Annotated in this window: 50 protein-coding genes, 1 other RNA gene, 1 pseudogene and 4 riboswitches (1 of these 56 cut by a window edge); of the genes and pseudogenes, 22 read left to right on the top strand and 30 right to left on the bottom strand. The window is 64.3% G+C overall.

Translation table 11 applies throughout. The annotated features are described in order from the left end of the window. From ACIQ3Q_RS07615 to moaA, 3 genes are all read left to right on the top strand, one after another. Positions 1 to 1,243 carry the 3' portion of a PhoH family protein gene (locus tag ACIQ3Q_RS07615; RefSeq protein ID WP_396268429.1) on the top strand. The gene continues 431 nt to the left of window position 1, outside the view, so 1,243 of the gene's 1,674 nt are visible here — the last part of the coding sequence; its start codon lies off the left edge, out of view; it ends in the stop codon at positions 1,241 to 1,243. Between the two features lie 329 nt (positions 1,244 to 1,572). Then, the gene (locus ACIQ3Q_RS07610) at positions 1,573 to 2,073 is read left to right on the top strand and encodes a C40 family peptidase (RefSeq protein ID WP_396268428.1); all 501 of its coding nucleotides are present in this window, start codon (positions 1,573 to 1,575) and stop codon (positions 2,071 to 2,073) included. A 51-nt stretch (positions 2,074 to 2,124) separates the two neighbouring features. Then, positions 2,125 to 3,249, top strand: a complete 1,125-nt coding sequence (gene moaA / locus ACIQ3Q_RS07605) for a GTP 3',8-cyclase MoaA (RefSeq protein ID WP_396268455.1) — start codon at positions 2,125 to 2,127, stop codon at positions 3,247 to 3,249. A 28-nt stretch (positions 3,250 to 3,277) separates the two neighbouring features. On the opposite strand, the gene ACIQ3Q_RS07600 is transcribed toward moaA, so the two are convergent. From ACIQ3Q_RS07600 to ACIQ3Q_RS07585, 4 genes are read right to left on the bottom strand one after another with little or no spacing between them, the layout of a single operon-like run. Next, complete coding sequence (locus ACIQ3Q_RS07600) at positions 3,278 to 6,352, bottom strand: efflux RND transporter permease subunit (protein ID WP_396268427.1); 3,075 nt, start codon at positions 6,350 to 6,352, stop codon at positions 3,278 to 3,280. 7 nt (positions 6,353 to 6,359) lie between these two features. After that, complete coding sequence (locus ACIQ3Q_RS07595) at positions 6,360 to 7,583, bottom strand: efflux RND transporter periplasmic adaptor subunit (protein WP_396268426.1); 1,224 nt, start codon at positions 7,581 to 7,583, stop codon at positions 6,360 to 6,362. 50 nt (positions 7,584 to 7,633) lie between these two features. Then, positions 7,634 to 8,071, bottom strand: a complete 438-nt coding sequence (rnhA, locus tag ACIQ3Q_RS07590) for a ribonuclease HI (protein WP_210807184.1) — start codon at positions 8,069 to 8,071, stop codon at positions 7,634 to 7,636. Between the two features lie 40 nt (positions 8,072 to 8,111). Beyond that, positions 8,112 to 8,939: a class I SAM-dependent methyltransferase gene (locus tag ACIQ3Q_RS07585; RefSeq protein ID WP_396268424.1), complete on the bottom strand. Its 828-nt coding sequence runs from the start codon at positions 8,937 to 8,939 to the stop codon at positions 8,112 to 8,114. On the opposite strand from ACIQ3Q_RS07585, the gene gloB reads away from it, so the two are divergent. Both gloB and ACIQ3Q_RS07575 read left to right on the top strand, forming a co-directional pair. Next, on the top strand, positions 8,938 to 9,708 hold the full coding sequence (gene gloB, locus ACIQ3Q_RS07580; RefSeq protein WP_396268423.1) for a hydroxyacylglutathione hydrolase: 771 nt from the start codon (positions 8,938 to 8,940) through the stop codon (positions 9,706 to 9,708). The genes ACIQ3Q_RS07585 and gloB overlap by 2 nt on opposite strands. Continuing rightward, positions 9,705 to 11,423 carry a transglycosylase SLT domain-containing protein gene (locus tag ACIQ3Q_RS07575; RefSeq protein WP_396268422.1) on the top strand — a complete coding sequence of 573 codons (1,719 nt, stop codon included), beginning with the start codon at positions 9,705 to 9,707 and terminating at the stop codon, positions 11,421 to 11,423. Before gloB ends, ACIQ3Q_RS07575 begins: the two co-directional genes overlap by 4 nt. On the opposite strand, the gene recR is transcribed toward ACIQ3Q_RS07575, so the two are convergent. The 3 genes from recR to dnaX form a co-directional block, all read right to left on the bottom strand. Continuing rightward, on the bottom strand, positions 11,424 to 12,011 hold the full coding sequence (gene recR, locus ACIQ3Q_RS07570) for a recombination mediator RecR (RefSeq protein ID WP_396268421.1): 588 nt from the start codon (positions 12,009 to 12,011) through the stop codon (positions 11,424 to 11,426). A 7-nt stretch (positions 12,012 to 12,018) separates the two neighbouring features. Further along, positions 12,019 to 12,345, bottom strand: a complete 327-nt coding sequence (locus ACIQ3Q_RS07565) for a YbaB/EbfC family nucleoid-associated protein (protein WP_396268420.1) — start codon at positions 12,343 to 12,345, stop codon at positions 12,019 to 12,021. Positions 12,346 to 12,416: 71 nt separating this feature from the next. Next, complete coding sequence (gene dnaX, locus ACIQ3Q_RS07560; protein ID WP_396268419.1) at positions 12,417 to 14,465, bottom strand: DNA polymerase III subunit gamma/tau; 2,049 nt, start codon at positions 14,463 to 14,465, stop codon at positions 12,417 to 12,419. Positions 14,466 to 14,530: 65 nt separating this feature from the next. Here dnaX and ACIQ3Q_RS07555 point away from each other — a divergent pair, with 65 nt between their 5' ends. Then, positions 14,531 to 15,658, top strand: a complete 1,128-nt coding sequence (locus ACIQ3Q_RS07555) for an AIR synthase-related protein (RefSeq protein ID WP_396268418.1) — start codon at positions 14,531 to 14,533, stop codon at positions 15,656 to 15,658. A 54-nt stretch (positions 15,659 to 15,712) separates the two neighbouring features. Beyond that, positions 15,713 to 15,809: signal recognition particle sRNA small type (ffs, locus tag ACIQ3Q_RS07550), an RNA gene on the top strand. A gap of 141 nt (positions 15,810 to 15,950) precedes the next feature. On the opposite strand, the gene ACIQ3Q_RS07545 is transcribed toward ffs, so the two are convergent. Beyond that, positions 15,951 to 17,783, bottom strand: coding sequence for an ATP-dependent nuclease (locus ACIQ3Q_RS07545; RefSeq protein WP_396268416.1), 1,833 nt, complete (start codon positions 17,781 to 17,783; stop codon positions 15,951 to 15,953). A 300-nt stretch (positions 17,784 to 18,083) separates the two neighbouring features. Continuing rightward, positions 18,084 to 18,866: an enoyl-CoA hydratase gene (locus ACIQ3Q_RS07540; RefSeq protein ID WP_396268415.1), complete on the bottom strand. Its 783-nt coding sequence runs from the start codon at positions 18,864 to 18,866 to the stop codon at positions 18,084 to 18,086. A gap of 129 nt (positions 18,867 to 18,995) precedes the next feature. On the opposite strand from ACIQ3Q_RS07540, the gene ACIQ3Q_RS07535 reads away from it, so the two are divergent. From ACIQ3Q_RS07535 to ACIQ3Q_RS07495, 9 genes are all read left to right on the top strand, one after another. After that, entirely contained in the window at positions 18,996 to 20,237 is a 1,242-nt protein-coding gene (locus ACIQ3Q_RS07535) for a YjgN family protein (RefSeq protein ID WP_396268414.1), read from the top strand. Beyond that, positions 20,237 to 21,271: a M48 family metallopeptidase gene (locus ACIQ3Q_RS07530; protein ID WP_396268413.1), complete on the top strand. Its 1,035-nt coding sequence runs from the start codon at positions 20,237 to 20,239 to the stop codon at positions 21,269 to 21,271. The genes ACIQ3Q_RS07535 and ACIQ3Q_RS07530 overlap by 1 nt, the downstream gene beginning before the upstream one ends. Positions 21,272 to 21,305: 34 nt before the next feature. After that, a riboswitch (glycine riboswitch) is annotated at positions 21,306 to 21,403 on the top strand. A 19-nt stretch (positions 21,404 to 21,422) separates the two neighbouring features. After that, positions 21,423 to 21,544, top strand: a riboswitch (glycine riboswitch). Positions 21,545 to 21,588: 44 nt separating this feature from the next. Beyond that, positions 21,589 to 22,740 (top strand): glycine cleavage system aminomethyltransferase GcvT, encoded by a 1,152-nt coding sequence (gene gcvT, locus ACIQ3Q_RS07525; RefSeq protein WP_396268412.1) that lies wholly within the window; start codon positions 21,589 to 21,591, stop codon positions 22,738 to 22,740. 37 nt (positions 22,741 to 22,777) lie between these two features. After that, positions 22,778 to 23,152 carry a glycine cleavage system protein GcvH gene (gcvH, locus tag ACIQ3Q_RS07520; RefSeq protein WP_396268411.1) on the top strand — a complete coding sequence of 125 codons (375 nt, stop codon included), beginning with the start codon at positions 22,778 to 22,780 and terminating at the stop codon, positions 23,150 to 23,152. A 13-nt stretch (positions 23,153 to 23,165) separates the two neighbouring features. Next, positions 23,166 to 26,144: an aminomethyl-transferring glycine dehydrogenase gene (gene gcvP, locus ACIQ3Q_RS07515; RefSeq protein ID WP_396268410.1), complete on the top strand. Its 2,979-nt coding sequence runs from the start codon at positions 23,166 to 23,168 to the stop codon at positions 26,142 to 26,144. An 8-nt stretch (positions 26,145 to 26,152) separates the two neighbouring features. Beyond that, positions 26,153 to 26,247, top strand: a riboswitch (glycine riboswitch). Positions 26,248 to 26,407: 160 nt separating this feature from the next. Beyond that, positions 26,408 to 27,706: a D-amino acid dehydrogenase gene (locus ACIQ3Q_RS07510; RefSeq protein WP_396268409.1), complete on the top strand. Its 1,299-nt coding sequence runs from the start codon at positions 26,408 to 26,410 to the stop codon at positions 27,704 to 27,706. A gap of 33 nt (positions 27,707 to 27,739) precedes the next feature. Next, the gene (locus ACIQ3Q_RS07505) at positions 27,740 to 29,131 is read left to right on the top strand and encodes an L-serine ammonia-lyase (RefSeq protein WP_396268408.1); all 1,392 of its coding nucleotides are present in this window, start codon (positions 27,740 to 27,742) and stop codon (positions 29,129 to 29,131) included. A gap of 58 nt (positions 29,132 to 29,189) precedes the next feature. Further along, complete coding sequence (locus ACIQ3Q_RS07500; protein ID WP_396268407.1) at positions 29,190 to 29,489, top strand: type II toxin-antitoxin system RelE/ParE family toxin; 300 nt, start codon at positions 29,190 to 29,192, stop codon at positions 29,487 to 29,489. Positions 29,490 to 29,491: 2 nt separating this feature from the next. Further along, on the top strand, positions 29,492 to 29,803 hold the full coding sequence (locus ACIQ3Q_RS07495; protein ID WP_396268406.1) for an addiction module antidote protein: 312 nt from the start codon (positions 29,492 to 29,494) through the stop codon (positions 29,801 to 29,803). A gap of 160 nt (positions 29,804 to 29,963) precedes the next feature. Here the strand turns inward: ACIQ3Q_RS07495 and ACIQ3Q_RS07490 are convergent. From ACIQ3Q_RS07490 to ACIQ3Q_RS07405, 18 genes and pseudogenes are all read right to left on the bottom strand, one after another. Next, positions 29,964 to 30,137: pseudogene (locus ACIQ3Q_RS07490) on the bottom strand (cobyric acid synthase CobQ); the annotation flags it as partial. 72 nt (positions 30,138 to 30,209) lie between these two features. Next, on the bottom strand, positions 30,210 to 30,773 hold the full coding sequence (locus ACIQ3Q_RS07485) for a histidine phosphatase family protein (RefSeq protein ID WP_396268405.1): 564 nt from the start codon (positions 30,771 to 30,773) through the stop codon (positions 30,210 to 30,212). A gap of 7 nt (positions 30,774 to 30,780) precedes the next feature. After that, positions 30,781 to 31,584, bottom strand: coding sequence for an adenosylcobinamide-GDP ribazoletransferase (locus tag ACIQ3Q_RS07480; RefSeq protein ID WP_396268454.1), 804 nt, complete (start codon positions 31,582 to 31,584; stop codon positions 30,781 to 30,783). A 120-nt stretch (positions 31,585 to 31,704) separates the two neighbouring features. Then, a complete protein-coding gene (cobT, locus tag ACIQ3Q_RS07475) occupies positions 31,705 to 32,772 on the bottom strand; it encodes a nicotinate-nucleotide--dimethylbenzimidazole phosphoribosyltransferase (RefSeq protein ID WP_396268404.1) in 1,068 nt (355 codons plus the stop codon). A gap of 3 nt (positions 32,773 to 32,775) precedes the next feature. Continuing rightward, complete coding sequence (locus ACIQ3Q_RS07470; protein WP_396268403.1) at positions 32,776 to 34,239, bottom strand: cobyric acid synthase; 1,464 nt, start codon at positions 34,237 to 34,239, stop codon at positions 32,776 to 32,778. Then, a complete protein-coding gene (locus ACIQ3Q_RS07465; protein ID WP_396268402.1) occupies positions 34,236 to 35,228 on the bottom strand; it encodes an aminotransferase class I/II-fold pyridoxal phosphate-dependent enzyme in 993 nt (330 codons plus the stop codon). Before ACIQ3Q_RS07465 ends, ACIQ3Q_RS07470 begins: the two co-directional genes overlap by 4 nt. Then, positions 35,225 to 36,181 (bottom strand): adenosylcobinamide-phosphate synthase CbiB, encoded by a 957-nt coding sequence (cbiB, locus tag ACIQ3Q_RS07460; protein ID WP_396268453.1) that lies wholly within the window; start codon positions 36,179 to 36,181, stop codon positions 35,225 to 35,227. Before cbiB ends, ACIQ3Q_RS07465 begins: the two co-directional genes overlap by 4 nt. A 16-nt stretch (positions 36,182 to 36,197) precedes the next feature. After that, on the bottom strand, positions 36,198 to 36,602 hold the full coding sequence (locus tag ACIQ3Q_RS07455; RefSeq protein ID WP_396268401.1) for a DUF1636 domain-containing protein: 405 nt from the start codon (positions 36,600 to 36,602) through the stop codon (positions 36,198 to 36,200). A gap of 30 nt (positions 36,603 to 36,632) precedes the next feature. Next, positions 36,633 to 37,202, bottom strand: coding sequence for a cob(I)yrinic acid a,c-diamide adenosyltransferase (cobO, locus tag ACIQ3Q_RS07450; RefSeq protein ID WP_396268400.1), 570 nt, complete (start codon positions 37,200 to 37,202; stop codon positions 36,633 to 36,635). Further along, positions 37,192 to 37,986, bottom strand: coding sequence for an ABC transporter ATP-binding protein (locus tag ACIQ3Q_RS07445; protein ID WP_396268399.1), 795 nt, complete (start codon positions 37,984 to 37,986; stop codon positions 37,192 to 37,194). The genes cobO and ACIQ3Q_RS07445 overlap by 11 nt, the downstream gene beginning before the upstream one ends. Continuing rightward, on the bottom strand, positions 37,983 to 39,059 hold the full coding sequence (locus ACIQ3Q_RS07440; RefSeq protein WP_396268398.1) for a FecCD family ABC transporter permease: 1,077 nt from the start codon (positions 39,057 to 39,059) through the stop codon (positions 37,983 to 37,985). Before ACIQ3Q_RS07440 ends, ACIQ3Q_RS07445 begins: the two co-directional genes overlap by 4 nt. Next, a complete protein-coding gene (locus ACIQ3Q_RS07435) occupies positions 39,056 to 39,955 on the bottom strand; it encodes an ABC transporter substrate-binding protein (RefSeq protein ID WP_396268397.1) in 900 nt (299 codons plus the stop codon). Before ACIQ3Q_RS07435 ends, ACIQ3Q_RS07440 begins: the two co-directional genes overlap by 4 nt. Then, positions 39,952 to 40,527 carry a bifunctional adenosylcobinamide kinase/adenosylcobinamide-phosphate guanylyltransferase gene (gene cobU / locus ACIQ3Q_RS07430; RefSeq protein WP_396268396.1) on the bottom strand — a complete coding sequence of 192 codons (576 nt, stop codon included), beginning with the start codon at positions 40,525 to 40,527 and terminating at the stop codon, positions 39,952 to 39,954. The genes ACIQ3Q_RS07435 and cobU overlap by 4 nt, the downstream gene beginning before the upstream one ends. Next, complete coding sequence (locus tag ACIQ3Q_RS07425) at positions 40,520 to 41,341, bottom strand: ABC transporter substrate-binding protein (RefSeq protein ID WP_396268395.1); 822 nt, start codon at positions 41,339 to 41,341, stop codon at positions 40,520 to 40,522. Before ACIQ3Q_RS07425 ends, cobU begins: the two co-directional genes overlap by 8 nt. Continuing rightward, positions 41,338 to 42,660 carry a cobyrinate a,c-diamide synthase gene (locus tag ACIQ3Q_RS07420; RefSeq protein WP_396268394.1) on the bottom strand — a complete coding sequence of 441 codons (1,323 nt, stop codon included), beginning with the start codon at positions 42,658 to 42,660 and terminating at the stop codon, positions 41,338 to 41,340. The genes ACIQ3Q_RS07425 and ACIQ3Q_RS07420 overlap by 4 nt, the downstream gene beginning before the upstream one ends. Positions 42,661 to 42,736: 76 nt before the next feature. Then, positions 42,737 to 44,662, bottom strand: a complete 1,926-nt coding sequence (locus ACIQ3Q_RS07415; protein ID WP_396268393.1) for a TonB-dependent receptor plug domain-containing protein — start codon at positions 44,660 to 44,662, stop codon at positions 42,737 to 42,739. Positions 44,663 to 44,734: 72 nt separating this feature from the next. Further along, a riboswitch (cobalamin riboswitch) is annotated at positions 44,735 to 44,975 on the bottom strand. A gap of 144 nt (positions 44,976 to 45,119) precedes the next feature. After that, positions 45,120 to 46,094, bottom strand: coding sequence for a 2-dehydropantoate 2-reductase (locus ACIQ3Q_RS07410; protein WP_396268392.1), 975 nt, complete (start codon positions 46,092 to 46,094; stop codon positions 45,120 to 45,122). Positions 46,095 to 46,096: 2 nt separating this feature from the next. Beyond that, complete coding sequence (locus ACIQ3Q_RS07405) at positions 46,097 to 46,864, bottom strand: sulfite exporter TauE/SafE family protein (RefSeq protein WP_396268391.1); 768 nt, start codon at positions 46,862 to 46,864, stop codon at positions 46,097 to 46,099. A 59-nt stretch (positions 46,865 to 46,923) separates the two neighbouring features. Here ACIQ3Q_RS07405 and arsC point away from each other — a divergent pair, with 59 nt between their 5' ends. Continuing rightward, positions 46,924 to 47,274, top strand: a complete 351-nt coding sequence (gene arsC, locus ACIQ3Q_RS07400; protein ID WP_396268390.1) for an arsenate reductase (glutaredoxin) — start codon at positions 46,924 to 46,926, stop codon at positions 47,272 to 47,274. 3 nt (positions 47,275 to 47,277) lie between these two features. Here the strand turns inward: arsC and ACIQ3Q_RS07395 are convergent, their stop codons facing one another. Next, positions 47,278 to 48,021: a CsgG/HfaB family protein gene (locus ACIQ3Q_RS07395; protein WP_396268452.1), complete on the bottom strand. Its 744-nt coding sequence runs from the start codon at positions 48,019 to 48,021 to the stop codon at positions 47,278 to 47,280. A gap of 125 nt (positions 48,022 to 48,146) precedes the next feature. Here ACIQ3Q_RS07395 and ACIQ3Q_RS07390 point away from each other — a divergent pair, with 125 nt between their 5' ends. Then, the gene (locus tag ACIQ3Q_RS07390; protein WP_396268389.1) at positions 48,147 to 48,875 is read left to right on the top strand and encodes a PolC-type DNA polymerase III; all 729 of its coding nucleotides are present in this window, start codon (positions 48,147 to 48,149) and stop codon (positions 48,873 to 48,875) included. Between the two features lie 46 nt (positions 48,876 to 48,921). On the opposite strand, the gene ACIQ3Q_RS07385 is transcribed toward ACIQ3Q_RS07390, so the two are convergent. Further along, positions 48,922 to 52,542, bottom strand: a complete 3,621-nt coding sequence (locus tag ACIQ3Q_RS07385; RefSeq protein WP_396268388.1) for an indolepyruvate ferredoxin oxidoreductase family protein — start codon at positions 52,540 to 52,542, stop codon at positions 48,922 to 48,924. A gap of 86 nt (positions 52,543 to 52,628) precedes the next feature. Here ACIQ3Q_RS07385 and ACIQ3Q_RS07380 point away from each other — a divergent pair, with 86 nt between their 5' ends. Further along, positions 52,629 to 53,153 carry an Lrp/AsnC family transcriptional regulator gene (locus tag ACIQ3Q_RS07380; RefSeq protein ID WP_396268387.1) on the top strand — a complete coding sequence of 175 codons (525 nt, stop codon included), beginning with the start codon at positions 52,629 to 52,631 and terminating at the stop codon, positions 53,151 to 53,153. Positions 53,154 to 53,215: 62 nt separating this feature from the next. Continuing rightward, positions 53,216 to 54,316, top strand: coding sequence for a S1C family serine protease (locus ACIQ3Q_RS07375; RefSeq protein ID WP_396268386.1), 1,101 nt, complete (start codon positions 53,216 to 53,218; stop codon positions 54,314 to 54,316). Positions 54,317 to 54,342: 26 nt separating this feature from the next. Here ACIQ3Q_RS07375 and ACIQ3Q_RS07370 read toward each other — a convergent pair whose 3' ends face one another. Further along, positions 54,343 to 54,708, bottom strand: coding sequence for an META domain-containing protein (locus ACIQ3Q_RS07370; RefSeq protein ID WP_396268385.1), 366 nt, complete (start codon positions 54,706 to 54,708; stop codon positions 54,343 to 54,345). 281 nt (positions 54,709 to 54,989) lie between these two features. Here ACIQ3Q_RS07370 and ACIQ3Q_RS07365 point away from each other — a divergent pair, with 281 nt between their 5' ends. After that, entirely contained in the window at positions 54,990 to 55,565 is a 576-nt protein-coding gene (locus ACIQ3Q_RS07365) for a DUF2242 domain-containing protein (RefSeq protein ID WP_396268384.1), read from the top strand. A gap of 92 nt (positions 55,566 to 55,657) precedes the next feature. After that, positions 55,658 to 56,017, top strand: a complete 360-nt coding sequence (locus ACIQ3Q_RS07360) for a hypothetical protein (protein WP_396268383.1) — start codon at positions 55,658 to 55,660, stop codon at positions 56,015 to 56,017. Positions 56,018 to 56,125: the final 108 nt, after the last annotated feature.

The raw sequence follows: 56,125 nt of genomic DNA, 5'->3' as shown, positions 1-56,125 counted from the left end.
GCGCAATGTGCGGCAAGTCAGCCGGGAGTTGGATGCCCTGGCCGCTGACAGCGGCACGGACCCCTCAGCAGGCATCCCTTTGGCCAAGACCGGCCACAAAGATGCTGGTGGCAAGCTGTTCTTCCAGACCACGTTTGTCGAGTTCAAGCTGCCCGCGGGCCTGCCCCAAGGCAAGGCCGACAACCAGATCCTCGGTGTGGTGCAAGCCCTGCGAGAGCTGCACCCAGGCCGTGAAGTGGTGCTGGTGTCCAAAGACATCAATATGCGCATCAAGGCCCGCGCCTTGGGCTTGGCCGCAGAAGACTACTTCAACGACAAAACGCTGGAGGACGGTGACCTGCTCTACACCGGCGTCATGGCCCTGCCCGCCGACTTTTGGGACAAACATGGCAAGGACGTAGAGAGCTGGAGCCAAGCGGGCTTCACCTACTACCGCATCAGCGGGCCGCTGGTGCCCTCGCTGATGATCAATCAGTTTGTCTACCTGGAGTCTGCCGACGAGGCGCCGCTCTACGCGCGGGTGACTGAGATCACGGGCAAGACGGCTGTGCTCAAGACGCTGCGCGAGTACATCCATGCCAAGAACGCGGTGTGGGGCGTGACGGCGCGCAACCGCGAGCAAAACTTTGCGCTGAACTTGCTGATGGACCCGGAGTGCGACTTCATCACCCTCACCGGCACCGCAGGCACGGGCAAGACGCTGATGACATTGGCGGCCGGATTGGCCCAGGTGATGGAGGATCGTCGCTACAGCGAAATCATCGTCACCCGTGTGACCGTGCCGGTGGGCGAAGACATTGGTTTTCTGCCGGGCAACGAAGAAGAAAAAATGGGCCCGTGGATGGGCGCTTTGGACGACAACCTGGAAGTGCTGGCCAACAGTGACAGCGGCTCCGGCGAATGGGGCCGTGCCGCCACCAATGACCTGGTGCGCAGCAAGATCAAGATCAAGAGCTTGAACTTCATGCGGGGTCGCACCTTCTTGAACAAGTTTGTGCTCATCGACGAAGCGCAGAACCTGACGCCCAAGCAAATGAAGACCCTGATCACCCGCGCAGGGCCTGGTACCAAAATCGTCTGCCTGGGCAACCTGGCGCAGATCGACACGCCTTATTTGACCGAAGGCAGTTCAGGCTTGACCTATGCCGTCGACCGCTTCAAGGGCTGGCCGCATTCAGGCCACGTCACCTTGGCCCGCGGCGAGCGCTCTAGGTTGGCCGACTACGCCTCTGAGGTGCTCTGAAGCCGCATCCAGCCCTGCCTTGGCACGCTCGCGACACCCAGGCAGGGAGGGTGTGAACAATTCCGCTGACTGTGGCGCATCGCCACCGGCACATCAATATCAATGCCAAGTCCTTGAATTTAATGGATTTTCAGGTTGACAGCGCTTGTCTCCCCCCCTATCCTGCACCGGTGATTCGACGACTCAGTCCCCCTTCGTCGCCCTTTTCGGGGGCTTTAAGACTCCTGGTTGTGCTGTGCAGCTTGCATGCAGCAGGGGTTCACGCCGCCCCTGAAGGGCTGCCGTCGGCCCCCGCTGCGGCGGCGTCTTCCACGGTGGTAGACCCGGTCATGCGACTGCTCGAAGAGCGGGGCTTGATTGAAGCCGGCCGCTCACCTGAGATCGTGCGCCAAGTGCGCGACACCGCGTCAGACATGGTGATGACCGCGATGAACTTCATCGGCGTGCGCTACCAGCGCGGCGGCAATTCTGCCGAAACGGGTTTCGATTGCTCAGGCTTCACCCGCCATGTGTTTGAGAACAGCATTGGCTTGGTGCTGCCCCGTCGGGCGGATGAGCAGGCCAACTCGGCCGGTTTGCTGCGCATCGAGATGGAGAACCTCAAGCCCGGTGATTTGGTGTTCTTCAACACCATGCGTCGCGCCTTCTCGCACGTGGGCATTTATGTGGGCGACGGCAAGTTCATCCACTCGCCTCGCACGGGCTCCTCGGTGCGTGTCGAAGACATGCGCCAAGCCTATTGGGTCCAGCGCTTCAACGGTGCACGCCGTGCGCCGCAGATGCAAGCCGAGTTACCCCGAGGTGTGGTCCCCGCCACCACAACGCCTTAATCGACTGGGGCCGCTGGTCTTGGCGCAGGCGCCGTGCAGCACAATTCGGGCATGGGCGAAAAAGTCATTCTGATCTCCGATGAGCGCCAGGCCACGAGCCTGCCCATCACACCTGCCACCACACTACCAACCGATGGCCTGCTGGCCGATGCCTTGGGCAGGCCCCTGCGTGACCTGCGCATTTCGGTGACCGACCGCTGCAACTTCCGCTGCAGCTACTGCATGCCCAAAGAGGTCTTTGACAAGCACTACACCTTTTTGCCGCATGCCTCCTTGCTGAGCTTCGAGGAGATCACCCGCACGGCCGCCCAGTTTGTGCGCTTGGGTGTCACCAAGCTGCGCCTGACCGGCGGCGAGCCCCTGCTGCGCAAGAATCTCGAAGTGCTGATCGCCATGTTGGCCGATCTGCGAACGCCCGATGGCGAGCCCTTGGACATCACGCTCACCACCAATGGCTCCTTGCTCAAGCGCAAAGCGCAGATGCTGAAAGACGCTGGGCTCAGGCGCCTGACGGTGAGCCTCGACGCGCTGGACGACGCCATCTTTCAGCACATGAACGATGTGGGCTTCCCCGTGGCCGATGTGTTGGCGGGCATTGATGAAGCGGTGGCCGTGGGCTTGGGGCCGATCAAGGTCAATATGGTGGTCAAGCGTGGCACCAACGACCATGAGATCGTGCCCATGGCCGGCTACTTCAGAGAGCGGTACGGCGCCAAAGTGGTGCTGCGCTTCATCGAGTTCATGGACGTGGGCGAAACCAATGGCTGGCGCATGGACGATGTGCTGCCCTCGGCCCAGGTGATGCAACGCATTCATGCGCACTGGCCACTGGCGCCGGTGCAAGCCACCGCCACCGGAGAGACCGCCGAGCGCTGGCGCTATCTGGACAACCAAGGCGAGATTGGCCTGATCTCCAGCGTCACCCAGGCCTTCTGTCGCGACTGCAACCGTGCCCGCCTGTCCACCGAAGGGCAGCTCTACCTGTGCTTGTTTGCCTCGCAAGGCTATGACCTGCGCAGCTTGCTGCGGGGCGGCGCCTCAGACGAAGACCTGCAGCGCGCCCTAGCAGGCATCTGGGCCCAGCGCCAAGACCGCTATTCAGAGCTGCGCGGCGCTGGCGCCCTGCCCGCCTCACCCGGCGGCCGCCGGGTGGAGATGCACTACATCGGCGGCTGAAGGCCGCCGCTGCCCCCTCACTGCACACTTAATGTGCGCTGATGGGCGTATCGACCTCCGGCTCGGTGTTCTCGCCCGGCACGCGTTTGCGGGCCATCAAGGTGTAGAGCGTGGGCACCACAAAGATGGTCAGCAAAGTGCCCACCGACATGCCGCCCACAATCACCCAGCCGATCTGTTGACGGCTCTCTGCACCGGCCCCGGTGGCCAGGGCCAAAGGCAATGCGCCCAAGACCATGGCGCCGGTGGTCATCAAGATAGGGCGCAACCGCAAAGAAGAAGCCTCCACCACCGCGTCATGCACAGAGCGCCCTTGCTGGCGCAGTTGATTGCTGAACTCCACAATCAAGATGCCATGCTTGGTGATCAAGCCCACCAACGTGATCAAGCCAATCTGTGAATAAACATTCAGCGTCCCTCCCGTCCACTGCAGCGTCGCCAAAGCGCCCACCATGGACAAGGGCACGGACAGCAAAATGACCAGCGGGTCGACAAAGCTCTCAAACTGCGCGGCCAGCACCAAGAAAATGAACGCCAAGGCCAGCACAAACACCAGGCCCAAGGCGCCGCTGGAGGCCTTGAACTCGCGAGAGACACCGTTGAGCTCGGTGGCATAGCCCGGCTTCAAGAGCTTGCTGGCCGTGGTGTCCATGAAGCTCAAGGCCTCACCCAAGGAATAGCCAGGTGCCAGAGAGGCGGTCAGCGTGACAGAGCGGCGTTGGTTGAAGTGGTTCAACTCGCGCGGGCTCACGGCTTCACGCACCGTCACCAAAGAGGCCAGCGGCACCATCGCGTCACCCCGGCCCTTCACGAACAAGCGTTCAATGTCTTGGGGCGTGCTGCGGCCGCTTGGCACCGTCTGCACGATCACATCGTACTGGTCCGCGTCGCGCTTGTAGCGGGTCACATTGCGGCCGCCCAGCATGGTCTCCACGGTGCGCGCAATGGTTTCCACGCTCACGCCCAAATCGGCGGCGCGTTCACGGTCCACTTCGACAAACACCTCGGGTTTGTTCAAACGCAAGTCGCTGTCGGGTTGCTGCAGGCCTGGGTTCTTGGCCATCTCAGCCAGGAACTGCTGGGTCACACTGGCCAAGTTGGCATAGCTGTCGCTGGTGACGATCAGGAACTCCACCGGCCGGGCTCTGAAGCCCTGGCCCAAGCTGGGCGGCGTGATGGGAAAGGCCGTGACGCCCGGCAAGCTGGACACTTGCGGCTGCAGCAAGCGCGCCAACTCTTGGGTGCTCCGCGTGCGCTCCGTCCAGTCTACCGTCCGCAAAAAGGCTGCGCCTTGGGTGACCGACGGGTTGCCAGCAAACACAAACACCCGATCAAACTCAGGGTAGCCCTGCGCGATGCGCTCCACCACGTCCAGATAACGGGCGGTGTAAGGCAGGGTCGCGCCATCCGGTGCGGTGATGGGCAAGAAGATCACGCCCCGGTCTTCCACGGGGGCCAACTCACTCTTGGCTTGATCAAACAACCAATAGCCGCCGCCCGCACTGGCCAACATGACCACCACCACCAGCCAACGCTGGCGCAAGCTGGCCTTGAGCAACATGGCATAGCCGCTTGCCACGCCCTGCAGGAGCCCTTCCATCTTGCGGTCAAACCATCCGGGTTTGGGGTTGTGGCGCAACAGCAAGCTACAGAGCACCGGCGTGAGGGTCAGGGCCACGAAGCCCGAGACAATCACAGCCCCCGCAAGGGTCAAGGCAAACTCGGTGAACAGGCGCCCAATACGGCCCGGCGCAAACGCCAAAGGGGCGAACACCGCGGCCAGCGTCAGCGTCATGGCCACCACCGCAAAGCCGATCTCGCGCGCACCCCGCAAGGCCGCTTGGAATGGTGCCATCCCCTCTTCAATATGCCGGAAGATGTTCTCCAGCACCACGATGGCATCGTCCACAACCAAGCCGATGGCCAAGACCAAGGCCAGCAACGTGAGGGTGTTGACGGTAAAGCCGGCCAGTGCCATCAGCGCAAAGCTGCCGATCAGGCTGATGGGGATGGTGACCAGCGGAATGATGGAGGCCCGCAGCGTGCGCAGAAAGGCGAACACAATCAGCGCCACCAGCACCACGGCCTCCACCACCGTCTTGTAGACGGCCTTGATGGAGCGGTCGATGAAGATGGAGTTGTCGTTGGCCTGCTGCACCGTCACCGACTTGGGCAGGTCTTGCTGAATGCGGGGTAAGAGGTCACGCACCCCCTGCGATACATCCAGCGGGTTGGCCGTGGCTTGGCGAATCACACCCAAGCCCACCGAGGACACCCCATTCAGGCGCACCCGAGAGCGTTCGCTGACCGCCGCCTCCTCGATGCGCGCCACATCCTCCAAGTGCACTGAGAAGTTGTTCTGCGACTTCAAAACCACGCGCTTGAATTGCTGCACGGTGTTGAGGTCGGTACGCGCCGTCACACTGAACTCACGCAACTGGCTCTCGATACGGCCGGCAGGCACCTCTAAGTTCTGACGACGCAAAGCGTCTTCGACCTCTTGCACCGTCAAGCCATGGGCGGCCAGGCGGTCAGCGTCCAACCAGACCCGCATCGCAAACTGTCGATCACCATTGATCTGCACATCGGCCACGCCCGGCACGGTTTGCAGCCGCGGCCGCACCACCCGGTTGACCAGATCAGTCACCTCCAGCGCCGACAAGGTCTCGCTGGTGAAGGCCAACCATAAAGTGGGCTGGGCATCGGCCTCGACCTTGGCGATCACTGGCTCCAACACCGTGGAGGGCAGTTTGCCCCGCGCGCGCGCCACACGGTCGCGCACCTCGGCGGCCCCGTCATCCGGGTCTTTGCTGAGCTTGAATCGGACCGTGATCTGGCTTTGCTCAGAGCGCGAAATCGAGGTCAAGATGTCGACACCGTCAATGCCGGCAATGGAGTCCTCCAAGGGCTTGGTAACCTGGGACTCGATGACCTCGCTGGAGGCGCCCACCAAGCGCGTGGAGACGGTGACCACTGGCTCGTCAATGCGTGGGTACTCGCGCAAGGGCAGGCGCTCATAGGACACCAGCCCCACCAGCACCAAAAGCAGGGACATCACGGTCGCAAAGACCGGGCGGCGAATGGAGACGTCAGACAGCTTCATGGCGCGCTCAGCGTGATGCGCCAGAGGCAGGTGCAGCAGCCGCCGAGGCGCCCGAGGCCGCCCCTGCAGCCGGTTTCCCTGCCTGCGGGCCACGACCCAGTTTGGCCAAGTCCACCACGCGCACAGGCTGCTTGTCACCCCGCTGCAAGCGTGTTTGGCCGGCCGTGATCACCTGATCGCCTGCGCTCAAGCCCTCCAAGATTTCTACCTTGCCAGGGATGCGGGCACCGACCTTGGCTTCTAGGCGCTGCGCCTGGGCTTGCTCGCCCTCTTGCACCAACTTAAAGATCACTTGCTTGCCGCCCACCGGCACCAAGGCTTCCTCGGGTACGAGCAGCACTTGGCTGCGTTTGTCCAGCACCAGCTTGACGCGGGCAAACATGCCGCCCTTGATCAAGCCCTTGGGGTTGTCCAGCTTGGCCCGCACCTGCACCGAGCGTGCGGCGGTGTCCACCTGCGAGTCAATGGCCTGCAACTGAGCGGTCCAGCTTTGGCCGGCCAAACCATCAAAGCTCAGCTCCACCGGCAGGCCAATCTTCAGGCGATGGCTGATGGCCTCAGGCACGCGGAAATCCGCCCACACTTGGCTGGTGTCGTCCACATTGAGCAGGTCCACGCCATCCTTGATGTGGTCGCCGACGCCCAGGTTGCTCAGGCCGGCCACGCCGCTGAAGGGCGCCAGCACCCGCATGCGGTCGACTTGGGCGCGCGCCACCGCCACTTGGGCTTGCGCCACTTGCAGCGCAGCAGCATTTTGATCGACCGCGCTTTGGCTGACAAAGTTTTGGGCCAGCAGCTCACGGCTGCGTTGCAAGTTGGTGCGGGCGATTTGCGCCTGGGCTTCGGCCTGCTGCCATTGCGCTTGTTGCAGCGCATCGTCGAGCTGCACCATGACCTGACCAGCCTTCACCCCCTGGCCTGGCACAAAACCCAGTGCCTTGACGCGCCCAGCCACCTCAGAGCGCAGCATCACACTGCGCACAGCACGCAAGGTGCCCACCGCCGTCACGGCATCTTCCAGGGGGGCCAATTCGACCTTGGCCACTTCCACCGCAGCCGGCCCACCGGGGCCGCGGCCCGGGTTGCCCGCAGCGGGCTTGGCGGGCCCGCTGGCTGCTGCCGAAGCCGCCGCTGGTGAACCGGACGCGCCCATGCGCTGGGACATCCACCAGCCTCCGGCGGCCACGCCGACCAAACCCACCACCGCAATTACCTTGTGCCATGTGCTCACGACAGACCTGCTACTTTCGTCTGATGTTGACAGTGATGTTGAGTGCGTTCTCAGCGCTGCACTTCAGCAACGCCGCGATTCGCCAGCGCGTCCGCGCGCTCATTGCCTGGGTCGCCGGCATGGCCCTTGACCCAATGCCACGCCACGGTGTGCTGCGCCGCCAATTCGTCCAGCCGCTGCCAAAGTTCCGCGTTCTTGACGGGCTTGTTGTCCGCCGTGCGCCAGCCGCGCTTCTTCCAGTTGTGGATCCAGGTGGTGATGCCGTTGCGCACGTATTCGCTATCGGTATAGATCGCCACCGTGCAGCGCCGCTTCAGCGACGCCAAGGACTCGATGACCGCGGTCAGCTCCATGCGGTTGTTGGTGGTCTGACGCTCGCCCCCCCACAGCTCTTTCTCGTGCCCGCCTGAGCTGAGCCAAGCGCCCCAGCCGCCCGGGCCTGGGTTGCCCTTGCAGGCGCCATCGGTGTAGATCGTCACATCACTCATCGTTGCTCTTTGCTTTGTGCAGCCCCTAGAGGCTGCTGCTTCATTCTTTCAAGGCCCGCCGCCCTGCCACGGCCGGTGCCGCCGCACGCTGCCCCTTGAGCGCGCGCCGCTTCAAACCCACCAAGCGCATGCCCGGCACCCGCTTGACCGCCACCATGATGTAGCTCGCACCCAGCACGGGCCACCAATGCTCGCCCAGGCGGTCCATCCACGCCAAGCGCTCCAACCAAGTGGGCGACTGTACGGGCAGGCGCCAGCAGCCAAACTGGCCATGCTCGATTTCAAAGCCGAGCAGGCGCAGCCAATCGCGAGCCCGCCAGTATCCAATGAACTCGCCCTCGGGCGGCAAAAACAGCGGTGATCGCTTCAAGCCCATGCCTTGGCGCATGCGGCCCGCCCGCTGCCGCAAGGCCCAGGCGCTGGTGGGGTTCAGGCCCACAATCACCACCCGGCCTTCAGGCCGCAATACGCGGGCCACTTCAGCCAGGGCCAAGTGCGGGTCCACAGCGCGCTCCAAGGTGTGCGGCAGCAGCACCAAATCCAGCGATTGCTCAGGGAAAGGCAGGGCCTCCGGGTCACAATGCAAGGTGGAGAGCATGGGCAGCGCTTGCGTGCTGATCAGGCTGTCCGAAGGCTCAGGCACCGGCAGCAACTCGGGCACCACCAACTCGTCTGTCGCCACCCAACGGTGCGGCATTCGGTTGGCCCTTAAGCCGTCCATTTCAGGCAGACCGACCTGCAAGGCATGAAAGCCAAAAAAGTCGGCCACCGCATGGTCCAGACGGTCTTGCTCCCACCGCAGCAAGTACTGCCCGGCCGGCGTGGTGAGCCATTGGCCCAACTCTATAATCGAGTCTTCTCGCGTCATGAATCTGGTCGCACTGCCCGCCTTCTCGGACAACCTCATCTGGATGCTGCACGATGGCTCTCAAGCCTTGGTGGTTGATCCGGGGGATTCGGCGCCTGTGCTCGCCGCACTCACCGAGTGGCAACTGGTGCTGAGTGGCATTCTAGTGACCCATCATCACGGCGATCACACTGGGGGTATTGAAGCCCTGCGTCCGGTGCTCCAGGGTCCTGTGTGGGGGCCAGCCCGCGAGTCGATCCCACAGCCTTTCACACCCTTGTCTGCCGGGCAATCGCTGGAGTGGCAAGGCCTGCGCTTCGAGGTGCTGGACGTTCCCGGGCATACCGCCGGTCACATCGCTTTTTGGGCCCAGCCGGCGGGGCAAGCACCTGTGCTGTTCTGCGGCGACACCATGTTCTCAGGCGGCTGCGGGCGCCTGTTTGAAGGCACACCGGCACAAATGCATCACTCGCTGATGCAATTGGCAGCTTTACCTGCCGAGTCGCGAGTCTGCTGCGCCCATGAGTACACTTTGTCCAACCTGCGATTTGCCTTGGCTGTCGAGCCTGACAACCAAGACCTGCTGCGCTACGTTGACCATTGCACTGCCGTGCGCGAGCGCGGCGAATTTACCCTTCCGTCTTCCATCGGCCTTGAGCGGCTGATCAACCCCTTTTTGCGCTGCGCCCTCCCCGGCCCGCGGCAAGCCGCCCTGCAGCAAGGTGCAGGCAGTGCCGCTGAGGTCGATGTCTTTGCCGCGCTACGCCTCTGGAAAAACAACTTTCGATGAGCTCTCACGCCAACCGCCCAAGCAGCGCCCAACGCCTCACCCTGTCCGTCATCACTGTGGCCACCAGCGCCCTGCTGGGTGCTTGTTCATCGCTGCCGAGCAACCCCTTCGCCGCACCCAAGATGTCGTCGGCAGTGGCCGACAACCCGCGCGTCGTGGTCAAGGCCCCAGGCGCCAATATGCTGCTGGATGCGCAACTGCCGCCAACTGAGCCGCCAGTGGTGTCCATCCCTCTGGGCACGACCAGCCCGTCCGCACCCGTGGCGGCACCGGTGGCAGCCCCGGCCGAGGTGATGGACGCCAAGCCCATCGACCCGCTCAACCCCGATAAGCCCATCAACCTGCAAGACTCAGAGGCCCACGCTGACCTATGGGGCCGCGTGCGCGCTGGCTTCGCGATGCCTGATTTCGAAGGCGACCTGGTGCGGCGCCACGAGCAGTTCTACGCCAGCAAGCCCGACTATGTGCGTCGCATGACGGACCGTGGCGGCCGCTATCTCTTCCATGTCATGGAAGAAATCAACAAGCGCAATATGCCCTCGGAGTTGGCCCTCTTGCCCTTTATCGAGAGCGCCTTCAACCCGCAAGCCATGTCCACCGCCAAGGCCTCGGGCATGTGGCAGTTCATCCCCTCCACGGGTAAAGACTACGCCCTGAAGCAAAACATCTTCCGGGATGACCGCCGCGACGTGCTGGCCTCGACCCGCGCTGCGCTGGACTACCTGGACCGGCTCAACAAGCTCTTTAACGGCGATTGGCAACTGGCTCTGGCCGCCTACAACTGGGGTCAAGGCAATGTCATGCGCGCCATCGCCCGCAACCAAAAGGCAGGCCTGCCCACTGACTATGCCAGCCTGAGCATGCCCGATGAGACCCGGCACTACATTCCCAAGTTGCAGGCCGTCAAAAACATCGTGGCGCGGCCAGAGGCCTTTAATCTGCGTCTGCCGGAGCTGCAAAACCACCCGTACTTCTTGAGCGTGCCCATTGAGCGCGACATCGATGTCGACCTGGCCGCCAAGCTGGCAGGGGTGTCGATGGAGGAGTTCAAGCAGCTCAACCCGCAGATGAACAAGCCTGTCATCTTGGCTGCTGGCGTGGAGCAAGTGCTGCTGCCCTATGACAACGCCAGCCGCTTCGTCAGCAATCTGCGCGCGCATCGCGGCCAGTTGGCCTCCTGGACCGCCTGGGTCGCCCCTCGCACCATGCGCACGGCGGAAGCCGCCAAACAAGTGGGCATGAGCGAGAGCGAGCTGCGGGAGATCAACCGCATTCCGCCCAACATGCTGGTGCGTTCAGGCTCTACCCTGCTGGTGCCCCGCAGCAGCTACAAAACAGCGGACGTTTCTGAGCACTTGGCCGACAACGCCACCATTGCCTTGGCGCCCGATTTGCCACCGATGCGCAAGGTCACCTTGCGCGCTGGCAAGAAGGGTGAGTCTGTGGCCTCGGTGGCGCGGCGCTACAAGACCACGCCCGCGCAGGTGGCGCAGTGGAACAAGGTCTCGCCCGGAGGGCAGTTCAAGGCGGGCAGCGCCATCGTCGTGTATGTGCCTCAAGGGCCGGCTCGCGGGCGCGCAGTGGCGGCCAAGTCGTCGGGTCGTGCGGTCGCAGCCAAGCCCTCTGGCCGAGCCACGGCCAAGGCAGCGCCCACGCGCCAAGCCGCCAAGCCCGTGCGCGTGGCGGCCCGGCCCAATAGCACCGCCAAGCGCTGATCAGCGCCTGTCCACCATCGCATGGGCGATGGTGGAGAGGTCCACATACTCCAGCTCGCTGCCAGCAGGCACGCCACGGGCCAAGCGCGTCACGCGTACTCCCAGCGACTTCAGGCCTTCGCTCAGCACATGAGCCGTCGCCTCACCTTCTGCGGTAAAGCTGGTGGCCAAGATCACTTCTTGCACGCCGCCGTCGGCCGCACGCTCCAGCAAGGCGCGTGCGCCAATGGCCGATGCGCCCACTCCATCCAGCGGGCTGATGCGGCCCATCAACACGTAGTACAGGCCGTGATAGCTGCCGCTGCGCTCTAGCGCCGCCTGGTCGGCCGGGGTTTCCACCACGCACAACACAGACCCATCGCGGGCTGGGTCGGCGCAGACCTCGCACAGCTCATGCTCGGTGAAGGTGTGGCAGCTTCGGCAGTGGTTCACCGCTTCCGTGGCATGCGCCAAGGCCCGTGCCAGTTCCTGCGCACCTGCGCGGTCATGCTGCAGCAAATGAAAGGCCATGCGCTGCGCTGACTTCACGCCCACACCGGGCAAGCGCCGCAGAGCCTGGATCAGCGCCTCAAGAGAGCCTGTGCTCACCGCTCGCTCAGAACGGCATCTTCATGCCGGGGGGCAGCGGCAGGCCTGCCGTCAGCTTGCCCATGCGTTCTTGGCTCACGGCTTCAGCGCGGCGCACCGCGTCGTTAAAGGCCGCAGCCACCAAGTCTTCCAGCATGTCCTTATCGTCGGCCAGCAAAGACGGGTCGATGGTGACGCGCTTGACATCGTTCTTGCAGGTCATCACGACCTTGACCAAGCCGGCACCGGATTGGCCCTCGACCTCCACCGTCGCCAGTTCTTCTTGTGCCTTGCGCAGGTTGTCTTGCATGGCTTGCGCCTGCTTCATCAAACCGGCCAATTGACCCTTCATCATGATGTCTGCCTTTCAGTGCAATAAATGGGAGCTGCGGCTCGCCGCCTCAAGGCTGGCGGCCGCGTGGGTGTTCAGTGAAGTGGCCGAATCGAGCCACTGACGATGCGGGCGGTGCTGAACTGTGCCAAAACGCCCGAGACCAAGGGATCGGTGCGGATAGCGACATCGGCCGCCTGCTGCCGCAAGGCTTGGCGCTCGGCTTCACGCCGGGCCGGGGAATCTTCGGCCACGCCAGCCACCAGCTCCAGCCGTGCCAGGGGCGCGCCTTCAGCCGCGCTGAGCGTGGTGCGCAAGGCCACTTGCAGCTTGTCTTGCAGCGGCGCGGTGCGCAGCGACTCGCGCTCGACCTTCAGGCGCCACACTTCTTCAGCGCCAACGGTTTCGACGGCCACCAACTCAGCCTGCAGCGCCAGTTCTCGGGCCAGTGCGGCGATGAGGCCCGCCGAGGTCATCTGAGCCACCACAGCAGCCCAGCGCTCGCCCAAGGCCGTGTGCTGGACCACCGGAATCACAATGCTGGAAGCGGCCGGCTCGGGCTCAGTCGCCGCAGCAGCCTCGGGCTCGTCCCACACGGGGGGCTCATCCCTGTCCGCCAAGGCAGCAGGCCGGGCGGAGGTTGCGGCTTCAGCCTCGTCCATCCAGGGCGGCACATCGTCCATCCATGGTGGTGGCTCTTCATCGCCGCCCCCCTTGCGGGGCTCGGGCGCTGCGATAGGTGCGGCAGCCCTTGGCGCAGCCGGTGCAGCTTGGACAGGCGCAGGCGCCGCGACCACCGGCGCCGCAGGCCGTGGCACGTCAACCAGAGCAGGGCTCGGCGCGGGTGCCGCAGGAGGGGCCTTAGCGGCCACAGGGGCCGCCACAGGGGTGGCGACAGGGCTCGCCATGGCGGGGCTGGCGGGTGCCGCAGCAGCCACCGCAGCGGCCGACGCCACCGATGCGCCCCCTGTGCCACTTAAGGTCGCCGAACTGTGACCCGCTCCACCGCCCGCCCCCATCGGCCCAGGCCCGGAGGCCCCGCCGTCTTGCGGCGGAAACGCCATGAAGCGCAGCAGCACCATCACCAAGCCCGCGTATTCATCGGGCGCCAAGCTCAGCTCGGCCCGGCCTTGCAGGCAGATGCTGTAGAGCAACTGGGTTTCGTCCGGCGCCAACACGGTGCTCAAGCGGCGTGCGGCCTCGGTGTCGGGGTCGGTAGCGTCCAGGGCGCCGGGCACCATTTGCTCCACAGCCATCTGCTGCAACAGCCGGGCCATTTCTTCCAGCGTGCCGCTGGCCGACAAGCCCTGGCCCCGCAGCGCATTGCACTGCTCCAGCACGCCTCGGCCGTTGCGCTCGGCCAGGGCCTGGATCAAGCGCTCAGCATGGCGCCTGTCCACGCTGCCCAGCATGGCGCGCACGCCTGCTTCTTCCAGCTTGCCGCCGCCGTAGGCGATGGCTTGGTCGCTGAGCGACAGCGCATCGCGCATCGAGCCCCGCGCCGCGCGGCCCAGCAAGCGCAGTGCGCCGGCATCGGCAGGCACGCCTTCCGCGCTCAGCACGCGGCCCAGGTACTCCACCACCGTCTGCGGTGCCATCGGCCGCAGGTTGAACTGCAGGCAACGGCTCAGCACCGTGGGCAGCATCTTCTCGGGGTCGGTGGTGGCCAGCACGAACTTCAGGTACTCGGGCGGCTCTTCCAGCGTCTTGAGCAAGGCGTTGAAGGCGTCTTTGGTGAGCTGGTGCGCCTCGTCGATCATGAAGACCTTGAAGCGGCCCACCGAGGGCTTGTAGGCGGCGCGCTCGATCAGCTCGCGGATCTCGTCGATGCTGCGGTTAGAGGCCGCATCCATCTCGGTGTAATCAATGTAGCGGTCGGCGTCGATCTCGCGGCACGCGGTGCACACGCCGCAAGGCGTAGCGGTGATGCCACCCTGCCCGTCTGGCCCTGTGCAGTTCAGGCTCTTGGCCAGAATGCGCGACACCGTCGTCTTGCCAATGCCTCGCGTCCCGGTGAAGAGATAGGCATGGTGCAGGCGCTGCTGCTCCAAGGCGTGGGTCAGCGCCCTCACGACATGGTCTTGCCCCACCATGTCGGCAAAGCTGTGGGGCCGGTATTTGCGCGCCAGAACGACGTAACTCATGGCGCCGCATTCTACGGGTGCGATCAGCGCCAACCGGCCCACAGGCTGACGGATAATCCCGCGCCATGAATGCATCCGTCCCCCCAAGCCAAGGCGCCACGCTCAGCTACGAGCAAGCCGGTGTCAATTACGACCTGATCGACCCGCTCAAGGTGGCCGCCCAGCGCGCCGCCGCCGCCACCGCCGTCAATGTGGCCGCCCACGGTTTCACCGAGGTGCAGGCCTCGCGCGGCGAGTCGGCCTATGTGGTCGATGTCGGCCCCTTCTATCTGGCCAGCATCGTCGAATGCCTGGGCACCAAGACCCTGGTGGCGGACGAGATAAAGGCCCTGACCGGCCAAAGCTTTTATGCCGGGATTGCCCAAGACACCATCGCCATGGCGGTGAACGACCTGATCACCGTGGGCGCCACGCCCCTGGTGGTGCAAGCCTATTGGGCCGCTGGCGGCAGCGACTGGTTTGGCGACGCCCAACGTGCCCAAGCCTTGGTCGAGGGCTGGAAAAAAGCCTGCGACGTCTGCGGCGTGGCCTGGGGCGGCGGCGAAACCCCGGCCTTGGCCGGCATTGTGGAAAGTGGCCGCATTGACCTGGCCGCGTCTTGCACCGGCATCATCAGTCCCAAGAGCCGCTTGTCGGTGGGCGACGACCTGGCCCCGGGCGACGCCATCGTGCTGCTGGCCTCCAGCGGCATCCATGCCAACGGCCTGAGCCTGGCCCGCAAACTCACCGAGCGCCTGCCCCAAGGCTATTTGACCGAGGTGGAGCCCGGCCTGAGCTACGGCGCCGCGCTCTTGGCCCCCACCGTGCTCTACAGCCCGGTGACGGAAGCCCTGGCAAAGGCGGGCGTGACGGTGCACTACAGCGCCAACATCACCGGCCACGGCTGGCGCAAGCTGCTGCGCCACCCCAGCAAGATGACCTACCGCATCCACACCGTGCCGCCCGTCACGCCGGTGCTGAAGTTCATCCAGCAACACGCGCAGCAAGACGACCGCGAAGCCTATTCCACCCTCAACATGGGCGCAGGCTTTGCGCTGTTTGTGAAGGCCGAAGACGCTGAGCGCACCGCCCAGATCGCCCGCGACGCCGGCGTGCCCGCCTGGGTGGCTGGCCGCGTGGAAGCAGGCCCTAAGCAGGTCATCATCGAGCCGATCAACGTCACCTTCGGCGAAGACGACTTGGCCCTGCGCTGAATTTTTGGGGTGCCCAAGCCGGGGAACCCCGGGCCGTCACCTACAATCCGCCCTGACGGGCCTCCTCGCATGGAAGCGCGGCCAACCGGGTCAGGTGGGGAACCAAGCAGCCCTAACCGTTGTAACCAGTGCCGAGATCAGGCTCGTCACCCTCGTCAAAAGCCAGTCCGAAGTGACTGGCTTTTTTCTTTTTGCATCGCTTGGCTTACGCATCACAACGAGTCACGCCATGCCCGCAAGTTTTGCTCTGCCCGAACCCCGTGGATATCACTAGGAGGCGTAAGCCACTAGGTCACTCAACGGCCAAAGTGTTCAGATTTGCCGGTACCGTCTCCTCATGCCGTTGCGCTGGCGTGAAGAGCTCCATTAAGAGGTTCAAATTCTCCCGAACCTCTTTCTCTGCCGGAGCAGATAACTCGGCATGTTCAATCAAGCGATGCAATTCCCCTTTCTTGAGCAGCATGCTGCCACCGATTTTGTCTTTCAATCTACGGAAAAATTCCTCGGCGAAGATACTCAACTTTCGCCGAGCAGTTTGAGTTTCCCAGACCAAGCGAGCAGCTTCACCAGACAAAGCAAGCCAGACTTCATAGTCAGTCTGACTGCCATCGAAAACGAATTCCACCAAAACTCCCCGCAAAGCATCCTCAACTGCCTGATGCGCTTCAGAACTAAAAAGATCGTCTGATGGGTAACATTGGAGGGCGTAGCGGCGCAATAAGTCTGGAGTAATAAAGTAGTTTTCAGCCTCGTATCTTCGCCAAAATCGAATTCGCAATGTGCCGTAGTCCCGGTCTTGCCGATCCCTTCCGTCGTTATCCAAGATAGCCAATCCCTTGAGGTCAGGCAGCAGATTGCGCAGACCATTGAAATGATTGAGTGGAGTCTGGCCGAAGCCACCCTCTACACGCTCCAACTCGGAATCAGTATCTTGTTGAGGATGATTGTCTTGTATATAAAAACTGTTTATTCGCTCATCCCACACTTTCGATACTGGATGGTTCAATCGCTCTGAAAGCCCACGAAGCATATCTACATCTGTGCCGCCCTCGACATACAATACGTAACCCCGTTCACGGGCCTTTACATAATGCTCTGCACCAAAATAAGTAAGGTTATTTCGTATGTCTTGTTTGTTGGCCAAGTTATCCGCCTCACCATCCAATAGCAAGGTCAAGTTAGTTTCTAAAGCCTCGCCCAGAATTACTTCTGAGTGGGTCACCATCACGACCTGTGAATCATTCTCACTGGCAATATCTCGCAGCAGCACATAGACTTGTTTCTGCCGCAAAATCTCTAGGTGCGCATCGGGTTCATCCACCAGCAAAACACAACGCTTGTGTGAATACAGGTACGCAAATACAAGCAGCATTTGGAGCATACCTCGACCACTCGAGGAAATGTCTAGGGCCTCCTTGACACCTCCTTGGCGGTAGCTCAAGGTGATACCACCCCGACTTGTCTCTGCAGGAACCCCCAACTCGATCTGAAAGAGGCGCCGCATTAGTTGGACAACCCGTTCCCAATCCTCTGTCGAAGACTTTGCCACTGCGAGACAGAGGTTACGCAACACATCTGCAGTACGCCCTTCACCCAATAGCACCTCCACCCGGCCTGGCTGGAGAATAGGCTCATCCGTATCAAGGCCCGACATAGGATACAGCAACTCAACCTTCAGGCTAGCCGCGTACTTTATTAGGTCCAAATCACCGATGATTGAGTCGTCAGGCGAGCAATACACTAACTCATCGCCTTTGCTTCGAAACCGCATGGCAACCGGCCGAACACGACCTTCGACCTCTACACCTACTGTAAGGATCATTGGAATGTCCTTTGTGCCTTTGCGCACTTGGGTGTTGTGCCAAAAGAAACGTGTTCGGGTAACCGGCACCGCCACAATGTTGAGTCGGTTCATCGAGGTTGCAGTGCGCTCCTTGGCAGACGAGTCTTTGCGCACGTCATACCAAGTTCGCACAGACTGGGACCAAAGCGCCAAAGCCTGGATGGCGCTTGTCTTGCCGCAATTGTTTGGTCCAATCAATACAGCCGGGTGATCTAACTCAATTCGCTGCTTGTCGCCAAAGCGCTTGAAATTCTCGATTTCGATGTAATGAAGTAGGCGCATGCAGATGACTTTCTTCGCAATTTACTTTTAACCTAAAGCACTGTAATGTGCTCACGCTGGGGTATGTAGATCAATACAGAAGCTTTTAGCAGAAAAACCCATCCTGCTGCACCAGCAACTCTGCACAAGGCAATTGTCCAGCAGGAAAGAGAGAAGAATCAGCACCAAACAGGACAAATGCAGAGTGGGTGCATTGAGGTCTGTGCACAAGTCATCGAGCCTCAAAAACCGATGCCGTCGCGCATCCTTGAACCGTCACAAAGAGAATTGTGAACCTGAGAGACACCGAATTGCTAAGAATCACCACTCCGGCTTCCTCTTCTCAATAAACGCCTGCACCCCCTCCAGCGCGGTGGGCTCCATCATGTTGCAGGCCATGGTTTGGCCGGCGTCGACGTAGGCGGCGTCCATGCCGCTTTCTAGCTGGCGGTAGAACAGGGCTTTGCCCAGGGCCACGGCTTCGCGGGGTTTGGCGACGATGCTGTCCACCAGTTTGGCAACTTCGGCGTCCAACTCGTCGGCAGGGACCACGCGGTTGACCAAGCCTCGGCGCTGAGCCTCGGCCGCCGAGATGAAGTCGCCGGTGACCAGCATCTCAAAGGCTTGTTTGCGGCCCATATTGCGCGAAAGCGCCACGGCCGGGGTGGAGCAAAACAGCCCCAGGTTGACGCCGCTGACGGCAAAGCGACAGTGGTCAGCCGCCACGGCCAGGTCGCATTGGGCCACCAGTTGGCAGCCTGCGGCTGTGGCAATGCCCTGCACCTTGGCCACCACGGGCACAGGCAGGCGCTGGATGCTCATCATCACCTTGGCGCATTGGCCAAACAGGCTGCGGTAGTAGTCGGTGCTGGGCTCGGCGCGCATCTCGCGCAGGTCGTGCCCCGCACAAAAGGCCTTGCCCGCAGCGGCCAGCACCACCACGCGCACGCTGGCGTCGGCCTTTAGGGCGTCCAAGTGGGTTTGCAACTCGGCCAGCATGGCCTCCGACAGCGAGTTGAAGGCCTCTGGGCGCTGCAGGGTCAGGGTCACCACGCCGCGCGCGTCGTCGCTGCGTTGAACCAAAGTTGTCTCAGTGCTGGTCATCAGGGCTCCAATGCGCGTCTTAGGGAGGCCTGGATTTCACCACGCTGTCCCGGGCGAGAGGCCTCCTAGAATCCCTCGTTCGATCAAACCAATAGGGGCGCAGGGAGCGCCAGACACGAGGAGAGAACCTTGGAAAGAACAGAACCCCGCTTTGGGTGGGATGACAATGCCTTTGCGCCAACGCAATTGACGGGCGATCAGGACCATGGCCCCCGCGCGGTGGACTTGCGCTTCACTGGCACCGGCAGCGAGTACTTCCGCATCTGGATCGTTAACTTGCTGTTGATTGTGGTCACCGCCTCGCTGTACTGGCCTTTTGCCCGCGCCAGGCGCTTGGCCTACTTTCAGGCCAACACCGTGGTGGACGGGCAGCCGCTGGGCTTTCATGGGGACCCGTGGAAGATGTTCCGCGGCTACATGATCATGCTGGCACTGGCGATTGTGTATTCCATCGCCTCGAACGCCTCGCCCACGGCGGCGCTGGTGTCGGTGGCGGTGCTGGCCCTGGTGTGGCCTGCGTTGTGGCGGGCGTCTATGCAGTTTCGGCTGGCCAACACCAGTTGGCGCGGTGTGCGCTTTGCGTTCAAGGGCAGCTTGGGCGGCGCTTATGGCGCCATGTTGCCGGCGTTTTTGCCCTCGGTGGTCTTGGTGGGCTTGGCCTCATTCATGGGTGGGCCGGGTGAAGACGGCACGCTGACTGAAGCCCAATCCGAGCGCCTGGGCGTCTGGATGGGCCTGAGCATGTTGGCCTTCATGCTGGCCCTGCCCTGGGCGCTGGCGCGCATCAAGCGCTACCAGCACCAGAACTACCACTACGCGGGTCAAACCACCCAACTCACCGCCAGCACGGGGCAGTTCTATGTCTTGGCCTTCAAGCTGCTGGGCGTGACGCTGGCGCTGGGCGTCGCGGCCGTGTCCCTCATTGCGATGGTCGCACTGTTGGGCGGCGGGCTGGCGTGGATCACCGGCATTCATGGAGGCGGCGGCAAGGTCTCGGCAGCTTTGGTCGCCATCACCGGCTTGGCGGTGGCGGGCATTTATGTGGCGAGCTTCTTCATCGTGGGGCCTTATGGTGTCTCGCGCCTGCAAAACTTGGTCTGGGGCCACACTCGCAGCGCCGACATCCGCTTTGACAGCCACTTGCGCCTCTTGCCCCTGGCGGGGCGCACCGCCTTGAACCTGTTCTTGACGGCCATCACCTTGGGGCTATACCGCCCATTTGCCGTGGTGGCCATGACCAAGCTGAAGCTAGAAGCCGTGAGCATTGAGGTGACAGGCTCCGTCGATGACTGGGTGGCGGAGAGTCATCAAATGAATGACGCTGCGGGCGACGCGGCCGGGGACTTCTTCGGCATTGATATGGGCTTGTGATGCCACTGTTGAACACCACTTACTACGACGGCCGCAGCCCCAAGGCCTGGCCGGTCACGGCCGAGCTGCAAGGGCAGGCGCTGGTGATTGAGGGCGAAGGCCAGCAGCACCGCGTGCCCTTGGCTCAGGTGCGCTGGCCCGAGCGCCAGCGCTATGGCGCGCGCTTGTGCTACCTGCCGGGTGGCGGTTTGCTGTGCCATGAGGATGGGCCCGCGTGGGACGCCTGGGCCCAGGCCAGCGGGCGCAAAGAGCCGCTGGTGGTGACCTGGATGCAAAGCTGGCGCGCCGCTGTGCTGGCCGGGCTGGCCTGCTTGGCCTTCATTGCGGTGACTTGGGTCTGGGGCATCCCTTGGGCGTCCAAGGCGGTGGTGGCGGTGGTGCCGGCCAGCGTGGAGCGGCATTTGGGCGATAGCGCCCTTTCCAGCATTGAAAGCGCCATGCTCAAGCCCAGCAGCTTGCCTGCGGCCGAGCAAGAGGCCATCCGCCAGCGCTTTGCCAAGGCCGTTGCGGCGGCTTATCCGCCAGGGGAAGCACCGGCCTATGAGCTGCACTTCCGCTCCGCCGACAAAGCGGGCTTAGGCCCGAATGCCTTTGCCCTGCCCGGCGGCCACATGGTGTTGACGGACGAGCTGGCCGAGCTGCTGAAAGACCAACCCGACGCCATCACCGGCGTGCTGGCCCACGAGTTGGGTCATGTGCGGCACCGTCACGGCCTGCGCATGGTGGTGCAAACCAGCTTGCTGGCCTCGCTGATCAGCGTGGTGGTGGGCGATGTCTCGAGCCTCTTGGCCACAGTGCCCGCAGTGCTGACCGAGCAAGCCTATTCACGCGAGGCTGAGCGCGAGTCGGACCAAGAGTCTGTGGACATCCTGCGCAAAGCGGGGATTTCGCCCTCGGTGATGGTGGTGTTTTTTGAGCGGATTGAGGCCTGGCGCCAAAAGAAGACGGGGGACAGCGGCGTGGATTTGCCCATTGCCTTGTCCAGCCACCCCAGCGATGAAGAGCGCGTGAATTTCTTCAAAAACGCCAAGTAGGAGAGCCCGCCTTCTAGGCTCTAGCGATACAATCGCCAGCTTGTCAGGAGAGAGCCCTTTTGTCACCACGAGGGCCGCCGAAGGCGCAGAGGGCCACCTCGAACGCTCAGGCAAAAGGACTGACAAGCGGCTGGCCGCCAACTTAGGCTAGCCGTTCCTCACTGGAGAGAGGCGCCTGTCGGTTTCACCGAAAGGGCGTCCACCGAAGGGGCAAGCGGGGCCGTCATCCACGGCGCTGTCAATCTCTCAGGTAAAGCGGACAGGGGGGGCCAACGTGTACCAGACCGGTTTCGTAACGCCCCTTGAGAGACTCTGCCATGTCCGCTGCCTCCACTGCTGACGCGCTGCTGCACACCCCGCTGCACGCCCTCCACCTTGAACTCGGCGCCCGCATGGTGCCCTTTGCGGGCTATGCCATGCCCGTGCAGTACCCCAGCGGTTTGATGGCCGAACACAAGCAGTGCCGCGAATCGGCCGCGCTGTTCGATGTCTCTCACATGGGCCAGTTGCGCCTTATCGGTGCCGATGCTGCCGCTGCCCTGGAAACCCTGGTGCCCGTCGATGTGATCGACTTGGGCGCAGGCAAGCAGCGTTATGCCTTTTTCCCCAATGAACAAGGCGGCCTGCTGGACGACCTGATGATCACCCGCCCCGGCGCGGACGCCGTGGGTGACTTTGGCGACCTCTTCGTGGTGGTCAACGCCGGCTGCAAAGACCAAGACATTGCCCACCTGCAAGCCCACATCGGCAGCCGCTGCGAGGTGCGACCCCTGCCCGAGCGCGCCCTGCTGGCCCTCCAAGGCCCCAAGGCCGTAGACGCCCTGGCCCGCCTGAACCCAGGCGTGAAAGCCCTGACCTTCATGACGGGCGGCCGCTTCACTGTGGCCGGTGCTGATTGCTTCATCACTCGCTCCGGCTACACCGGCGAAGACGGCTTTGAGATCTCCGTCCACGAGACCCAAGCCATCGCCCTGGCACGCGAGCTGCTGGCGCAGCCCGAAGTCCAGGCCGCTGGCCTGGGTGCCCGCGACACCTTGCGCCTCGAAGCCGGCCTGTGCCTCTACGGCCACGACATCACCACCACCACCACGCCGGTCGAAGCCGCGCTGACCTGGGCCATCCAAAAGGTGCGCCGCGCCGGTGGCGCACGCGCGGGGGGCTACCCCGGCGCTGCCGTGATTGATGCGCAACTGGCCGCAGGCCCCAGCCGCAAGCGCGTGGGCCTGGTGGGCGCAGAGCGCGCCCCGGTGCGCGAAGGCGCAAAGATCGTAGACGCCAATGGCCAAGAGCTGGGCGTCGTCACCAGCGGCACGCTGGGCCCCACGGTCAACACCCCGGTCGCCATGGCCTATCTGCCCATCAGCCACACGGCCGTGGGCACCCAAGTCTTTGCCGACGTGCGCGGCAAAAAGCTGCCGATGACGGTGGCCGCCACTCCCTTTACACCCAACCGCTACTACCGCGGTTGATCAACCGTTCCACCCACACACCCACCGGAGCCTCACCATGTCCGTCAAGTTCACCGCCGACCACGAATGGATCAACATCGCCAACGCTGACGCTGCTGTCGTCGGTATCACCGTGCATGCGCAAGACGCGCTGGGTGACGTGGTGTTTGTGGACCTGCCCGAAGTCGGCAAGACCTTCAACAAAGGCGAGATCGCCGGCGTGGTGGAGTCCGTCAAGGCCGCCGCTGACATCTACATGCCCGTGACCGGCGAAGTCGTCGAGGTCAATGAAGACCTGCGCAACGACCCCGCCCTGGCCAACACCGACCCGCTGGGTGCCGGTTGGTTCTTCAAGGTCAAGGTCGGCGCGCCTGCCGAGCTGGACGGCCTGATGGACGCCACCGCCTACGACGCCTTGCTCAAGACCCTGTAATCCGCCTGCCGCCATGACCACTGCCCTGTCGCCCTTGGCTCGCCTTGAGACCGCCACCGAGTTCGTCGCCCGCCACATCGGGCCCTATGCCGACGACGAAGCCCAAATGCTCAGCGTCATTGGCGCTGCGTCGCGCGAAGCGCTGATCAGCACCATCGTCCCCGCCAGCATCCGCCGCCCTGCCCCCATGGACATGCCACCCGCCGTGGGCGAGGCCGCAGCGCTGGCCGAACTGAAGGCCGTGGCGGCCAAGAACAAGGTGCTCAAGAGCTTCATTGGCCAGGGCTACTACGGCACGCACACGCCGGGCGTCATCTTGCGCAACATCTTGGAGAACCCCGCTTGGTACACGGCTTACACGCCCTACCAAGCTGAGATCTCGCAGGGCCGCATGGAGGCGCTGGTCAACTTCCAGACCATGATCTGCGACTTGACCGGCATGGCCATGGCCAACGCCAGCATGCTGGACGAAGCTACGGCGGCGGCCGAGGCCATGACCTTGGCCAAGCGCAGCGTCAAGTCCAAGAGCAACACGCTGATCGTGGCGGGCGATTGCCACCCGCAAACCATCGAGGTCATCCGCACCCGCGCCGAGCCGCTGGGCCTGGAGGTCAAGGTGGGCTTTGCGCCCCAACTGATGGCCGAGAGCGACTACTTCGCCGTCATCTGCCAGTACCCCTCCACCACGGGCTTGGTGCACGACCTCAAAGAGCATGTGGACGCAGCCCACGCCAAGGGTGCGGCCTTCATCGTCGCGGCCGACCTGCTGGCCCTGACCCTGCTGGTGCCCCCGGGTGAGTTTGGCGCCGACATCGTGCTGGGCAACACCCAGCGCTTTGGCGTGCCCATGGGCGCGGGTGGCCCACACGCCGCCTATATGGCCTGCCGCGACGAGTACAAGCGCTCCCTGCCCGGCCGCCTGGTGGGTGTGAGCGTGGACGCCCACGGCAACCCCGCCTACCGCTTGGCCCTGCAAACCCGCGAGCAGCACATCCGCCGCGAGAAGGCCACCTCCAACATCTGTACCGCCCAGGTGCTGTTGGCGGTGATGGCCAGCATGTACGCGGTCTACCACGGTCCCGAAGGCCTGACCCGCATCGCCCAACGTGTGGCGGCCTACACCGCCATCTTGGCCGCAGGCTTCAAGCGCTTGGGCCTGAAGGTCGTCACGCCCGTGGCCTTTGACACCCTGACGATTGAAACCGCCGAGCGCACCGACGCCGTGCAAGCCCGCGCCGTTGCCGCTGGCGCTAACCTGCGTCGTCTGTCGGCCACCCACCTCAGCGTATCGCTGGATGAAACCACCACGCGGGCCGACCTGGAAGCGCTGTGGTCTTGGTTCGCCGCTGACGGCGCCGCCCTGCCCACCGTGGCCGAGTTTGAGCAGCACACCGAGAGCCTGATCCCGGCCCACCTGCGCCGCAGCAGCGCCTTCATGACGCACCCGGTCTTCAACAGCCACCACTCTGAAACCGAGATGCTGCGCTATATCCGCAGCCTCTCCGACAAAGACTTGGCGCTGGACCGCAGCATGATCCCGCTGGGCTCTTGCACCATGAAGCTCAACGCCACCAGCGAGATGATCCCCATCACCTGGCCGGAGTTTGCGCATCTGCACCCCTTCGCGCCGGCCGACCAATTGCAAGGCTATGCGCTGCTGAACGAGCAGCTCACCGCCTGGCTGTGCCAAGCCACCGGCTATGCCGGCATCAGCCTGCAGCCCAATGCCGGCTCTCAAGGCGAATATGCTGGCCTGCTGGCGATTCGCGGCTGGCACCTCTCGCGCGGCGATGCCCAGCGCACCGTCTGCCTGATCCCGGAAAGCGCCCACGGCACCAACCCCGCCTCGGCCCAAATGGTGGGCATGCAAGTGGTGGTGGTGAAGTGCGACACCAACGGCAGCGTGGACCTGGCCGACCTGGAAGCCAAGTGCACCCAGCACGCCGACAAGCTGGCCGCCATCATGATCACCTACCCCTCGACCTACGGCGTGTTTGAGCCCCGGGTCAAAGAGCTGTGCGCCATGGTGCACCGCTTTGGTGGCCGGGTGTATGTGGACGGCGCCAACATGAACGCCTTGGTCGGTTTGGCTGCCCCCGGCGAGTTTGGTGGCGACGTGAGCCACCTCAACCTGCACAAGACCTTCTGCATCCCCCACGGCGGTGGCGGCCCCGGCGTAGGCCCCGTCTGCGTGGTGCAAGATTTGGTGCCCTTCCTGCCCGGCCATGCTGCGGCGCGGCAGGCCTCAGCCTATGATGGCGCGGTCGAGCCGACGCCGGGCCGCCCCAAGGCGGCGAGCGCCCCCTCGGGGGGCAGCGCAGCGCCCGAAGGGCCAAGCGTGGGGGCCGTCAGTTCTGCCCCTTTGGGCAATGCGGCCGTGCTGCCCATCAGCTGGATGTACATCCGCATGATGGGTGCCGAAGGCCTGAAGGCGGCCACCGAAGTGGCCATCTTGAGCGCCAACTATGTGGCGGCTCGCTTGAGCGGCCACTACGACATTCACTACAGCGGTGGTCACCAGGCCATCAAGGGCGGTGGCGTGGCGCACGAGTGCATTCTCGACCTGCGCCCCCTGAAGGACAGCAGTGGCATTGGTGCTGAAGACGTGGCCAAGCGCCTGATCGACTACGGCTTCCATGCGCCCACGCTGAGCTTCCCGGTGGCCGGCACGCTGATGGTGGAGCCCACCGAAAGCGAGCCCAAGGCTGAGTTGGACCGCTTCTGCGACGCCATGATCGCCATCCGCGAAGAGATCGCCAAGGTCGAGCGTGGCGAGTGGCCGCGTGAAGACAACCCGCTGAAAAACGCTCCCCACACCGCAGCCAGCCTGATGGCCGCTGACTGGGCCCACGCCTACACCCGCGAGCAAGCCGCCTACCCGGTGGCCAGCCTGCGCCAGGCCAAGTACTGGAGCCCGGTGGGCCGCGTGGACAACGTTTACGGTGACCGCAACCTGTTCTGCTCTTGTGTGCATATGGACGCTGCTGAATAATCCACTGTCGTCGCGTATCGGGAGAGCTCCACCTTGCAACAAGGTGGGCGCCGAAGGAGCAACCGCCCCGGAAACTCTCAGGCCCCAGGACCGATCTGCGACCCGCACTCTGAAGAGCGGCCGGAACTCGTCATCCGGCCCACCGCAGGAGCAAGCCTTAAGCGCCACGCTGGGGTGAATCTCTCAGGTACCAAACAGAGGGGGCCTCGTCACCACACGGTGTGGTGGCGGGTCTTCTTGTTTGACGCTCTTGAGGTGCTCTCATGTCCCCCTCTTCCTTTCGCTCAGCCAGCAGCGCTTCCTCCGGAACTAAGCGGCACATCTTGGTCATCGGCGGCGGCATCACCGGCGTCACCAGTGCCTATGCCTTGGCCCGCCAAGGCCATCAGGTCACCCTGATCGAGCAACACCGCTACGCCGGCATGGAAACAAGCCATGCCAACGGCGGCCAGCTCTCGGCCTCCAACGCCGAAACCTGGACCCACCCCTCCACCTTGCTCAAGGGCCTAAAGTGGATGCTGAAGGCCGATGCGCCGCTGCTAGTGAACCCAAAACCGAGTTGGCACAAGCTATCGTGGTTTGCCGAGTTTGCAGCCGCTATCCCCAAGTACCGCGAGAACACCATTGCCACCGCTCGCCTGGCCATTGCCGCGCGCGAGCACCTCTTCAGCTGGGCCGAGGCCGAAGGCATTGACTTCGACCTCAAGAAGCAAGGCATCCTGCACATCTACCGCGACAAAGCAGGCTTCGAGCATGCGGCCCAAGTCAGCAAGTTGCTGGCCGAAGGCGGCCTGCCACGCCGGGCTGTTACGCCTGAAGAAATGCGCGCCATCGAGCCCACGCTGGCGGGTGACTACTACGGTGGCTTCTTCACCGAGAGCGACAGCACCGGCGACATCCACAAATACACCCACGGCCTGAGCCTGGCCTGCGCCAAGCACGGTGTGAGCCTGCGCACCGGCCAAGCCGTGAGCCGGGTGCAGAGCGACGGCCAAAGCGCCCGCGTGACCCTGGCCGATGGCGAAGTGATCCAGGGCGACGCCGTGGTGGTTTGCGCCGGTGTGCACAGCCGCGCCATCGGGGCGCAGTTGGGCGACAGGCTCAATGTCTACCCCGTCAAGGGCTATTCCATCACCGTGATGTTGAGCGACGAACAAAGCCAAGCCGCCGCGCCCCAGGTGAGCCTGCTGGACGACGAAACCAAGCTGGTCACCAGCCGCTTAGGCGCTGACCGCTTCCGCGTGGCCGGCACTGCCGAGTTCAACGGCTTTAACCGCGACATCCGCGCCGACCGCATCAAACCCCTGGTGGACTGGGTCAACCAATGCTTCCCTGGCGTCAGCACCCGCCGGGTGGAGCCCTGGGCGGGCTTGCGCCCCATGATGCCGGACATGCTGCCGCGCGTAGGCCCCGGCCGCCTGCCCAATGTGTTCTACAACACCGGCCACGGCCACTTGGGCTGGACGCTGTCGGCCATCACCGCCCATCAGTTGGCAGGACACGTCGCGCAGTGGGAAGATGCCAACGCAACGCGGCCAGTAGCCCGGCCAGCGCTGGCCTGAACCCCGCATCAGCACAACACTCAGGAGACACACATGGCGGTTTCGGTTTTTGACCTGTTCAAGATTGGCATCGGGCCTTCCAGCTCCCACACGGTGGGCCCGATGCGCGCCGCCCGTCTGTTTGGCCTGAGGCTGCAAAGTGCGGGGCGGCTGGCGGAGGTGGCCCGCGTGCGCTGCTGGCTCTATGGCTCCTTGGGGGCCACCGGCAAGGGCCACGGCAGCGACAAAGCCGTACTGCTGGGCCTGTTGGGTGAAGAGCCTGACCAAGTGGCCGTGGAGCGCATTGATCCACTTCTGGCCGAGATTCGATCCAGCGGCCAACTGGCCCTGATGGGCAGCCAGCGAATCGCCTTCAAAGAGGCCGAAGACTTGCTCTTCATGCGCCGCGAGACCCTGCCCTTCCATGCCAATGGCATGCGCCTGGTGGCCTATGACGCAGCAGGCCAAGAGCTGGAAAACCGCACCTACTACTCGGTGGGCGGCGGCTTTGTGGTGAGCGACGAAGTGGCCGCCGACGGCAGCAAACAAAAGGTGATCGCGCCTGATGCCACCGTGCTGCCCCTGCCCTTCAAGAGCGGGGACGAGCTGCTACAGGTATGCCAGCGCGAAGGCCTGTCCATCGCCCAAGTGATGCGCGCCAACGAACGCCATTGGCGCACCGATGAAGAGATCAACGCCGGCCTGATGCGCATCTGGACGGTAATGCAAGCCTGTGTCACCCGGGGCTGCAGCACCGACGGCATCTTGCCCGGCGGCTTCAAGGTGAAACGCCGCGCAGCCCAGCTCTACCGAGACCTGACGGCCAACCCCGAGGCAGCCCTGCGCGACCCGCTGCAGGTGATGGACTGGGTCAACCTCTATGCCCTGGCCGTCAACGAAGAAAACGCTGCCGGTGGCCGCGTAGTGACTGCGCCCACCAACGGGGCGGCCGGCATCGTGCCTGCGGTGCTGCATTACTACACCCGCTTTGTCCACCACAGCAATGACCAAGGCGTGGCCGACTTCCTGCTCACCGCCGCCGCCATCGGCATCCTTTACAAAGAAAACGCCAGCATCTCCGGCGCCGAAGTGGGCTGCCAAGGCGAAGTGGGCGTGGCCTGCTCCATGGCCGCCGGTGCCCTGGCCGCCGTGCTGGGCGGCACGCCGGAGCAGGTCGAAAACGCCGCCGAGATCGGCATGGAACACCACCTGGGCCTGACCTGCGACCCCGTCGGCGGCCTGGTGCAAATCCCCTGCATCGAGCGCAACGCCATCGCCTCCGTCAAAGCCATCAACGCCGCCCGCATGGCCCTGCGCGGCGACGGCACCCACCACGTCAGCCTCGACAAAGTCATCAAGACCATGCGCGACACCGGCGCGGATATGAAGACGAAGTACAAAGAAACCGCGCGTGGGGGGTTGGCGGTGAATATTGTGGAGTGTTGAGGGGTGCGATGCCTTGCTCTCGATTGACAATCTGTAATCATTCGATCACAGTTCGCTCATGACCTACACGGTGAAACAACTCGATGAGTTCGCCACCTGGCTCAAGAGCCTCAAAGATGGGCTGACCCGGCAACGCCTCATCAAAAGGCTCCGGAAAGCCCAGCTTGGCAACTTAGGCGATGTGGAGTCTGTGGGTGAAGGCGTGTTCGAAATGCGCGAGCATTTCGGGCCGGGCTGGCGTATGTACTACGTCCAACATGGCGAGGTGCTGATCGTGATGCTGGGTGGTGGAGTCAAGGCAACGCAGCAGACTGACATTCGGCGTGCCATTGCATTGGCGAAATCGTTGGAGGATTGACGATGACCAAGAGGATCAAGGTGTCCGAACTTCCCGAGTTCGATGCCGCAGAGTTTCTGAACAGCGAAGAGGAGATTGCCGCCTACCTGACCACCGTTCTTGAAGAGAACGACCCCGCTTTGCTGGCTGCGGCTATCGGCGATATTGCTCGTGCGCGAGGCATGACTCAGGTTGCCAAGGATTCCGGCATTGCGCGTGAAGCCCTTTACAAGGCACTTCGACCTGGCAGCGAACCGCGCTTCGAAACCATCCGCCGCGTCTGCGCCGCCTTGGGCGTGCGCCTCGTGGCACAGCCAATGAATCTGGCACGTTGACGAACGTTAGAGACAGCTCCGGCTTGAAACCTTGATGCCAGTGACCTGCCCCTCTCCAGCCCTGCCATCCCGCCCAGCGCAGCAATGCGGCCTGGGCGGCCGGCTCGTCGAACAGGCCGTGGACATAGCTGCCCAGCACTTGGCCGTCGGCTGAGCAAGCGCCGTCGGGGCGAAAGCTGCCGTCCGCGTCGCGCAACAGGGCTGAAGGTTGCTGCAAAGCCGGGCCAGTGCTCACGCCGAGGTGAATTTCATAACCTTGGAGTTGAGCCTGATCGCCCGCCCAAGCGCCGCAGAGTTGGCCCTGCACTTGGCGGAGCTGCTTTTCAACGGCCAGGGTGGTGTGCATGTCCAGCAGGCCCAGGCCCGCAGCCTGGCCGGCGCTTTGTGGGCGCGCATCCAAGCGAACCTACTGTCCTCCGAAATCTAGAACCTCCACACCTCCCGGCGCTGGCGCTTCGCGTGGCCACTGGGCCGCCTCACGAATAGTGCACCTGCCGTGCTCACTGAGGTAGCGGACAGCCCGAATCACGCCTGCATGGGTAACCCACACTGCGTCAGGCAGACCCAGCGCCTGTTGCTCCACCAGCGCATCGGTGACCCGGTCCAACACCTCCTGCGTGCTTTCTCCTCCCCCGAACCGATGGTGTGCAAAGTCAGTCATCCAAGCTTCGAAATCCGCACGGGGAATAGCGTCCCAGCGCTGCAGTTCCCAACGGCCGAAGTTCATTTCGTTCAGGCGTGAATCAATAGCCGGCGGCTGCAGATCAGGGCGCAGGCGGCACAGCTCTCGCGCCAGCTGCTGCGCCCGGCCCAGCCCCGACACCCGCACCGGCACCCCTCGCGGCAGCAACGCTGCAGCGGATCCCGCCGCTTGCTGGTTCAGGGCAGGGTCGGCTGGCACATCAGTCGACCCGTAACACAACCCCGATTCCAGCGTGACTTGTGCGTGACGTAACAGCCAGAGCTTCATCTACGCCTCAAAGGGTCAGCGCCAGACCGAGGTAGAAGAGCAGTTCGCTGAGCTGCTGCGTAGCGCCCAAGCCGTCGCCGGTGAAGCCTTGCAGGCGCCGCTGCAAAAGGCGCCACATCCAGGCTAGGGCGGTCAGTGCGCCCAGCACGGCGGACAACCAAGACAGACTCGGTGCCATCCAACCGACCGACACCATGGCAGCCGCCCACCACAGAACGCCCGTCAATAGCCCGGCGGTGCCAATGCTCTCGGCCAGCGGCTTGCTCTTGGACTGCGCAGTGTCGCCCACATGAGGCAAGGCGCGGATGATGAACAGCGGCATCAGCCGCGATGTGACATGGGCTCCGAACAGGGCCCAGGCGGCCTGCTGCGCCCCACCGGCCTGAGTGAGTAGGCCCAGCAGCAGCACCTTGGTCAGCAGCGAAAGCACCAGCGCGATGGCGCCGTAGCTGCCGATAAGCGAGTCCTTCATGATGTCCAACGCGCGCTCGCGGCTGACCGCACCACCCAGCCCATCGGCCGTGTCGGCCAGCCCATCTTCGTGGAAGGCCCCTGTCAGCCAGACGCTGAACGCCGTGCACAAGACCGCCGCCACCCAGGGCGACGCGGGCTGCGAAGGCAAGGCCTGCGTCAGCCCACAGAAGACCAGAGCCGTAAGCCCGCCCACCACCCAGCCCACACCGGGAAAGTGCGCAGCGCTGGCGCGCAGCATGGCCGGAGAAAAGCCCACCCAATCTGCCAGCCTTCCGGTGATCGGGATGCGCGTAAAAAATTGCAGCGCGATGCAGAAGTGGCAAATGAACAGGAACAGCCCATTGCGCCGCCGCGTGTCGTCGCTCCTCTCCTTCAGGAGTGGGGAAGCAGCCTGAGAATCGGAAGAGCTGGTTCCACGGCTGCCCTGGTCAGGGTCACGTTGCGCGTTTGACATGGCTCAAGGTTGGGCTGGGGCTGTGGCGCTAGCTTCATCCTGCCGCGACACACCCGCCGATTCAAAGCTCGCCATCTCGCGCAGGATGGCGCAGGCACTCATGAGCAAAGGCCAGGCCAGTGCCGCGCCGGAGCCTTCCCCCAGGCGCAGACTCAGGTCGAGGAGCGGTTCGGCCTTGAGATGAGACAGCATCAGCGCGTGGCCGCGTTCGCCCGAGCGGTGGGCGAACACACAGCGCTGCAGCACAGTCGGCTTCAACTGGCTGGCGACCAGTACGGCCGAGCTGGCGATGAAACCATCCACCACGATCACGCGCCGCTCAGCGGCGGCCTGCAGCACTGCACCGACCATGGTGGCGATCTCGAAACCGCCGAAGGCCGCCAACACGTCCAGTGGTGTCTTGGCTCCCGGGTGACGGGCCAGCACGTCTCTCAAAATGCCTATTTTGCGTTGCACTGCTGCGGCGTCAAGGCCGGTGCCCGCGCCGGTGCAGTCCACGATGTCCAGCCCGGCCAAGCGGCTCATCAGCAGCGACGCAGCCGAGGTGTTGCCAATGCCCATTTCGCCCAGCAGCAGCGCATTGCCGGGCAGCATCTGGATCAGCGCAGCGCCGCTGGCCAGCGCTTGGTCGCGCTGGTCAGCGCTCATCGCCGGGCCATTCAGCGCATCGGCAGTGCCTGGTGCGACTTTGTGGATGAGCAACCCCGCCCGGGGCGCAAAGTCATGCCGAACACCGCAGTCCACCACGGTCAGGCCAATGCCGTGCTGGCGCGCCAGCACACTGACGGCTGCGCCGCCGGCCAAAAAGTTCTCGACCATCTGCCAGGTTACGTCGCTCGGATAGGCCGAGACACCACGCGCGGCCAGACCGTGGTCACCGGCAAACACCAGCAGCTGCGGGGCTTCCAGCTCGGGTGCCTCGCTGCCCAAGGCCAGACCGATGCGCTGCGCCAAACGCTCGATTTGCCCCAGGGATCCGACCGGCTTGGTCTTGTTGTCTAGCAAGTACTGCAGACGCGCGGCCAGCCACGGCTGGGCGATGTCGTCGATGACAGGTAGGGTGAAAGGCATGATTCAGTCCTTGCGAATGAGTGCATCGAGCACACCGGGCTCGACATGGCGTTCCAGAAAATCGGCGAGGCCGTCGAACACAGTCTCCAGCGTGGGCACGGTGGCACCGAACAGTGCGCGCAGCACTCTAGGGTCTTCGAATAGGCCATGCATGTAGCAGCCCAGCACGTTGCCCGATGCGTTCTGCCAGGCCAGGCCGGGTATGACTTCGCGCGCGATATCGCAGTTAGCAGCCATGGCGGGATGCTGCACCGTCTGGCCGTGGTGGATTTCGTAGCCGAATGCGGTGATGCCCGAGAGCGCCGACCAGGGACCCGACAGCGCACCAAAGCTTGCGGTGGTGCGGCGCACGGTCTTGTCAGCGTTGAAGGCGGTCTCCAACGGCAGCAAGCCCAGGCCGGAGCCGTTGCCATCGATGCCGTGCATGTCCACGAGGGTCTTGCCCAGCATCTGCAGGCCACCACAGATGCCCAGCACCGCCCCGCCGCGAGCGGCATGCTCGGCCACCGCGGCATCGAGTCCTTGTGCGCGCAGCCAAGCCAGATCGGCCGCTGTGGACTTGGAGCCCGGCAGCACCAGCCAGTCTGCCCCTGCACAGTCGGCCGGCGTGCGTGCCCAAACCAGACGCACACCGGGCACGTTTTTGAGCGGCTGGAACTCGTCGAGGTTGCTGATGCGAGGCCAGGCGATCACGGCAATGGTCAGCTTGACGGCACCAGCGGCCCTGCTTTTGTCGTCAAAGACGCCATCCTCCTCAGGCAAGCCGTGCTGCCACCACATGGGCAGCGTGCCCACGACCGGCACACCGGTGAGGTTCAGAAGCATTTCAGGCGCAGGGGCCAGCAGTGCCGCATCACCCCGAAACTTGTTGAGTACAAACCCCTTGATCAGTGCCCGCTCATCGGCAGGCAGCAATGCCCATGTGCCGTAGAGGTGGGCAAACGCGCCCCCGCGGTCGATGTCCGTCACCAACAGGCAACGCGCCTGCGCATGGCGGGCCACCCGCATGTTCACAATGTCGCTGGCGTGCAAATTGATCTCAGCGGGTGAACCAGCCCCCTCGATCACTACCACGTCATTGGCTTCGCGCAAGGCATCCAACGCAGCCGTGATGTGAGGCCACACCGTTTCGCTGCGGCCTCGCCAGGGCATGTCACTGAGCCCTGGGCTCACCTGCCCCATCAACACCACCTGGCTGCGGGTGTCGGCCTCTGGCTTGAGCAGCAAGGGGTTCATGCCAACAGCCGGTTCCGCCTTGGCGGCCAAGGACTGGAAGTACTGCGCACTGCCGATCTCCCCTTCTGCGACAGGACCGGCCACGACTCTTGCGTTATTGCTCATGTTCTGCGCCTTGAAGGGCGCGACCCTTAAGCCTTGACGCGCATAGTGCCGACATAGCGCCGTGGCCAGCCAACTCTTGCCCGCCCCGCTGGTGGTGCCCAGCACCATCACGCACACGGCACTCATCTCGCCACCTCCAACGCCAGTCCATTCAATGCAGTATCAAGCGCGGTCAAGGCTTCGGGCCGCTGCGCACTCAGCCTCCACCAACCGGGCAACCCAAACGAAGCGGCATCGCGCAACTTGATGCCCCGTGCCCGTAGGGCTGTGGCGTCCAACGCGTGCGGTGGCTTTGCGCAGCCATGCGCGGCCTCCGAGGGTGCCCAGGCCCAACCGCGGCCCACCAGCATGTCGCTAAGGGCTTGAGTCCACTGGGTCAAGGTCGCCCTGCTGGCTGCCACCCAACCTTGCACTTCGGGCTGCGTCCAAGCCCTCAACATGGCCTCGCCGTGTGCACCGATGGGCCAGGATGCAGCCAGTGATTCAAGCGTCTGCACATCGGGCTGAGCCCCCAGCGGGGCCAATGCATAGGCCGCGCGCACGCCCGTCAAGCCCAGTGCCTTATTCGGTGACCACAGTTGCCAGACGCGGTCTGTCTGCTCCGCGCTGAGAGCGCTGTCGCCCTTCAACCGTAACGGCGTGTACGCCCGATCCAGCACCACGGTGCGCGGTGTTTGGTTCAGCAAGGTCCGCACCGCATCGGGTGACTCACCCTGCCCCAGCGGGCTGCCGGGGTCGCAAAGCCAGGCCAGTTGCGCGAGGCCCGGCTCTTTCACCCGTACCAGCCCCCAGGCTGCCGCAGCATGAGCGTAGTCGCCATAGGCGTAAGTCGGTGTCCAGAAACGCCTATCCCCTGCACGCCAGCGCCAAGCAGTGAGGCGCTGGATGCACTCACTGGCACTCGCAGCCAGCAGCACGCGTGCAGGTTCCACGCCATGCAGGCCTGCCAGCGCACTGCGCAGCGCCGCATAGCTTGGGTCGGGGTAATGTGAGGGGTCGGCCTCTTGCACTGCACGCAGCACCAACGGGCAAGGACCGCAGCCATTGGCGTTGCTGGAGAAGTCCCAGCGTGCAACGCCCAGGTGGTCGCCCCCCCCATGAATGCGCGGCGTCATACAAGGCTCCCCCATAGCAGCACGGCCGCTGCCGCCGCCAGCATGTACACCACGGCCTCGCAACGCCGCAGCGCCTTTGCAGTGTCAGCGGCTTGGGTGGCCCTGCCCTCTGGGTTGAGGTGATACACACCAGGCTTGCTCAGGTGGATACCCAAGGCGAGGGCCATCGCGCCCATGGGCCAGCCGCCGTTGGGCGAAGGGGTCAGGCCGGCGTTGGCCCTCAAAGCCCGCCAGCCTTGTAGACGGAACGGCAGGGCGATTAGCAGCGCGGTTCCCCGCGCCGGCAACCAGGACAGTGCATCATCTGCGCGTGCAGCCCACTTGCCCGACCAGATCCAGTCGCGACCACCACGTTCGCCCCTGTAGCCCCACATGGCGTCGGCAGTGTTGGCAAAACGGTAGAGCACCGCGCCCGGCAAGCCTGCGACAGCAAACCAGAACAGGGGAGCAACCACCGAGTCGTTCAGGTTCTCGGCCAGGGTGGACACTGCCCCCTCGCGCACCTGCGTTTCACTCAGCAGCGTCACATCACGGCTGACCAAGCGGGCCAAGCGGGCACGCCCGGCCTCCAGTGAGTCGGCCAGCGAGGCCTCCACTGCCCACACTTCGTCGCGCAGCATGCGCCAAGACAACATGGGCTTGAGGAACATGCCCAGCACAGTGGCCTGTAACAAAGGGGGGAGGCGCTGCGCGAAGTTCACCGCCGCCAAGGCAACAGCCACCGCCAGAGCGGCGCCGACACACCAGCCCAGCGCACCGCCCCAGAACTCCCTCTGGGGCATAACCACCGCATCAACGGTGCGTGAGACTCGACGCCCCACCGCGCCAAGGTAGAGGCCCATCGCCACCACCGGATGCACACGCTCCGGCGGCTCTCCAAAGACCAGGTCCAGAGCCAGTGCGACCAGCGCCGCAGCGGCCAGCACGGCAGCGTCCATCGCGGGCAGACCCATGGCGCTCATGTCTGGCTCATGGCGTGCCCACGGCGGGACCATTGACAGAAGCCAGGATCGGCGGAAGGCGGCACAGCATGCCATTGCGCAGCAGTGGTGGCCGCGCCTCGCGAGCCAAGCTGCCATCGGTCACTTGCTGATGCAGCACAGCGCAATCCAGCAACTGCCTGGCAGTATCAGCCTGCGGATGCAGGTCACCGAATTGGTAGCTGTGTTTGCCTTCGGCCTGAAAAGCCGCCGTGCAGGCGTGAGAGCAACCCGCCATGCAAGCCACACCGCGGACCCGCACGGCAGCCCAGTCGGAGCGGCCACTAAAAGCCTGCTCGGCCTGGACAGCCTCCAGCAGGAGCTCGCCGCTGGCGCGTTGTTCGGGCGGGTGATGAAGCGGCCGGCAGGTTGTGCAAATGATGAGTTCGGTCATGGATGTGGCCAAATTATGGGTAGGTGGTGATCAGTCCTCGATGCCGCGCTGAGCGGGAATGCCGGCTTTGAATGCATGCTTCACGAGCGTCATCTCGGTCACCGTGTCAGCCAGCTCCATGATCTCGGGCGGGCAGCGCCGGCCGGTCAGGCAGACGTGCACGTGGCGGGGACGCTCGCGCAGCGTCTGCAGCACGCCGTCCAGCGACAGCCAACCATAGATCAACGGGTAGGTGATTTCGTCAAGCACAACCAGGAAGTGCTCGCCGGCCAAGATGGTCTCGCGCGCTCTCTCCCAACCATCGCGCGCCAGCTGTGCCGAATGCTCCAAGTCCTGGCTCTTCCAGCTGAAGCCGTCGCCCAATCCCTCGATGGGAATACCAATCTGCTCGAACATGCGGTGTTCACCGAAGCGCGCGGACGGCACTTTCATGAATTGGTAAATCTTGACGGTCTTGCCGCGGCCGTTTGCGCGCAGCGCGAGTCCGAAGGCCGCTGTGCTCTTGCCTTTGCCATCGCCAGTGTTGACGATTACGATGCCTCGGCGCTCACCCTCAGCTTTGTCGTAGGGCTTGTCGGTCGGTGGGGTTTCAATCTGCATGGTTTCGGCTCGTCTGGGATTTGGTGCGGGGCAGCGCCACCCACTGGCCGTTCAGCGGGTGGACAGCGATGCGGTGATCGAACACCGCTTCAAGGGCACGGTGGGTGGTTGGGTCGGCGCAAGCCCCCTGGTGCGTGACCCGACCTTGCGCCATCACCACCAGTTCATCGGCGTGCAGCGCCACGCCGACCTCGTGCAGCACGCTGACCACCGTCTTGCCGTCGCGCACCAAGGCCTGCACCAAGTCTATCCAGTCAGCCTGGTGCGGTGGGTCCAGGTTCGCCAGAGGCTCGTCCATCAACAGCACCTGGGCCTCCACGGCCAAAGCACGGGCTAGCAACACGCGCTGGCGTTCACCGCCCGAGAGCTGGCCCAAGGAGCGGGCCCGCCAGTCCCAGGCGTGGGTAGCCCGCAGCGCGCGTTCCACCGCAGCGCGGTCATCGGCACCGGGCGGGCTGAGCCAGGCTTGGTGCGGCAAGCGCCCCAGCATGGCGACATCCCACACCGTCAGGTCATCGGCGCAGGCTTCGTTTTGCCCCAACCAAGAAAGCTGCTGGGCACGCTGCCGACTGGGCCAGTCGGCCTGCGCTCGGCCCAGCACGGCCACCGCGCCGCTGTGCGGCAACAAGCCCGCCAGGCAGCGTAGCAGGGTGGACTTGCCCGCACCGTTGGGGCCGACGATACTGGTCCAACGCCCCTTCGGGAGGTTCAGGGCGATGCGGTGCAGGATGGCCTCGGAGCCCAGGCGCGCACTCAGATCGCAGGTTTGGATGGCGGTGCTCACAGCCCCCCTCCGCGTGCAACGCGTGCATTGCGTTGCATCAACCACAGCAAATAGCCGCCGCCCAGCACAGCAGTCAGCACGCCCACAGGCAACTCCTGCGGCGCGATCAGCCAGCGCGCCAAGGTGTCGGCCGCCATCAGCAAGGCACCACCCATGGCACTGGACAGCAACATCAGGCGAGCGCTGGTGGTCTTGACCAGCGAGCGCACCAAGTGTGGCGCGGCCAGGCCCACGAAGGCGATCAGCCCGGTCTGCGCCACGGCAGTGCCCGTGGCCAGGGCCAACACGCCCACCAGCGCAGCACGCATGGGCCCAAGCGGCAAGCCTAGGCTGCGCGCAGTGGCATCGCCCAGGCTCAGGCCGTCGAGCGCTCGGGCCAGCAACCAGGCCGCCAGGATGCACAGCGCCCACACGACCACCATCAGAATACAGGCGGCCCAACCGACGAAACTGGTCGAGCCGAGCATGAAGGCCTGCATGGCCTGCAGGGACTCGGGCGAGAACACCAGCACCAAGTGCGTCATGGCCGCCAGCACCACGCCCACCACCACACCGGCGAGCAGCAGGCGCAGCGTGTGCTGCACCCCGCGCGAGAGCAATAGGGTGATCAGCACCGCCAGCACAGCGCCGCAGAAGGCCGCACCTGTCAGGCCGAGGCGCACCAGCACGCTGCCCGAAAACACGCTCACCGCCGCGCCATTCATCATGCTGCCGCCCAGCATGCCGGCCCCGCCGCCCATAGCGGCCAAGGACAGCGCCACTCCCAGCGAGGCACCTGATGCGCTGCCCAGCAAAAAGGGGTCGGCCAGCGGGTTGCGAAACAGGCCCTGGGCTACTGCACCAGCCAGGCCCAGCAAGGCGCCAGCGGCCCAGGCGCCCAGGGTACGCGGCAGGCGAATCTCCCACAGGATCTGCTGCGCCATGACGGTGGCCGAAGGGTCCACCCTCGGGTCAAGCAGTGGCCCCATCAGGTTCTCGAAGCCAGCAGCTCCGACGCAGACGCCCAGTGCGGCCAGCCCGATGGCTATCACCAGCAGGGCGAGCACCAGCCATCCCGCACGGAGAGCGTTCACGACCGCGCCCCCGCCTTCTTTGCTGCAGCCTTCTCTGTCAGACAGCGAGCCATCAGTCGCGCACCTTCGGCCATGCGCGGCCCCGGTCGGACCAAGGCATCGGATTCTTCCGTGCTGAACACGCACAGACGCTGCTCACGCATGGCGCGCATGCCCATCCAACCCGGCCGTTGCGCCATGCCATCTACGCTGCGCTGGCCGATCATGATCAGGTCCGGGTCGGCGCGAACAATGTACTCGGGATTGAGCTTTGGGAACGGCCCGAGTGACCCGGGCACGATGTTTTTGGCGCCCAGGCGGATCAGCGTTTCGCCGATGAACGAGCTCTCACCGGCGGCGTAAGGGCCTGGGTTGACCTCGAAGTACACCCGGGTGCCACGTGCACTGGCGGGAATGGACTGCGCCGCTGCCATCACCGCAGCGTCGATGGTGCGCCAGACGCGCTGCGCGTCGGGCACCTCCAGCAGCTGTCCTATCTTGATCATCACGCGCTGCACATCGGCATGGGTCTTGGGCTCCAGCGCCACCACCTTCAGGCCCAGGGCGCGCAGGCGCTCTGCTGCGCGCGAGGATGTCGCCATCAACACCACGTCGGGCCGCAGCGCGACGATCACTTCAATGTTCGGGTCCAGCCCGCCTCCCACCTGCGGCAGCTTCTTCAAGCTGTCTGGGAAGTTGGAGTAGCGGTCCACACCCACCAAGCGCGCGCACTGGCCCAGCTCACACACCGTCTCAGCCAGCGAGGGCAGCAGGCTGACGATGCGCTGCGGCGAACGCTCGAAGTGCACCACCACACCGGCGTCGTCGGTGATCTGCAAAGCCGCGTGCGCGGGCAGGCCCATCAGTGCCAGGGCTGCCAGCGCGAGCCCCACCAAGTTTCGGCGGATCGGGTTCATGTCTCGTCCTTCAAAGTCAGCGGCAGGCCTGCGGCCATCAGCGTCACGCGCTGACAGGACGCCGCCACCCGCTGGTTCAGCCGGCCCAGCGTGTCCACAAAGGCACGCACCTCGCTCCCCATTGGGATCACGCCCAGGCCAATCTCATTGCCCACCAGCACCACCGGGCCGGTCGCTGTCGCAATGGCATCGCACAGGGCCTCTCCCGCAGCAAGCACGTCCGCTTCAGGCAGCACTTGCGCCGTGGCCGCCGGCATCATCAGATTGGTCAACCACAAGGTCAGGCAGTCGACAATGACCAGGGTCTGCGGGTCGCTGTGCCGCCGCAAGGCGTCTACCAGAGCCCGTGGTTCCTCCACCGTCACCATGCCCGGCACCCGATCGGCTCGGTCAGACTGGTGGCGTGCAATGCGCTCGCGCATCTCCTCATCGCAGGCCTGGCCGGTGGCGATCATCACCGCCCGGTGCACTGGCGCGGCGGCAAGCCAGTCACGCGACAACAGCTCGGCCCAGCGCGACTTACCGCTGCGCTGCCCGCCGAGAATGAAGGTGCTGTGCGCGGGTTCAACCATGAGCCATCATCCAGTCGCGCACGATGCGGTGCATCTGCTCCAACCCATCGGTCAGCGCCGCCGGGCCGGGTTGCAGGATGTCGGCTGACTTGATCTCGAAGAGCTGGCCAGTCCTCACTGCCGGCACATCGTGCCATCCTGGCCGCGCGGCCACGCTTTCGGGCCGGAACTTCTTGCCGCACCAGGAGCCGATGACGATGTCTGGCGCACGGCGCACGATCTCGGCGTCCTCCGCAATGATGCGATCCTTGCCCAAAGGCTGCAGCGCCAGTTCGGGGAACACGTCGTCTCCACCGGCCATGCCCAGCAGTTCGGAGACCCAGCGGATGCCGCTGATGTGTGGCTCGTCCCACTCTTCAAAAAACACGCGTGGACGACGTTTGCCAAGGGCTTCGAGCGCTGCGACCTCAGCCCGGATGACATGAAACCGCTGGCGTATGGCCGCGATACGGGCCAGCCCCTGATCGGCACAGCCCACCATGGCGGCCACCTGGAACAGCATGGCAAAGACTTCCTCCACGCTGCGCTGGTTGAACACCGTCACCTGCACACCGGCGCGGATCAGTGCTGCCGCGATGTCGGCCTGCAGATCCGAAAAGCCGAACACGCAGTCGGGTTGCAGGTCGATAATCTTGTCGATCTTGGCATTCAGGAAGGCGCTGACCTTGGGCTTTTCCTCACGCGCACGGCGCGGCCGCACGGTGTAGCCACTGATGCCGACGATGCGCGCCTCCTGCCCCAGCAGGTAGAGCCACTCGGTCGTTTCCTCTGTCAGGCAGACGATGCGCTGAGGTCCGGGCAAAGCAAGGGTCATATGGCCTCTGACAAGAACAGTTGCGCGGTCGCCTCGGGATTCGAGGGGAACCAGGCGTGGAAATAGCTGGCGCGCACTGGTCCTTGTCCGTACACGGCCTCGGACCGCCCAAACTTGCTGCCCGGCACAGTCTGGGCCAACGCGGCCATCGGTGAGGTGGTCAACGAGAAATGAAAGGTGTGGCCGCGCAACTCGCCTCTCGGGGTGTTCCAACTCTGGGGCCCAAGCGCGACCAGTTGCGGCTGCATGGCCACCTCGCCCGGCAGCAGGCTCCACATCGGCACGCGCGTGCCATCGGCCAGCGTCAGTCCGTCAAACAGTGGCATCATGCCCCCGCATTCGGCCCAGACCGGCTGGCCGGCTGCAATGTGCGCCGCCAACGACGCGCGGCATTGTGTGCCCCTCACCAGCGCTTCGGTGTGCAGTTCGGGGTACCCGCCGGGCAGCCAAACTGCGTTGCAAGCGGGTACGGGCTGATCGGTCAGTGGTGAAAAGAACACCAGTTCCGCGCCGAGCGCGCGCAAGGTATCAAGGTTGGCCTGGTAGGTGAAGCAAAAGGCCGCGTCGCGTGCCACCGCCACTGTGCGCCCTTGGAGACGAGGAGCCAAACGCTGCGGAGTCGACGCCTCGAAAGGCACAGCCCAGCGCTGCCAGCCCTCGGCATCCAAACGCCCTAAGGACGTAGCCGCCATGGCATCGGCCAGGGCGTCCAGCCGTGCCACCGCATCGCGCAGTTCGGACGCGATCGTCAGGCCCAAATGCCGCTCAGGCAGCGCAAAGTCGGCGCTGCGCCGCAAACCACCCAACCACCCGGCGTCGATGCCGGCCAGATCAGCTCCCCGCTCGTCACTGCGCACCGAGGCCTGCAGCATCGTTTCATGGCCTTCGCTGACCACCCGGTTGGCCAGCACCCCGGCCCAAGGCAAGCCCGGCCGATAATTGCGCAGGCCGTGCACCAACGCACCAAAGGTGCCCGCCATGGCACCGGCGTCGATCACCGCCAGCACCGGAATGCCCAACTTCACCGCCAGGTCGGCTGCGCACGGTTCGCCGTCGAACAGCCCCATCACTCCTTCGATCAAGATCAGGTCGCTGTTGGCGGCGGCATCGTGCAGCCGGGCGCGAATGTCGCCCTCCCCATTGAGCCAGAGATCCAGGTTGTGCACCGGATGTCCGCTGGCCAGTTGGTGCCAGTGCGGGTCCAGAAAATCCGGACCACACTTGAACACCCGCACCCGCTGCCCACTGCGTGTCAGCAATCGAGCCAACGCCGCTGTGACCGTGGTCTTGCCCTGCCCTGAGGCAGGTGCAACCACCATCAGTGCCGGGCAGAGAGCTGCCTTCTTTGCAAGCTGCACAGAGAGAACCCTTCAAGTGGGATGCGGGGGTGTGCCCTTACAGGCTTGGGGTCCAGCGCAAACCCAACATCACTGAGCGCGGCGCCGGGTTGTAGCCATTGGCCACCTGATATACACGGTTAAAGGCGTTGTCCAGGTTCAGGCTCAGCTTCAAGTCGCGCTGCAGCGCGTACTGCGCATCCAGGTTGACGATGGCATAGCCGCCTAAGGGCGTGGTGTTGCTGGCGTTGTCATACCGCTGGCCCGAGGTCTGCACGCCGCCACCCAGGGTGAACGCACCGAGCTTGGTTTGCGCACGCAGCGTGCCAAACAGCTTGCTGCGGCGGGCCAGCAGCTTGCCGCTGTCCACATCCTTGGGAGACTGCGCATCCACACTGCCGCTCAGCAACCAGTCGCCCAAACCGTATTGGGCTTCCACGTGCAGGCCTTGCAAGCGGGCACGGGCCACGTTCTCGTAGCAACCAAACTCGCTGCTGCACGCACCGGCTTGGCCAAAGACGATCAAGTCACTGATGCGGTTGCGATAAGCCGTGGCGCTGAGGCTCAAGGCCTCTTGGCTGTAGCGCAAGCCCAGTTCAAAGTTCTGGCCACGCTCGGGCTTCAGTGCGCTGACACCAGGTTTGCTGAGGTCGGGCCCGTACACCGAGCCGCGCTGGTACAGCGTGGGCGCCCTGAAGGCGGTGCCTACCGAACCCATGAGGCGCAGGCTGGGGGTCAGCGCATAGCCCACGGCGGCCGTGCCGGTGTTGGCCACGCCAAACTCAGAGTCGTCGTCCGCCCGCACATGAAGCTGGGTTTGCAGCGCGGGCGTCCAGCGTGCGAGGTGGCCCAAGGCCAAGCCCGTTTGGGTGCCACTGCTGCTGGGACTACCACCACGCAGGCCGGTGTTGTCCAAGCGGTTCTCACGATGCTCCACCAAGGCGTTGAGCTGATGCCAGCCGCCCAGTTGGTAGCTGCCATTCAGGGCCAGGCTGCGGATGCGGGTTTCGGTTTGATACACAGAAGGACGGGTCTCGTAGGCATCGCGGCCCTCGCCCAAGCTCAACTCGGTTCGCAGCTCGCGGCTCCATTGCGCATCCCAGGCCAAGCGTGCGGCCGTGGTGTTGGTGATGGCATGGTCGTCCACCAAGGGCTTGCTGCGCGAGCCGTCGTATTGGCTGTCGGTGCGGTTCTTCAGGGCCACCAGCGAGAGGCGGTGGCCGCTGCTGACCTCCGCGCCCAAGCGCAGGCTGCCATTGGCGCGGCGGTAGCCGTCGCTATCCGGCACGTAGGAGAACTGGCTCTTCTCGTTGGTGGCATTGAAGCCACTGCTGCGCTCCACGCTCACGCTGGCGGCATGGTCAAAGGTCTTGTTGCCACCGCGCACAGCGGCCTCCAGCTTGACGGTGCCTTGGGTGCCAGCGGCCAAGCCCAGGTCGGCCATCAAAGGGCCGTCACTGCGACGGGTGAAGACCTGGATCACGCCGCCAATGGCGTCAGAGCCATAGACCGCGCTGGCCGGGCCTTTCAGCACTTCGACGCGCTCAATTTGGGCCAGTGAGATCGAGTTCCATGCGGCCCCCCCCGTTGACTGGCTGTCAACGCGAACGCCGTCGATCAAGAGTACGGTGTGTCGGCTGTCGGCACCACGGAGGAATAGCGAGGTCGTGGCGCTCGGGCCACCGTTGCGTGCGACTTCTACGCAACCTGCATTCACCAGCAAGTCAGCCAAGCCACCAAAGGCTTGGCGCTCGATCTCGGCGCGGGTGATGACGGTGACATCGGTCAACACATCACCCAGGCGCTGGGGCATGCGGGTGGCGGTGACCACCACTTGGTCGAGTTGATTCGTGGTCGATTGGGCCTGGGCGGCGGTGGCCAGAGTGGCCAAGCTCAACACAGACAGAGCAGACACGCGGGCGCAGGGCAGCGCCACGCGCGCAGCCAAAGACGGGCGTGCCAGACGCAAAGAAGAAGACAACATGGGGAAACCAGACAGGACAAAACCCAGGCGCAAGCTTCCCCGCAAGCGCCTGTCAACGGCCCGGCTTGAGACAAGCTGGGCCACCCTGTTGGCCGGTATCCGGGCTGGCGGAGACGACCCGTGCTGTCTTCCCAAAGCCCAGTGGCTCCAGTGACCGTGTGCACGAGCGGGGGCTGAAAGAACAGCTCCGTCCGCTTACCGTTGCGGGGGCAGCTCAGGTGAGGTTTGTCTCGGTGAGACGCACCCTCCTGATTCCCGTTTACCCCAGCCGCCCCGAGTGGGCAGGCCAGGCACCAACGGGGCAGATGTTAGCACCGGGGGGCTTGCCAAGGCCTGACGCGGCCCACCTCAGGGTAGGGGCCTGGGCCTGCGGCCTCTCAAGAAAACGCCGGGTCGCCCCAAGTTTTCTTGCGCCCCCTTGGGGGGCCGGGACGGGTGTAGCCCGGCCCTTGGGGGCTCAATACAGCCCACGCTGCCGCGCAAACACGCGGGTCATGCCCAGCAAGGCGTTGATGAAGGGCGTGGGCTCGCCCAAGACTTGGCCGAGTTGCTGCACCGCCGTGACGATGGCATCCAGCTCAATACCCCGCCCCGCCTCCACGTCTTGCAGCATGGAGGTCTTGATGGCGCCCAGCTTCAGGGTCAGGGCATGGCGGTCATCCGGCGATTGAGCGATGGGACAGCCCAGGCGCTCGCCGATGGCCGCGGCCTCGCGCATGGCGGCACTGCAAAAGTCGCGTAAGAGCGGGTCGGCCAAGATCTGGTCGGTGGTCGTGCCCGTCAAGGCCGAGACGGGGTTCATGGTCATATTGCCCCAGAGCTTGTACCAAACGTCCTGCTGGATGCGGTTGGACTCGGTCACCTCGAAACCCGCCTCGCGCAGCACCGCTGCAAGGGTCTGCACGCGCTCAGAGCGCCCGCCCAAGGGCTCCCCGATGATCAAGCCCTGGCCCAGCCGGTGCTGCACCAGGCCCGGCTCTGGGCAAGAGGCCGAGGCGTGCACCACACAGCCCAGCACATGCTTCAAGGGAATGGCCTCGGACAAAGCGCCGCCGGGGTCCACGGCTGGCAGCTCCAGCCCCTGGAGTGCGGGCAGGCTCTCACCAAACCACCAGGGCACGCCATTGAGTGCGGGCAAGACCACGGTGTCTGGCCCCAAGAGCGGAGCAATGTTCAGGGCGACCCCGGGCAAGGCGCCGCCCTTGACCGCCACCACCACCACATCCTGCGGGCCTAAGCGCGCTGGGTCTTGCTCGGCCTGCACCGGCCCACAGAGCATGCCGCTGGACGACTGCACCCGAAAGCCGTGAGTCTGTAAGGCGGCCAAGGTGGCCCCACGCGCCACCGCGCTGAGCTGGTGCTGGCCGGTGGCCGCCAGGCGTGTGCCGATCAGCCCGCCGATGGCCCCCGCCCCATAGATGCAGATCTTCATGCTCACGCTCTCCAGAAAAACACCACGGACATGATCAGGCCCGTGGCAATGACCACCGCCCTCACCTGCCCGACCGCCATGCGCTTGGCCCAGCGCGCGCCCACATAACCACCCACGGTGGCCACCACGGCCATGCCCAGCGCTTGCGGCCAAGCAATGGCCCCGGCCCAGGCAAAGGCCAGCACCGACAGCAGCGACAACACCAGCGAGTTGAGGTTCTTTAAAGCGTTGGCAGTGTGGATGTCGCGCTCGCCCGTCACCGTGTAGAGCGCCATCAACAAGATGCCCAGGCCGCCGTTGAAGTAGCCGCCATACACCGCCACCGCGCCCAAGCCCAACCAGCGGGACAGGCCTGCCGAGGTGGACGGGGCGTGAGCAGCAGCCATGCGCGCCTGCCGCTGCGCCAATAACTTGGGCCCCAGCGCGAACAAGAGCGTGGCAAAGAGCAACAACCACGGAACCACGGCGGAGAAGACCTTGGCCGGCGTCACCAGCAGCAGCGCTGCGCCGCCCAAGCCGCCCAAAGCGCAGACCAAGCCTTCTTGCACCAAGCGCGCACGCGGCAAGGCGGCCAACTCGGCCTTGAAGCCCAGCGCGCTGCCCAGATAACCTGGGCTCACCGCAAACGCGCTGGTGGCATTGGCTGCAATCACCGGCACCCCTGTGAAGGCCAAGGCCGGAAAGGTCAAGAAACTGCCCCCGCCCGCCATCGCATTGAGCACACCGGCGCCCAGCGCCGCTGCGCCCAGAATCAAACTGTCAACGAGCATGTGATCCTCATCGTGATGCCTGCATTCTCGCCGCAGAGGCCGGGCGACAATGACCGCCCATGAACATCACGGCCTATCACAACGCCCGCTGCAGCAACTCGCGCGGGGCGCTGGCCCTGATCCAAGACGCAGGGCTCACGCCAACCGTCATTGATTACCTGCAAAGCCCACCGTCGGTGGCCGAGCTCAAGGCCTTGGTCAAAGCCTGCGGCCTGCCCGTGCGCGAACTGATGCGCAGCAAAGAGGCGGTCTACAGCGAGCTGAAACTGGGCGACCCCGCGCTGAGCGAGGACGCGCTGATCGCGGCCATTCATGCCCACCCGGTGCTGTTGAACCGCCCGATTGTGGTGACACCCAAGGGCACCCGCCTGTGCCGGCCACCCGAGCTGGTGCGCGAGCTGCTGCCCTGACGCTCAGCGCACCGGCGTCAGCGGTGGCAGGGGCTTGGCGGCCAAGGTCCGCAACTGGGTGACCAACTGGTTGTGGGCATCCAAAAATGCAGCGGCAATCACCTTGCCTTCATTGGTATTGCTCCAGCCCAAACCACCCAGGCCTCCGCCCGCGCCCACGGCCAGACCACCCAGGCCCAGGTCGGTGGTGCGGGCTGAGCCGGTGGCAGATGCCAACTGCTCCGTGGACTCGACATCCGTCAGCAACAGCACCACCTGAGCCTCTTTGAGCTTGACCTGCTCTGCCGCACCGGCCAGGCCCTCTACCCCGGGAATTTTGGCCAAGATGCCGCCAAGTTGGCGCCCGGCATCTTGCTCGGAAAAGGTCAGGCTCGGCACCACGCTGTACTGCGCCATCAGGCCCAGGCCTTTGCGCACGGTGTCGTCGGGCTTGAGGATGCCTCGGTCTTTCAACTCCTGCTCGCGCACGGTGGCCTTCAGGCCGGCATTGCGATCCACGATGCGAAAGCAGCCGCTCTGCTGCATCAGCACACGCACCAAAGGCAGCGGTGATGCAGGCAGCCCGCTGTGGCCGATGCCGACATAGCCGCTAGGATTTTCTTCCAGCGCCACCACGGCCACAGGCGTCTCGCAGCGCTGCAAGGCTTTGGCGGCGTTTTGCGCGCCGGCCGTGCCACCTGAGCCCGTCACCACCGAGCCGCCTTGGCCCAATTCCACCCCGCCTTTGCCGCATGCGGCCAACAACAGCAGCGGCCCCCAACACGGTGATCCAGGCTCCCAGTTGGCCTGTTTTGTTGCTCATCTCGTCCTCTCATTGATGCTCATGGCTTGCGCAAAACTGTAGCAGGCGGTGGCGCTGCGAAAATGCAGGGATGCCACGCACCGACACCATCGCCGTCATCGACTTTGAAACCACCGGCATGGGCCCCGCCCAGGGTGCCCGCGCCACCGAGATTGCCGCCGTGCTGGTGCGTGACGGCCAGATCGTGGACCGCTTTCAGAGCCTGATGAAGACGGACGCCTGGATACCGCCCTTCATTGAGCAACTCACCGGCATCAGCAACGCCATGATGCAGTCTGGCCCGCCCGCTGAAGAAGTCATGCGCGAGTTGGACAGCTTCACACGCGGCATCCCCATGGTGGCCCACAACGCCTCGTTTGACCGGGGCTTTTGGCTGGCCGAGCGCGCCCGCGCCGGGCTGGAGCCCGACCCGGCCCATGAGTTTGCGTGCACCGTGCTGCTGAGCCGCCGCCTCTACCCTGAGGCCCCCAGCCACAAGCTGAGCGCCTTAGGCGAGTGGTGCGGCCTGAAGCGTGACGGCCAGGCCCACCGGGCGATGTCGGACGCCGACGTGACGGCACAATTGTTGATCCGCCTACAGCGCGACATCACCGAGCGCTTTGCCCAGCACATGGGCCCCGTGGCGGCCGACCATGCGCTGCTGCATGAGCTTCAAAAGGCGAACAAGGCGCACCTGGAAAAGTGCGTGGCGCAGCACATGGTCAAGCGGCAGGCCCGGCTCGCGCTGGAGCCTGCAACTGACCCTATTCCGTTTCCAAATCATTCGTGTCTAGACGCAGAGCCGAAGACAGTGCTGTAGCACGGCGAGGCGATGCAACAACGACACGGATGATTTAGAAATGGAATTATTTCGCCGCTACCACTTCAATGCCCTTGATCTGCCCGGCCCGCGCCGGCCCCTGGGGGCGGGGATAGCGCTGCGGGTTGAAGCGGTGCAGCAACTCGGCCTCGCGCACCCGTGCCAGGGCCACATTGGCCAGTTTGACGTGGCCGTAGCCGCGCATGCTTTGCGGCAGTGAAGCCACTTGCAGGGCCAGCACATGGTTCTGCGGGCTCAGGTCTTGAGCCAGGGCCTCTAGGCGCTGTTCAAACTCGGTGATCAGGCTGCGCTCCATGCGGCGCTCCTCGGTCTTGCCGAACACGTCCCACAGGCTGCCTCGCAGGCGGCGTGCTTTGGCCAGCAGGCCCAAAGCGGGCATCAGCCAAGGGCCGAGACGCACTTTGCGGGGCGCTTGGCCGTCTTTGGGCTTGGACAGCAAGGGCGGCGCCATATGAAACTCCAGGCGCAGATCACCCTCAAACTGGTCTGCCAGAGCGCGGGCAAACTGGCCGTCGGTGTAGAGCCTCGCTACTTCGTACTCGTCCTTGTAGCTCATCAGTTTGAGCAAGCTCTGCGCAGCGGCGCGGGTCAGCGCTTGGTCGCCCTGCGGCAGCGCCCGGCGCTCGGCTTGTGCCAAAGCCTGAATGCTGCGCTCAAAGCGCTGGGCCCAGGCGGCGTCTTGCCATGCGGTCAGGTGAGCCTTGGCGCGGGCCAGCAAAGCGTCGAGCGGCTCGTCTGCCGCCGCGTGCGGGGCAGCAGCAGCTTGGCCGCGCAGGCGGCTCAACGCCTGGCCGTCACCTGCCGCCAAGCGGCCCAGGGCAAAGGCCATTTTGTTGGCCTCCACGGCCACGCCGTTGAGCTCAATGGCGCGCTGCAAAGCGCCCAGGCTCACTGGGATCAAGCCGCGCTGCCAGGCCAGGCCCATGGCCAGAATGTTGGCAGTGATGGTGTCGCCCAAAAACTCTTCGGCCAGGGTCTGCGCATCAAAGGTGCGGACCTGCTCGGCCCCGGCCACAAAGCGCATCTTCTCCAACATCTGGGCCACGCGCAGGTTGGCGTCGGGGTTCTTCAAGGATTCGGCCACTGGGATCTCATGCACATTGGCCAGGATCTGGGTGCGGCCGTGGCGCACGGTTTGCAGGGCGTCGGCGGACGCGCCCACCACGATGTCGCAGGCCAAGATGGCATCGGCCTGCTGGGTGTCGATGCGCACTTGGTTCAGGCGCTCGGGCCTGTCGGCCAAGCGCACAAAGGACAGCACCGAGCCGCCCTTCTGGGCAAAGCCCATGAAATCCAGCACCGAGGCAGATTTGCCTTCGAGGTGCGCGGCCATGGCGATCACCGCGCCGACCGTCACCACGCCGGTGCCGCCCACGCCCGTGACCAGCAAGTCATAGGGGCCTGTCCAGGCATGAGCGCGAGGCTGGGGCAGTTGATCGACCAAGGCCAAGAAGGCGGCCTTGTCAGAGGCCAAGGCGCCCGCCTTGCGGCGCAAGGTGCCGCCCGTCACGCCCACAAAGCTGGGGCAAAAGCCTTTGGCGCAGGAGTAGTCTTTGTTGCAGGCGGTCTGGTCGATCTTGCGCTTGCGGCCCAAGTCGGTTTCATGGGGCAGCACGGCCACGCAGTTGCTCTGCACGGTGCAGTCCCCACAGCCTTCACAAACAGCGTCGTTGATGAACAGGCGCTTGGGCGGGTCCACCATCTCTTTTTTCTTGCGGCGGCGGCGCTTTTCAGCGGCGCAGGTTTGCTCGTAGATCAGCACGGTGACACCGGCCACCTCGCGCAGCTCGCGCTGCAGGCGGTCCAGCTCGGCGCGGTCATGGAACTCAGTGCCAGCAGGGAAGCGGCCGCGTTGGCTGTCGTACTTGGCAATGTCGTCGGACACCACCACCACCTTCTTCACGCCCTCGCTCTCGACTTGGCGGGCGATGGCGTCCACGCTGATGACACCATCGACTGGCTGGCCGCCTGTCATGGCGACGGCGTCGTTGAACAGAATCTTGTAGGTCAACGTGGCCTTGGCTGCCACCGCTTGACGGATGGCCAAGTAGCCCGAATGGTAGTAAGTGCCATCGCCCAGGTTCTGGAACACATGCGGCACGCGGGTGAACATGGAGTGCGAGACCCAGTCCACGCCCTCCCCGCCCATTTGGATCAGGCCAGCGGTGTCGCGGTCCATCCAGTTGGCCATGAAGTGGCAGCCAATACCAGCCCGGGCGGACGACCCTTCGGGCACCTTGGTGCTGGTGTTGTGCGGGCAGCCCGCGCAGAAATACGGCACACGTTTGACGGCATCGGCGGCGTTGGACAGCAGCTCAGGCGGGGTGAAATCTCGCACATGCTGCAGGTGATTGCCTAGGCTTGCGTGGCCGGGGAAGTGACGTTCAATCCAGTGCGCCACGATCTCGATCAAGCGCGAGGGCCGCAGCTCACCCAAGGCCGAGATCAGTGGAGCACCTTGCTCATCACGCTTGCCCACGATCACCGGGCGTTGCGTGGCAGGTGCGTTATAGAACAGATCGCGCAGCTGGGTCTCCACCACCGCGCCCTTCTCTTCGATCACCAGCACCTCGCGCAGGCCCTGCACAAAGGCCTGCATGCGGGTGGTCTCCAGCGGAAACGCCAAGCCCACTTTGTAGAGCCGCACGCCGGCTTCGGCCAGCATGTCGGGGCTGATCTCCAGGCGGCGCAGCACTTCCATCAGGTCGAAGTGCGCTTTGCCGCAGGTGATGATGCCGACCTGGGCTTGCGGGCTGGTGATGACCTCGCGGTCCACGCTGTTGACTTTGGCGAAGGCCGCTACAGCGGTGAGCTTGTCTGCCAAGCGGCGCTCGATGTTGAGCGACGGAAAGTCGGGCCAGCGGTAGTGCAGGCCGTCCACCGGGGCTTGATGGCCGGTGGCTTGGCGCACGGTGTCGGCATCGGCCCACGTCGCCATGCGGGCTTTGATCGCGTCCAGATCGACGGTAGAGCCGCTTTCCACCACTTCCGACAGCGCAGCCATGCCCACCCACGCGCCGCTGTAGCGCGAGAGCTCATAGCCGTAGAGCCCAAACTCCAAGTACTCGGCCACACAGGCCGGCTGCAGCACCGGCATGCTCCAGGCCATGAAGGCTTGGTCGCTCTGGTGCGGCATGGAGGACGACACACAGCCGTGGTCGTCGCCCGCCACCACCAGCACCCCACCCTTGGGCGAGGAGCCATAAGCATTGCCATGCTTGAGCGCATCGCCCGCACGATCCACCCCAGGGCCCTTGCCGTACCACATGCCAAACACGGCCTCCACGGTGCGCTCGGGGTCGCTCTCCACGCGCTGGGTGCCCAGCACCTGGGTGGCACCCAGTTCTTCATTGATGGCCGGCACAAAGCGCAAGCCCACATCCTCAAAGCGCTTGCCGGCCTTCCAAATGGCCTGGTCCACCATGCCCAGCGGCGAGCCGCGGTAGCCGCTGATGAAACCCGCCGTATTCCAGCCCCGGGCCGCATCGCGCTGGCGCTGCATCACCAGCAGGCGCACCAGGGCTTGGGTGCCCGTCATGAAGATGGCGCCGCTGTCGGCCCACAGGCTGTCGGACAGTTGGTAGCCGGGGCGGACGATCTCAGGGGCGGCGGCCGTGGCCGTGGGTGAGGTGGTGAGGGTGCTCATGGCGCAGGATTTTGGTTCTTCGAGCGGAGGAATTCATTCTTGAATACACTGGTGAAACCCCATATTAGAAGAATAGGATTCTTCCAATGAGCGATTCAGAAGTTGAATTCACTCCAGATGCCTACAGCCTCAAAATCCTGGCCGAGCTGCAACGCGACTCGCGCCAAACCGTGCAGCAAATCTCCGACGCTGTGGGCCTCTCCGCCACACCGTGCTGGAAGCGCATCAAGGACATGGAAGCCGCCGGCGTCATCACCGGCTACACCGCTTTGGTGGACCGCGAAAAGGTTGGCCTGAACCTGGCCGTGGTGGTCGAGGCCAACCTGAGCGAGCACACCGAAGCCCTGGTGCGCCGCTTTGAAGACGCCGTGGCCGCCAGCCCGCAGATCGTGCGCTGCCTGTCCACCACCGGCCAAGCCGACTACATCATGACGGTGCTGGTGCGCGACATCAAACACTACGAACAACTGCTGCACGACACCATCTTTAAACTGCCCGGCGTGACCCATGTGCGCAGCAGCATCGTGCTGCGGGAGATCAAGTCGGAGGTGAGGTTGCCGGTGGCCAGCCCCATCGCTCCCATGAGCAAAGCCCGCCGTCGCCGGGCTTGAATCCGCCGCCCCAGCCCTTATCTGCGCCCCAAGCCCCGACCACTGTTCTTGGATCTCCTCTCATGAACACAGCCCCTTCACTGAGCCGCCGCCTACTGAGTATCGGGATCGCCCTGGTCATGGCAGGCGCCGGTTTATTGGCCTGGCCCGTGCTCTCGCGCGACGGCACCGCCGGGCAACCGCGCAGCGTCACCCCGCGCGGGCCGCTGCTGCCGGCGGAGCAGCAGGTCGTCGACTTGTTCACCACGGCCTCGCCCTCGGTGGCCTACATCACCACCGAGGTCGTCACCGCTGACATTTGGATGCGGCCAGAGGTGCAGCAATCTGCGGGCACAGGATTTGTGTGGGACCACCTGGGCCATGTGGTGACCAACAGCCATGTGGTGGATGGCGCGCGGCGTGTGTTTGTACAGTTGGATGCCGGGGCCCCCATTGAGGCCACGCTGGTGGGCCGCTCCCCGGAGTACGACTTGGCGGTGGTGCGGCTGACGCGCTTCCCCAAGGACATCCGCCCCTTGCCTTTGGGCCAAAGCAAAGACCTGCGCATTGGGCAGGCGGTGTATGCCATCGGCAACCCTTTCGGCCTGCAACGCACGCTGACCAACGGCATTGTGAGCGCGCTGGACCGCGAGTTGGCCACCACGCGCTACCGCGAGGTGTCGGGCGTGATCCAAACGGATGCGGCCATCAACCCTGGCAATTCGGGCGGCCCGCTTTTGGACAGTGCCGGGCGCTTGGTGGGCGTGAACACGGCCATTCGCTCTAACTCGGGCAGCTCGGCCGGTGTGGGCTTTGCGATACCGGCGGACTTGGTGAACCGCATCGTGCCCTCCCTGATTGCGCGCGGCCGCGCGCCGCTGCCGGGCATTGGCATCACGCCGGTGCGGCCCGAGTTGGTGGCACGCGCGGGATTGAGCGGCATTGTGGTGGCCGAGGTGGAGCGTGGCTCACCAGCGGCCGACGCCGGCCTCGTGCCGCTGAACCGCCGCAACGGTGAGTTGGGCGACATCATCGTGGCGGTCAATGGCCGCCCCATTGACAGCCTCTCCGGCTTTGTGGCGGAGCTGGACAAGGCGGGCATAGACAACCAAGCAGAGTTGACCGTGCGCCGAGGCGAGCGCGAGCGCAAGGTCAAGGTGCGGGTGATCGACTTGGTGCGCTGAGCGCTGCGACGGTGTCGGCCCAGGGCTCAGCGCAGCATCACGCTTTGGAGCTTGAGCGACACTTGGCCCGTGGCGTCCAGCAAGGCCAAGTCATCACCATGAATACGATAGCTGCGCACGCGCTGAAGTTGGGTAAAGATTTGCTGCTCTTGGCTGGCCAAGGCAGGCTCCAAACAGGCCATGCGGGTACCCGCCAGTGGCCCGAACTTGAGGGCCGCGCCTTGGTGCTCAAAACTGCCCATCAAGCGGTTGCAGCCCGAGCTGCCGCTGACCCGCAGTTCACTGGCGCTGAAGTTGAGATGTGGCTCCTGAACCCGGTCGGACACTGCGACCTTGGCGCCGCCCAACTCCACCACTTTCCAATAGGTTCCACGCAAAGGGCGATGTTCCATGGGGCTGCTCGCTGAAACTGTTGCGGCACCAGAGCCTGCGACTGCCGATGGTGCGGCCATGAATAGGGCTGCCGTGCCCGCCAGGGTGAGCCAGATAGCCAAATGCCAGAGGCGCTTTCGGCTCGCTTGGAGGCGTTCGCGGTGGGCTTGCAGGCGGTCCATGTCTGTCCTTTCGTGACCGATGCACAAGGTATCACCACTGCAAGGAGCAACTCATTGGCAAGGGGTCGCCAGAGGGCACCGCCTGTAGATAATGCACGGATCACACCACTTTCGAGTTCATGGTGACCTTCACTCGTTCTTCACTGCTGCAACTGGTCTCTCGCTGCGCACTCGTGCTGGCGGGGGGGGCGCTGCTCAGCGGCTGCCCGTCGCTGCCGCACAAGGATCCTCCTCGGGTCTACCAGAACGAAAAGTTCCAGGCCGACGAGACGTTTTCCCGCCTGTTTGACGCGCCCGCCGCCAGCACCTGCGAGGCCGCGCGCCGCGCCCTGCTGAGCCAAGGCTATGTGTTGGCCATGACCAAGCCCGACGCCTTGCAAGCCACCAAGAACTTCCAGCCCGAAGGGTCTATACACGTGCAGATCAGCTTCAATGTCATGTGTTTACCCGAAGGGCGGGCAGGCCAGATCTCTACCGCCTATGTGAATGCCATTCAAGACCGCTACACCGTCAAGAAGAGTTCCAACTCCGCCAGCCTGGGCGTGAGCGCCTTGGGCTCTGTGTCCATCCCGCTATCGTCCAACGAAGAGTCACTCATCAAGGTTGGAAGCGAAACCATACCTGCTGGGCCCTTCTATGACCGCTTCTTTGTGCTGATGGGGCGATATTTGCGAGAGCAATCCCAGATCGAGTAAACGCTGCCGGACGCGGCGGGACACAAGCGTGGGATGGTTGCCTTCAGCCTATCTGGCCTACGATAAAGCCCTCAACTAGCAACGAGACTGTCATGAAACATCCATGGATGACCGCCGCCTTTTTGGTGTTCTCAGCTTGGGCGCCGCACGCCGTCGGTAGCGAGTCCTTCGAGTTGAAGGCCTCGATCGATTTCGCCCCGTCACCCGCTCAGTATTTGATGGTTTATGCCAGCAACGAAAAAACAAGCGGCCCCAACATTTACGGCAAGGTGCTAGGCACGGACGGTTCGCCCCAAGGCAGGGATTTCCGCTTGTCTACGCAAACGGGAGCCATGAGCAAACCTGACTTGGCCTATGGCTCGGCCAAGCAACAGTATTTGACCGTCTGGGGACGGAAGCTTTTCTCACAAAACCGTTCAGAGATTGTTGGTTTACTGGTAGCAGGCTGCTGAAAAACTCCCCTGCTCCGAAGTGTCTCCACCTCGACGCTAAGCCGGGGAGCTGGGTTTTCCATGATGTGGGACGAGGGACTTGAATTTCGTTGGTTTGGTGCGGCTTTC

This window comes from Ideonella sp. (assembly GCF_044358605.1).
Lineage (GTDB): Bacteria > Pseudomonadota > Gammaproteobacteria > Burkholderiales > Burkholderiaceae_C > Ideonella.
The sequence above is the reverse complement of the archived record's forward strand: the minus strand, read 5'-3'. Positions and strand labels throughout refer to the sequence as shown.

Coding starts and splice junctions, on each gene's coding strand:
- ACIQ3Q_RS07610 (WP_396268428.1), top strand. CDS start 1,573: ATGCGACTGCTCGAAGAGCGGGGCTTGATTGAAGCCGGCCGCTCACCT.
- moaA (WP_396268455.1), top strand. CDS start 2,125: ATGGGCGAAAAAGTCATTCTGATCTCCGATGAGCGCCAGGCCACGAGC.
- ACIQ3Q_RS07600 (WP_396268427.1), bottom strand. CDS start 6,352: ATGAAGCTGTCTGACGTCTCCATTCGCCGCCCGGTCTTTGCGACCGTG.
- rnhA (WP_210807184.1), bottom strand. CDS start 8,071: ATGAGTGATGTGACGATCTACACCGATGGCGCCTGCAAGGGCAACCCA.
- gloB (WP_396268423.1), top strand. CDS start 8,938: ATGAATCTGGTCGCACTGCCCGCCTTCTCGGACAACCTCATCTGGATG.
- ACIQ3Q_RS07585 (WP_396268424.1), bottom strand. CDS start 8,939: ATGACGCGAGAAGACTCGATTATAGAGTTGGGCCAATGGCTCACCACG.
- ACIQ3Q_RS07575 (WP_396268422.1), top strand. CDS start 9,705: ATGAGCTCTCACGCCAACCGCCCAAGCAGCGCCCAACGCCTCACCCTG.
- ACIQ3Q_RS07565 (WP_396268420.1), bottom strand. CDS start 12,345: ATGATGAAGGGTCAATTGGCCGGTTTGATGAAGCAGGCGCAAGCCATG.
- dnaX (WP_396268419.1), bottom strand. CDS start 14,465: ATGAGTTACGTCGTTCTGGCGCGCAAATACCGGCCCCACAGCTTTGCC.
- ACIQ3Q_RS07555 (WP_396268418.1), top strand. CDS start 14,531: ATGAATGCATCCGTCCCCCCAAGCCAAGGCGCCACGCTCAGCTACGAG.
- ACIQ3Q_RS07545 (WP_396268416.1), bottom strand. CDS start 17,783: ATGCGCCTACTTCATTACATCGAAATCGAGAATTTCAAGCGCTTTGGC.
- ACIQ3Q_RS07540 (WP_396268415.1), bottom strand. CDS start 18,866: ATGACCAGCACTGAGACAACTTTGGTTCAACGCAGCGACGACGCGCGC.
- ACIQ3Q_RS07530 (WP_396268413.1), top strand. CDS start 20,237: ATGCCACTGTTGAACACCACTTACTACGACGGCCGCAGCCCCAAGGCC.
- gcvT (WP_396268412.1), top strand. CDS start 21,589: ATGTCCGCTGCCTCCACTGCTGACGCGCTGCTGCACACCCCGCTGCAC.
- gcvH (WP_396268411.1), top strand. CDS start 22,778: ATGTCCGTCAAGTTCACCGCCGACCACGAATGGATCAACATCGCCAAC.
- gcvP (WP_396268410.1), top strand. CDS start 23,166: ATGACCACTGCCCTGTCGCCCTTGGCTCGCCTTGAGACCGCCACCGAG.
- ACIQ3Q_RS07510 (WP_396268409.1), top strand. CDS start 26,408: ATGTCCCCCTCTTCCTTTCGCTCAGCCAGCAGCGCTTCCTCCGGAACT.
- ACIQ3Q_RS07505 (WP_396268408.1), top strand. CDS start 27,740: ATGGCGGTTTCGGTTTTTGACCTGTTCAAGATTGGCATCGGGCCTTCC.
- ACIQ3Q_RS07500 (WP_396268407.1), top strand. CDS start 29,190: ATGACCTACACGGTGAAACAACTCGATGAGTTCGCCACCTGGCTCAAG.
- ACIQ3Q_RS07495 (WP_396268406.1), top strand. CDS start 29,492: ATGACCAAGAGGATCAAGGTGTCCGAACTTCCCGAGTTCGATGCCGCA.
- ACIQ3Q_RS07485 (WP_396268405.1), bottom strand. CDS start 30,773: ATGAAGCTCTGGCTGTTACGTCACGCACAAGTCACGCTGGAATCGGGG.
- cobT (WP_396268404.1), bottom strand. CDS start 32,772: ATGCCTTTCACCCTACCTGTCATCGACGACATCGCCCAGCCGTGGCTG.
- ACIQ3Q_RS07470 (WP_396268403.1), bottom strand. CDS start 34,239: ATGAGTGCCGTGTGCGTGATGGTGCTGGGCACCACCAGCGGGGCGGGC.
- ACIQ3Q_RS07465 (WP_396268402.1), bottom strand. CDS start 35,228: ATGACGCCGCGCATTCATGGGGGGGGCGACCACCTGGGCGTTGCACGC.
- cbiB (WP_396268453.1), bottom strand. CDS start 36,181: ATGGGTCTGCCCGCGATGGACGCTGCCGTGCTGGCCGCTGCGGCGCTG.
- ACIQ3Q_RS07455 (WP_396268401.1), bottom strand. CDS start 36,602: ATGACCGAACTCATCATTTGCACAACCTGCCGGCCGCTTCATCACCCG.
- cobO (WP_396268400.1), bottom strand. CDS start 37,202: ATGCAGATTGAAACCCCACCGACCGACAAGCCCTACGACAAAGCTGAG.
- ACIQ3Q_RS07435 (WP_396268397.1), bottom strand. CDS start 39,955: ATGAACCCGATCCGCCGAAACTTGGTGGGGCTCGCGCTGGCAGCCCTG.
- cobU (WP_396268396.1), bottom strand. CDS start 40,527: ATGGTTGAACCCGCGCACAGCACCTTCATTCTCGGCGGGCAGCGCAGC.
- ACIQ3Q_RS07425 (WP_396268395.1), bottom strand. CDS start 41,341: ATGACCCTTGCTTTGCCCGGACCTCAGCGCATCGTCTGCCTGACAGAG.
- ACIQ3Q_RS07420 (WP_396268394.1), bottom strand. CDS start 42,660: ATGGTGGTTGCACCTGCCTCAGGGCAGGGCAAGACCACGGTCACAGCG.
- ACIQ3Q_RS07415 (WP_396268393.1), bottom strand. CDS start 44,662: ATGTTGTCTTCTTCTTTGCGTCTGGCACGCCCGTCTTTGGCTGCGCGC.
- ACIQ3Q_RS07410 (WP_396268392.1), bottom strand. CDS start 46,094: ATGAAGATCTGCATCTATGGGGCGGGGGCCATCGGCGGGCTGATCGGC.
- ACIQ3Q_RS07405 (WP_396268391.1), bottom strand. CDS start 46,864: ATGCTCGTTGACAGTTTGATTCTGGGCGCAGCGGCGCTGGGCGCCGGT.
- arsC (WP_396268390.1), top strand. CDS start 46,924: ATGAACATCACGGCCTATCACAACGCCCGCTGCAGCAACTCGCGCGGG.
- ACIQ3Q_RS07390 (WP_396268389.1), top strand. CDS start 48,147: ATGCCACGCACCGACACCATCGCCGTCATCGACTTTGAAACCACCGGC.
- ACIQ3Q_RS07385 (WP_396268388.1), bottom strand. CDS start 52,542: ATGAGCACCCTCACCACCTCACCCACGGCCACGGCCGCCGCCCCTGAG.
- ACIQ3Q_RS07380 (WP_396268387.1), top strand. CDS start 52,629: ATGAGCGATTCAGAAGTTGAATTCACTCCAGATGCCTACAGCCTCAAA.
- ACIQ3Q_RS07375 (WP_396268386.1), top strand. CDS start 53,216: ATGAACACAGCCCCTTCACTGAGCCGCCGCCTACTGAGTATCGGGATC.
- ACIQ3Q_RS07370 (WP_396268385.1), bottom strand. CDS start 54,708: ATGGAACATCGCCCTTTGCGTGGAACCTATTGGAAAGTGGTGGAGTTG.
- ACIQ3Q_RS07365 (WP_396268384.1), top strand. CDS start 54,990: ATGGTGACCTTCACTCGTTCTTCACTGCTGCAACTGGTCTCTCGCTGC.
- ACIQ3Q_RS07360 (WP_396268383.1), top strand. CDS start 55,658: ATGAAACATCCATGGATGACCGCCGCCTTTTTGGTGTTCTCAGCTTGG.